We start from the raw sequence: 54,579 nt of genomic DNA on the forward strand, positions 1-54,579 counted from the left end.
GGCTAGCAGATCGGGGATGCGCTCGTCGGCACGCTTCTGATCCTCGACCGAGACGCCCTTCCAGACGTTCGGCAGCGGCCAATGCACGAACGACGGATCCTGTTCGCGCGCACGGTCGCCGCACGGCGCGAGCGCGTCGGTACCGGAGACGCCCCAAGCGGCGGCCTCGTCCAAGATCACCCGAGCGATCCGCTGTGGCGTCCAGGGATTGGCGCAATACGACTGCATCCGCGCCGACCGCTTGGTCAGCACCTGGTGCGTGTGGTGCGGCGTCAGAGCCATCACTGCGAAGCAGCGGTCGATCCATGCGTCGGAAACGTCGTTGTGGAACAGGTCGCCGTGGGCGTTCCAGAAGATGGTCCGCGGGCGACGCCAGTGCAGCGGCAGCACCAGTGCGCGCTCGTTGAGCCGCACCTCACCAGTCCAAACGTGCCCGGCCTTGCTCGGCATGGTCAGACCGGTCGACGGATGCCCCGGCAGGTTCCGCCCGCCCGCGCGCATGGCGTAGCAATTCGCGCAGCCGGGCGAGATCACGCTGCACCCGTTAACGACGTTGAGCGTCGCGTCGGTCCATTCGATCTTGGTGCCGTCAGCCATGTCGCACTGCCCCGCGCGCGGCGCGCAGCTGGTCGAGACGTTTCCGGATCCACAGCGGATCAATGCGGTCCAGGCGATCGCGTGCCTCGAGGACGCGCGCGGTATGCACCCGATCGTTGTGGACGAAGCGCTTCCCGGCCGGCGGCATGTAAGACGCGCTCACAGGGCACCGCGCATGCGAACTGGACCGACTGTGGGCAGGTGCGGCAGCGCGGCATCCCACTTGGCCTGGTCAACCTCGACCGGCGCGCGCGTACGGTGGGCGCACAGCACCTTCCCTTCGCGCGCCGGCACGCGGCGCAGCAGGCGCAACGGTACAAAGTGGCCCGGCGCCACCTCGACGTTTCGGTATTGGCTGGACATCAGTAATCCTTCCGCGGCTTGCCGGGCGCGCCGACCCATCCGTCGCTGCGGACGATCTGGGGGAGACCCGATGGGGAGATGATCTTGATGCGCCCGTCTGCCATGCGGCCGATCACAGGGCACTGGAACGCGAAGTAAGGGGGCGGCGAGCGGAGCGGCCACCAGTATTCCGCGTTGGTCGCGTTGCGCTTTACCTCGATCGCTTCGCAGCCGACTGGCGTGATGCCAGCGGTGATCATCGCCGCGATCTGCTGATGGGTGAACGGCTTCCCATCCTCGAACGAGCCATACCAAGGGTTTGGCTTCGAAGGGGTGACGAGCTTGATGTCGGGCTGACGCCCGACGAACTGGCGAGGGTGTTCCATCAGTCAGAATCCTGTGTAGGCGCGGCAAGCGGCCCGCGCGGCGGCGTCGAGGCGGACGGCATCGCGATAGTCAGCGTCGGCGTGGGCAAGCGCCGCTTCAGTCACTCGGACATGGGCAGCGCGCCCTTCCCGCTCGGCCTCAAGCGCAACGGTCATCTGCCGTACGCTGGGCTTGCGGTTGATCTTGGAACGCTGGATCTCGTTCGCATCGGTGGCGAGGATGGCCATGAAGGCATCGCAGTCGAGCCCGATCCGATCCGCGCGCAGCCCGATCTCTGAGGCCAACTCGCGGACGTATGCTCTCACCGCGGCTTGCACGTTCAGATCATTGCGGACCTTCTCGTAACGCAGCTTGGCCTTTTCGGCACGCATCCGGGCGAAAACTGGGCGAAGCTCGGCGATCGCCTGATCCAGATCGGGATAGCGCATTACCGGGGCGCTCCCTCGACATGCGCCCAGCGCGCGCGGTGCGGCGATGCCTTGCCGTACGCCCTGCCCGCCTCGAAATGGTCGACGCCATATTTCACCTGCCAAGTGCACAGCCCGATCGTGTCTTTCTCCCGGTGCGCGCCCGAGCAGAGCGGCACGGCGTGATAGTCTGGGCTTTTCAGCGAAACGCCTTTCATGCCGTCGGCATCGGAGTGCGACGCTTCCATGACGCCGGTGCAGACATGCCCCGCCCGGCCCGCGAGCAGGCACGGCCGCTTGCGCAACCAGGCGAGGTGATTGGGAAATTTGCGGTCGGCATCTGCCTTCCCGCTGTTTTGCTTCCGAGGGCGGACATCGACGCGCATCAGCCGAGCCACGCCCGCGCAACGACGAGGCAGACAGCGACGAGCCCGACGCCGAGGGTCAGCGCTGCGGACATCCACAGCGACTCCGGCTGCCCAGCGGCGGCGCGGGCGCGTGCTGCCTGCCGGTTCAGCGCGTCCATGTTCTCGATCGAGCGCAGGAACTGCTGGCGGTTCTGCGGGGCGTTCATGCCGCGCCCCCGTCGACGATCACATAGTGCGTGATCCCGCACAGGTCGCCGTGGTCGCGGTTCCAGCGACGATCCCACGCGCTCGCCCTACGCGGCGGTTGGGTGTGATCGAACTCGGCTTCGAAGACGCACTGGATCTGCACCAGCGTCTGCGGCGGGAGTGGGCAATCGCCCCCCGCCCATGCGATCGGCTGCGGCGTGTTCTCAGTAATTTCGGGTGGTAGCGATGCCACGTCGATCTCCATCGCCCGTCATGGGCTGATGAAGCGATCTAACAAGAGCTTTGTGGGTCGTCAACAAGGTTCTTGTGATTTAGTCGTCTGGCGGGATGTAGTCCGGATAAAAACCATCTTCGGCGTCGGCAGACCTCGGTTGACGATAGGAGGTCGGCATAACTGCTTCTACGTCGGGCAACTCGGGTTTTGCGCCATCGAAAGCGATACGAATGACCGCTCCAAACTCCGACGCGGATTGGAAGACCGCATGCAATTCCCTACCCTGCGACAGCATCCCCCCAATCCACGGTGCCCGCTCTGCGGTCAGGTAACCGATCTGCACATTGCGTGCGGAGAAGACCGCTATGGCGTTGGGGTCGTCTTTGTTTTTCGGTTCCGGACGCAACTCAACGAGTTCGCCCGGTGGGCAAATCATGATCTCGAACCGCCGATTGCTTTTGTCACTGTTCGGGAAGCGAACGCCGACGACTGCTAGACTGAGTGCGCTGATGGGCATATGCCGAACCTAAATACGACGCCCTACCCACACAACCCGACCCATAACTCTGATTTCGCTGACCAGGCGTGGTTGGCTCGCATACCTAGAGTTTTCGCTAATGACTTTCACCATTGGTGGTTCGGTACCCGCGATGCGTTCGATGAACTTCACCACATAACCATCGCCGTCCCACAGGCAGAATGCACCTGGCTGCGCGGTGTTGGTTTTTCGTCGATCCACGAGAAGCTGATCTCCCGGGCGGAATGTGGGCTCCATTGAATCGCCTTCGACTTCGATCGAGAGCAAATCGCCCGGCGAGATACGCAGGCTTTCCACGAGGCCGCGGGAAAAGGCGATCGACCGCATGTCGCCTTCACCCGTGCCGCCACCGCCGGCTCCGACGAAGGTGGGCAACTGTTCGATCATTACCGCATCGACTATCTCAGCCTCGTTGGAAATACGAGCGTCGTCCTCCTCTACCGATCCCCCGGCCTTCAGTGCTTCCACAGCGTATCGAAACCAGCCGGGCATCTTCTTGCCGGTGTTCTCGAAGTTCCAAATCAGCTGCTGGTTGAACTTCACCACGTAGCCAGCCTCATCAGCAAACGGCTGCGCACGCTTCGCCAGATCCGATTGGTTCCAGCCAAGCTTCTCGCGCTCGCTAATGAGCCATGCCCGTTTCACATCGATATCCATCGACAGCAGGCCTACAAGAGTTTTGGGAAGGTTGCTTTCACAAGTTTCTTGTTGATCAACGCACAAGATCCTTGTATGGCTCTTAGTCATGAGTCACGAAGCCCTTAAGCGAGCCCTCTCCGTATGCGGCGACAATCAGTCCGAGTTCGCGAGGCGGATCGGAACGTCGCAGCAGCGAGTGTCGTATCTTATGATGCGCCAAAACCCGCTTCCGGCGGAGTTGGTTCTGGCATGCGAGCGCGAGACAGGGATCTCCCGTCATGATCTCCGTCCGGACGTATATCCCGCGCCTGCGGTAGCCCAGCAGGAGGCAGCATGAACATCGTAGAAGCACTCGCTTTTTGGTCGGTGGCTTCCGTTGGCCTCGGCATCGTGATCGGTCACGGCTTTAAGGTGCTCGCAAGGCAGGATCGCACTTTGCGGCACCGTCATCGCAGCACAGAACGGCGGTAGGCAATGACACATGCTCAGGACGAAGCCGCGGCTGCCGAATGGATCGATCCCCTGCTGGGGATGCTGGACACCGTTCGCGGCACCCGCTGCGCAGTGTGCCGCCAAGGCATCTGCAACCATTCCGACGCTGAGTATGCGGGCATCGTCCGCGGTGCAGAGCGCGCTCACGAGACAGGGACCAAGTGATGAGTGATCGTTTCCATGATGCTGAGGTAGCGCCGCAGTGCAGCAGCGTCGTTCCGGGAAATCGGGACGTTAACGAAGCCGAGTTCCGCGCAGCGATGTTGAGCGGCTTGGCGCGCTGTTCGAACACGGCGGCAAAGAAGCGTTCGCTTGCTGGCGCGATGGACCTCTCGAGCAAGGGCTTGGAGAACATCCAGCTGCGCGGTGCTGTGCCCGGCCCGAAGCGTTTGTGGGATGCCACTGCGGCATGTCCGCACGCGCTGGACGATATTGCAGACCTGTATGGGTTCGAGCTCGTCCGGAAAAGCGGCGACACCGCGACAGACGGAAATGGTACTTTGCCGATCGCCACCCTTCTTGCGCTTGTCGCCGAAGCGGAGGCCCCAGGCAGCGAGGGTGGCAAGGTCAAGACTCACCGGGAACTGCTGCGGATGGAACCGAACATCCGCCGAGTGCACGCGCTCACGGCGCAGTGGATCAAGGAAATCACCGACATACGCGCAGAGACGGGAATGCGCTCAATTCAGAACTGAGGATCAACGCCGGCGCTACCGGCAGGGAGTAAACGACAATGCCGAACACCACCCCTGCGGTGGCGACGATGGTCGCTTCCGCGAACGACAAACCGCGCCCGGCTCGACCGGCATCGTTCAGGCTGCTGCCTGTTGCGAACAAGGCGATCGCCGGCTGGAACGAGCGCCTCCAGGTCTGGGCGGAGGCAGCGTAATGGCGCATGCTCGGATCATTCAGCAGCAGATGCTCGACTGGATCGGCAACAGCATCGCTCTGCGCAGCGCGCTGCCGACTGATGCGCAGATCGTCGATCGCTTCAACCTTCCCGGCGTTGAATCGGCGCGCTCGCTTTTGGCGGACCTAGCCGACGCAGGCGAGATCACGATCAAGGGCTTCGGTCCCTCTCGCACGATCACCATGGGGCGGAATGCTCGCTCTTTCGAGGCTGCGCGCCGCCCGACCCCGGCGGTCGTTGCTCGAATTGGCGGCAAGCGCGCCGATGACGAGAAGGTGCAGATCGACACGACGGCCGCTCGCATCCGCGCGATCGTCGCGCGCGGCAAGGCGGCCGTGGCCGAACCCGCGGCCGCGGTAATCCCCGCGCCGGTGTCCGATCCAGTTGCCGCCGAGGTCGTGCCGGCACCCCCGCCCGAAACACCCGTTGTCGTCGAGCAGCTTGAGGTCGCGCCCGTCGCGCCTGAACAGCAGACGCAACTTCAGATCGAGCGCCTGCCAACGGCCCCGGGTCGCGCGCCGACGCGGCAGGAAACAGCAATCGCGCCGCGCGACACGCGCCGGCAGCTCAACATCCACTTCCCGCACGACCAGTTCGACAAGCTCACTGCGCTGGCCAACGGCGCGGGATCGTCGGCAGCGGCGTTTGCCCGGGCCACGTTGATCAGCTGCCTCGATCGGAAGCCCCGCGTCCCCGCGGCGGTGACTGCGGCGGCGCTGCGCGAGAAAGCCCCGGTCGTCGACTTCGCCCATCGGATGATGGCCCTCGGCCTCGCCGCTTACGACCACGAGCGCTCAGGAGGCGCAGCATAATGCCCGACCACATCGATATGGCCGTTGAAATCAGCGACCTTTACCTCGAGCGCAGAATCCGCGCCGCGCGCCAGCCCGTCCCGATCGGCGTCCCCGGCGAGTGCGAGCAGTGCTATGAGGACAGCCCTCGCCTGGTCGGCGGGCGCTGCGCCCCGTGCCGTGATGGGAAGCGCCGGTGAACGTGCCCACTGCCCCCGCGCGCGTCTGCATCGCCGAAGGTTGCACCACGACGATCAGCCGCACCTCGAAGGGCCGCTGCCGTCCCTGTTCGACCAAACGGCTACATGACGACCCCGAGATCGTCGCGCGGCGGGCAGCTGCGCGCATCGCCTATCACGCACAGCCGGGTGTGAAGGAAGCCCAGCGCGATCGCTTGGCCACCGCGATCGCCAACCTGTCCGAGGACGCCATCGAGCGCCGTCGCGCGCATGCGCGCAAGGTAGTTGCCGAGCGTCTTCATACGCCCGAGGCTCAGGCCAAGGCACTGGCGAAGCGTTGCGAGCCGGAGGCCATGGCAAAGCGCGCGCGGTCGATCGCTCATAAGGCTATGCCCTGGCTGCCGGATCATCTGATCGAAACCTACCGCGAGTTGACGCGCAAGGGCACGCCGAAGGACGCAGCGCGCGCGGCGCTCGAGCCGGAGATCCCCGGCACCGCCGCACACACGGCGCGCGTCCTGGCCAACTTCACTGATGCCCAGCGCATCCGCGCCGAGCGCGAGCGGGCGCAGGCATACTGATGCGCAGGGTCATTCTCGAAAGCCCCTATGCGGGCGACGTCGAGCGGAACGTGGCGTACGCTCGCGCCTGTTTGGCGGACAGCCTGGCGCGCGGCGAGGCCCCGATCGCGAGCCACCTGCTCTACACCCAGCCCGGCGTCCTCGACGACAGCAAGCCCGGGGAACGGGCACACGGTATCGCGGCGGGGCTCGCGTGGAAGTCTGTGGCTGATGCCCAGGTCTTCTACGTCGATCTCGGCTGGTCAAACGGCATGTGCGCAGCAGCTGGGGCCGTACCGTTTGAAGCGGTCGAATGCCGCCGCCTCGGTGGGGAGTGGGCCGCATGACTGCGGGCAACGTCGCTCAGAACCATCGGTCGACCTCGTTCGAGCGTGCAGCGCAGGACTGGTACGTCGAGCCGCGCTTCTGCGTCGAGCAGCTGGCGGATGCCGTGTCGTTCGAGGGTCACACAATCTGGGATCCATGCTGCGGCAGCGGGAACATCACCGACACGTTCGCCGACCGCGGCCATGCCGTCATAGCGACGGACATCGTCGACCGCGGTGCGCGTCGCTTCCGCGAGATCTGGGACGCGACCAGCAGTGGAGCACCGCTATGCGTCCCGACGGGCGCGCGGGTGTCCGTCGTCATGAACCCGCCGTTCAACCGCGCCGAGGCGATCGTTCGACAGATGCTCAAGCTCGCTGACTATCGCGTCGCGGTCCTGCAGCAGCTGTCGTTCCTCGCCAGCGCAGGCCGGTGGGCCCTGTTCGACGAGTTCCCGCCGAGCGACGTCCTCATTCTCAGCAAGCGCCCGAGCATGCCGCCTGGCCACCTGATCGCCGAGCTTGGCGATAAGGCCTTTCGCGGCGGCGTGACTGACTTCTGCTGGATCGTCTGGAGCCGCCCGCATGACCGCGAAACGCGCGTGCGCTGGCTGCCGCCAAAACCAATCACCAAGGGAGAACTGCTGTGAATATCCAAGTGAAGTCTGCCGACTTCCGGCGCGCGATCGTGCTCGCCGGCAAGGTCATCGAACGGCGGCACGTGATTCCGATCCTCAGCATGGTACGATGCCACGCTAACGGGTCGTTCCAGGCGACCGGCACCGATCTCGATATGTCGCTGACCGCAACGGTGGCGCGCATCCCGGGCCCCGGCGGCGACTTCGTCATGCAGTCCCCGAAGAACGTCGTCTCGGCTCTCTCGGCAGCTGGCGGCGACACGGTCTCGGCGTGGCCTGAGGACGGCAAGGTCGCATTGGCGTCGGGTCCGCTGACCATTGCAGTGGGAACGCTGCCAACCGACGACTTCCCCTCGGATATGGAGCGGACCATCACGCCGGCCTTCTCGGCGACGCTGTCGCGCGACCATATGGACGTGCTCGCCCGGGTTGCCGACGCCATGTCGAGCGAAGAGACCCGCTACTATCTCAACGGCCTGCACCTTCGCTCGATCGGTGACACCACGATCCGAGCCGAGGCGACCGACGGCCATCGGATGTATTTCGCCGACATCGAACTGCCGGATGCAGCTGGCACCTTGCCGACTAACTGCATCATCCCGCGCAAGGCGGTGGCCCTTCTGTTCGACCTTGCGAAATCCGCAGACGACGGTGTGCGGCTGGCAATCGGTCCCGCACTGGCGAGCAACCATATCGAGGGCACCGCTCCAGAAGCGGTCGGCGCGCCGCGGTTGAGCGTCAGCATCCGCGAGCGCGCTGCCGAGGTCACCTTCCAGTCGAAGCTCATCGATGGGACCTTCCCCGACGTGTCGCGGATCATCCCGACGGCGGGCAAGCGACAGTTCCTCTTCCAGTTGCCTGATCTCCGCCGCGCGATCGCAGCGATATCGGGGCACTCGTCGACGGTGCGGGCCACCCGGATCACCCTGGCAGAAGGCGGAACGGCGAAGATATCGGCGGCTTTCATCGACATCGGCCTCTCCGCCGAGGTCATCGTGCCGTGCCAGCACACTTCGCCCGGTTTCGAGATCGGCTACAACGGCAAGTACCTGTCCTCGGTGATCGGATCATGCCGCGGAAGCGAGATCCTCTTCGACGTCGAGGATCCGTCGACCCCCGGTCTCGTGCGCGACCCAGCTGACACCGCCTGGACCGCTGTCCTGATGCCGCTGCGCCTCTGACGCGACCGCACCTCGACTGACACCACCCAAGGGAGATTACCATGACGACCAAACTAAACCTCGGCGACAAGGCTCGCCACGCAATCACCGGACTCGAGGGCATCGTAACGGCTCGCGTCGAATACCTCACCGGCTGCGCGCAGGTGTCGTTGCAGCCGCAGGGTCTGACCGATCAGGGCAAGCCGTTCGAGTCGTTCTATTTCGACGAGCCGTATGTCGACCTTGTCGAGCCCCAGTCGGTGGCCAATCGGACGCCTGGGCGCACCAACGGCGCAACCGCCGCGCCGGGCCGCAACGGCAACACGCCCGCCCCGCGCTGATCCAAACCACAGGGAGAATTACCATGAGCGAGACCATTGCAGCCGACCAGTTGCGCCTTCTGATCGAACGGATCGAGCGCCTCGAGGAAGAGAAGAAGGGTATCAGCGAGGACATCAAGGACGTCTACGGGGAGGCCAAATCGACGGGCTTCGACGTCAAGACGATCAAGGAGATCGTCCGCCTTCGCAAAATGGAGAAACACCACCGCGACGAGGCTGAGGCGATGCTCGAGACCTACAAGCAGGCGCTTGGGCTGGCCTGATGGGTCTGCTGGCCTCTCTATTCCTGTCCGAGCAGGAACGCAGCGCGCGGGCGCGGCGGCGGGCGCTGGAGGCCGAGCTCGACGCTCGTCTCCAGCGCCGGAAGGCCAGCCGCGCCATCCTCAACGAACGCGCGCGGATCGGCGCGGCAACCAAGGTCCACGAGCAGGTCGCCCGCGACCCGCTGCTCAACGAACAGGTCATTTTCTAGGGTGGGCGTAATCTCTACAGCAGTGAAGCACCTGCTCGCCGCCGGCATTACCGGCGACGCGCTCGTGGCAGCTATTGCCGAAATGGAGACGAACACGGCTGCCGCCGCGGAGCCTGTGCGCGATGCGGCGGCAGACCGTCGCCGCGAATGGGATCGTGACAGGCGGCGTAAGGAACGGGCGGCGGCGAAGGCAAAAACGTCCACCGTATCCGACGGATGTCCACCGGACTCCGCAGACAATGCGGACATTCCCTCCCCCGCTCCCCCTCCCCTTTTTTCCCCCCATACCCCCCAAATAACCCCACCCCCACACCCCCTCCCGGATGAGAATCACGCGAGCCCTCGCGAGGCGGCTCGACCGGTTGCAGACAAACCGAGGTGGCCCAAGGCTTCGCCCCCGCCGCCCGGCGTCAGCGCCGACCAGTGGGCCGGTTTCATCGCTCACCGTCTCGCCAAGCGGCAGCCGCTCACGCCGCGTGCTTACGACCTCCTCATTGGCAAGCTGGCCAGGTCTAGTTCGGACGAATGGCCGCCTGGCAGGATCATCGACACGATCGTCGAACGTGGTTGGATCGCGTTCGAAATGGACTGGATTTTGAAGGGTACGACGAATGGCAAACGATCTCACCACGACCGACCGAGCGGCCCAATCGAAAGCCGTCGGCGCTTTCGCGAACAGCACGATGTGGAACCTGACCTCGGCTATGGCCCAAGCTGATGGCGTGGACGTCGTCGCGGTGCTGGCGGGATACGAGCGCGGACTGATGCCGCTGGCTGAAGCAGAACCGAAGGGCCGGTCCCTGCGCGATCCCAGCGCCGCCGGTGCCCTGACGACACTGCTTGGCGATGATCTGGCGATGCTCGCAACGAAGATCGCGCCAACCCTCGCGACCGACCAAGCAGATGCCTGGATCAAGGTCATGTGCGTGGCGCTGTCCGATTTGCCCGGCAGGGTGGCGCGCGAGGCCGCAACTGCAGCGCTGCATCGGCCCATGAAGTTCTTGAACGAGGTGGAGTCTGTGATCCGCGACGAAGCGGCAGCGATCACGGTTCGGCATTCTGTGGCGTTGCGCCGCCTGAAGCAGATGGCAGACGCGATCGCGCGCGCCAGCATGCCATCGACTACCCTGCCCGATGACGACGTCAGCACCGGACCGATGCCGCTGGCGCGGATCCGCGCTCTGAGCCGCCTCGAGGGTTGGCCCGCCTTCAAGAAGATCGGGTTGTCGACCGGTAGCTTTACGGAGGACGAGATTGACGCGGCGCTGTCCGAGCCCGTCGAGCAGGCGCAAGCCGCATGACGGCGACGCGGGCATTCAATTCAGTATCAAGGTTCAAGGGGTGGGATATGAGTAGGAAGGCAGCACGGCGCAGGAACGATACGGACTGGTGCATCCTGCGCACCTCGGGCGGCCGGACGCTCAACCTAGCCCGCTCGCTCGCCGAGGCGGGCTTTGACGTTTGGACGCCTCAAGAGACGTTGTCTCGCCGCGTCCCTCGGAAGAAGACTGTGGTTGATCGGGAGGTGGCAATTCTTCCGACATTCGTGTTCGCTCGCGCCGTACATATCCCAGACCTCGCCGCGGCGCTGGCCCTCCCGGCCAATCCGCACCCCTCGTTCTCGATCTTCCGGTATCTGGGCGACATTCCCCTGCTTGCCGACCGTGAGATGCGTAGCTTGCGCGAAGTCGAGGACGCGGCCAGGCTGCGGGTCCTGAAAAAGACGCGCAACGTGGTGCCGGTAGGCTCGACTGTAACGATGACCGAAGGCGCGTTTGCGGGGATGTCCGGCGTCGTGCGCAAGAGCGACGGAAAGTTCGCTCTCGTCGCGTTTGGTGGAGCATTTGAGGTGAATATTGCCTCTTTCCTCATCCGAACAGATGCAGTACAGGGTGGGCAGCCAAGCACTGGCACTGCCGCTATAGCGGCATAGGCGAGTTAATCGGTCTGGCGCCCATGAGGTGGCCGCCCTCGCCGTCAAATTAGAAGCATATGCTTCTAAGGTTGTCCTACGGCATGGCGATAACGCAATCCTAAGATCGGTTGGCTGACCGTTCCCTCCCTGGCGGTCAGCACACCACCGCACCCCAGCATGCGACGCAAGACATAGCTCAGTGCCCCCGTATTTGCGATCAGCTGACTGGCGGTCGGGAAGACGACCCGCGCGGCATGACCATCCGCCGCTTTAGTCATGCAAAGTATTGCTAACACTCCGCCATTAAGCCAGCGGCGGCTCGGTGTAAGACAGGTTTATATCTATAAGTTGCTCAAGCGGAAATTTGGCGCTGTGTAAGCTTCCATCTTCAAACCAAACGCAGTGCGCTATACTGCTTGGCCATGGAGAATTCGACGTCAACGCACTGACCATCATGACCGGCCCACCATTCTGGTGAAATACAAACGAGTCGACCTGGATCACCGCAACAAGTCACTTGGCAGTCTGCAAAGTCTCAGGTCCGAGAGCAGCACAAAGACTTCCCTGAACTCGGATTCTTCGCGCCAAAGACAGCGAGCTGATTGCCCACCAGTTTCGTCAAAAAGCATTTCGACAACGATCATAATTGGGCCGCCCGTAGCGCGTTGCACTAGGGACTCCACTCCTATTCTTCTCGACATCGAAAAAAAGCCCACGCGAAACAGTCGTTTACGCGGGTTCGCAAACCGGCAAACCCAAGTCAATGTACGGAATCGTACGTTTAGAATTGTTAACCTCATCAATTTGATCGGTTTCCAAGGCATTGATTGCCGGCGGCTCGACCGTGCACGTAGCAACCCGTGACCGTGATATAACATGCTGATTTGTCATACCTTATACCTTAATCAGCGTACGGCGGCATAAGAACGGTCCGCGAGAGTGGCGTGTGTGACAACGAACGCCAAATTGATGTGATCGACCGACTGATTTTTAGGAATCCCGATGGCCAAGCTAAAGACGCTGCCTGGTCGACTAAGCTCATTGAGCCCGATGCGCGGCCACTTGCCTGCTCCTCAGCGCAAGCGCGAAGCCGAACGCAAGGTGTTCTCGCCTTGGCGTGCTTGGTACAACACGACGCGCTGGCGTCGCCTCCGGTGGGCACAACTGGTCAAGGACCGCTTCACCTGCACCCGGTGCGGCAAGCTCGAAGGCGACACCGCCAAGCTGGTCTGTGATCACAAAACCCCGCACCGCGGCAGCGCAGATCTGTTCTGGGACGAGGGCAACCTGACGACCCTGTGCAAACCGTGCCACGACAGCGCCAAGCAGCGCGATGAGCAGGCGCAGGGTATGCGCGGGGCCTGACACGTCCTGCGGCGCGCTGGCGAGCGTCCTGGGTAGCCTGATGCTGCACGAGACCGGGGGGGTGGTCCGGACTTCGCGGCGGGGCGCCGCCTTAGACCGGTATGGCTCTCACGCAGAGAAAAAATTCTACTGGAGCGATCCGGGGTGCGAACTAGGCCGCGGGAACCGATGCAATGAAGACTTCCCGCCCAACTGTTGACTGGTCGAGAATTGAGCTCGAATACTGCGCCAACGAAGATTCCATTCGCGAAATAGCCGATCGCCATGCAATTTCCGACACGGCTATTCGTAAGCGCGCAAAGGCCGAAAAGTGGGTTCGCTTGGTTCGCACCCCGCCAAGTGCGAACCAGTGCGAACCTGAGCTGACCGCACCCCCTCCCCGGCCTGTTGACCCATCTGAACCGATCGACCCGGTCGCGATCGCGGATGGGGGGCGCGGCTTGGTGTGGCGTATGCTCGACGAGCTCGATGCCACCACGACACGGCGCGGTGAGCTCGAAGACATGATCATCGCAGCGACCGACGGTGACGACGATACTGCCCGGCGGGAATCGATGATGCGCGCGGTCAGCCTGAGCAGCCGAGCCAACAATCTCAAGACGCTCGCACTGGCGTTCAAGACCCTGAACGAAGCATCAGCGCCGCAGGGTAAGAAGGCCGCGGCGCAGGAGCGAGCCACCCAGATTGGCGGCAGCTCGCGGTTCGGATCGATCGGTCCGCCGAAGCTGAAGGCAGTCCAGTAGCGTGGTGACCTGGTCGACTGCGAACCTCGACTGGAAGCGCAATATCCGTGAGCGGCGATCGCTCATCCCGTTCGCTCCGCTGTTCCCGGACTCGGCTGATGCCAAGATGGCGGTGTTCACGTCGCTGAAGATCGTGGACGTCCCCGGGCGCCCCACGTTCGGCGAGGCATCGGATCAGTGGCTGCTCGACTTCGTCGCTGCGATCTTCGGTGCCTACGACCCCGAGACCGGGCAGCAGATGATCCGGGAGTTCCTGCTCCTCATATCGAAGAAGAATACGAAGTCGACGCTCGCTGCCGGCATCATGCTGACCGAGCTCATATGCGGTTGGCGCGAGGAAGACGAGAACCTGATCCTCGCGCCGACGATCGAGGTCGCGGGCAACAGTTCCAAGCCAGCGTTCGCAATGATACGCGCCGACGACGAGCTTGCCGAGCTCCTGCATATCCAGGAGCACATTCGGCTCATCACGCACCGGGTGACCAAGGCGACCCTGAAGGTGGTTGCCGCGGACAGCGCCACGGTATCGGGTAAGAAGGCCAGCCGGGTTCTGGTCGACGAGCTTTGGTTGTTCGGCAAGAAGGCGACGGCGGACTCGATGCTGCGCGAAGCGACCGGCGGGCAGGTGTCACGGCCGGAGGGATACACCCTCTACCTGACGACACAGTCGGACGAGCCGCCCGCCGGAGTGTTCAAGGAGAAGCTGGCCTATTTCCGCGACGTCCGCGACGGCATCATCAACGACCCGGAAAGCCTGCCGGTACTCTACGAATTCCCCGACGAGATGGTCAAAACGGGCGAGCACCTCGACCCCGCCAACTTCTACGTCACCAACCCGAACCTCGGTCTGTCGGTCAGCCAGAAGTGGCTGGAGAGCGAGTTCCGAAAGGTTGAGAACGCCGAAGACGGCACCAAGCAGGTGTTCTATGCCAAGCATCTCAATGTCGAGATCGGCGTCGGGCTGCGGCATGATGCCTGGGTTGGCGCTCTCTACTGGCAGGCGGCGCGCGCAGCCCCTGAAGTCTGGGACGGCTCGCTCGACCAGTTCCTCGAAATCGTCGAGGTGGTGGTTGCCGGCGGCGACGGCGGCGGGCTCGACGATCTGATGGGGCTAGCGCTGCTCGGGCGGCACAAAGTCACCAAGCAGTGGCTGCTCTGGTGCCGGGCATGGGCGCAGCAGGACGTTTTTGATCGGCGCAAGGACATCGTGTCCAACCTCAACGACTTCGCGGCCGAGGGGTCCTTGGTCAAATGCCTGACGCCGACGCAGGACCTGATCGAGGTTGCCGACCTGCTCGAGCGCGTAAAGGACCTGGGGCTGTTCCCGAAAGAGGCCGCCATCGGTCTTGATCCGCAGGGCATCACCTCGCTGGTCGACGAACTGACCGGCCGCGGCTTCACAATCGAGCAGATCCCGGCGATCAGCCAAGGCTTTCGCCTTTCGGGTGCGGTCTGGGGCACCGAACGCAAGCTGAAGGACGGCACGCTGATCCACGCTGGTCAGGCGCTGATGGCCTGGTGCGCGGGCAACGCGAAGGCTGAGCAGCGTGGGAACGCAGTGCTGATCACGAAGCAGGTCGCCGGCAAGGCGAAGATCGATCCGCTCATCGCCGCCTTCAATGCGGTGGTGCTCATGTCCCGCAATCCGGAAGCCGCCGGTGCAGGGCCGCAATTCATGTTCATCTGAAAGGCACCCCTATGGACAACAGGGCATACAGCGTCCTTGCGATCAAGGCGGTCAACGAAGACGCCCGCACCATCGAGGGCATTGCGACGACGCCGACCGTCGATCGCGTCGGCGACATTATTGAGCCGCTGGGGGTGAAGTTCACCAACCCCATGCCGTTCCTGTGGCAGCACAATCACGACCAGCCGGTCGGGACGTGCGAGTTCGGCCAGCCGACTGCGAACGGTATTCCGTTCAAGGCGAAGATCGCAAAGACCGACGAGCCGGGCATCCTCAAGGACCTCCTCGATCTCGCCTGGCAGTCCATCAAGCTGGGGCTCGTCCGGGCGACCAGCATCGGCTTCCGCCCGATCGAGTACGCCTACATGGAGGCCGGCGGGATCCGGTTCACCGAGGTGGAGGTGTTCGAGCTTTCTGCGGTCACCATCCCGGCGAATGCCGACGCCATCATCACCGCCATCAAGTCGATCGATACCTGCCTGCGTCATGCGGCAGGCATCCCCGACCCCGAAGTCCCTGCCAACCCTGAACCTGCCGCGTCCGGCAAGTCGGTTCGAGTGGTGAAGCTGGTCGAACCCGCCCGCGATCGGGCGAAGCCATTCGTCATCAAAACCATTCGAAGGAACACGAAGTGAGCAAATTCGCGGAACAGATCGCGGCTTACGAGGCGAAGCGCGCGTCCAGCGTCGGCGCCATGGAAGCCATCATGACCAAGGCGGCAGCCGACGGTGCAACCCTCGATGCCGCGCAGTCGGAAGAGTATGACGGCCACGCGGCGGACATCGAGTCGATTGACAAGCACCTCGATCGGCTGCGCGTGGCCGAGCGCACCATGGCGAAGTCGGCGCGTCCGATCGAGGACGTCCGGGATCCGAACGCGGCTTCCGAGCAGCGTGGCGGATCGATCATCGTCAAGGCGCAGCCGAAGCTCGCCCCCGGCATCGCCTTCGCACGTTATGCCAAGGCACGCGCCGTCTCGCGCCTCGATTCGGAGCCGGTGCTGGTCGTTGCCGAGCGTATGTACGGCGCCGACAGCGACGTGGTCGGCACCGTCAAGGCAGCCGTTGCAGCGGGTTCCAACCAGCCCGGCAGCTGGGCCGCCGCCCTGCACAGCCCGGAAGGTGCGGCGTTCGTCGACTTCGCCGAGTTCCTCCGTCCGGCGACGATCCTCGGCAAGTTCGGTACCGGTGACATTCCGGCACTGCGCAAGATCGGCTTCGACGAGCCCGTCATCCTGCAGACCGGCGGGGGCCAGGGCTACTGGGTCGGCGAAGGCAAGCCCAAGCCGCTGACGTCGTTTGACTTCAAGCGCGACGTACTCGGCCGCTTGAAGGTCGCGAACATCGCCGTTCTCACCGAAGAGAACGTCCGCAGTTCGAACCCGAGTTCGGAGGCGATCGTCCGCGACGCGCTGAAGGCCGCGCTGGTCGAGACGCAGGATCTGGCGTTCATCGATCCGACCAATGCAGGCGTGGACACGGTTCGTCCGGCCTCGGTGACGAACGGTGCGTCGGCCCATGTCTCGGCTGGTCGTGACGCAGATGCGGTTCGCGCGGATGCGCGCGCAGTCATGGCTGCGTTCATTGCGGCATCGAACTCCCTCACCACCGGCGTCTGGATCATGTCGGCAACCAACGCGCTTGGCCTGTCGATGATGAGCAATGCGCTCGGGCAGAAGGAATTCCCGGGCATGACGATGCTGGGCGGCACGTTCGAAGGCCTTCCGGTCATCGTTTCGGAATATGCCGGGTCGACGGTCGCGCTGGTCAACGCCTTGGACATCTATGAGGCTGACGAGGGCGACATCGCCGTCGACATGAGCCGCGAGGCATCGCTGGAAATGAAGAACAGCGACTTCGCCCAGGATGGCCTCACCGGTGCCGGCACGCAGCTGGTCTCGCTGTGGCAGAACAACCTGGTCGGCCTGCGCGCCGAGCGCACCATCAACTGGCGCCGTCGCCGCGCGACTGCAGTCGCGTACCTGACGGCCGTCCGCTGGGGCGAGCCTGCGGCTCCCGGGGCCTAAGCGCACCGTGAACTGGATCGGCGGGCGGCTTTCCGCCCGCCGATTTACCGAAAGGAAAGCATTATGCCCGACCTCATCGCAACTCGCAGTTTGCGGTACGCCACGCGCGCGCTGACCGCGGGCGACCCTTTCCAAGCCAGCAACAAGGATGCCCGCATCCTCGTCGCGATCAAGAAAGCGCGCCCCGCCTCTGTCGAAGAGGCAGCGCAGTCGGAGGCGTCGGCCGACGCCGAACATCAGGCGCTGCGCGACGAAGCGACGAAGCTCGGCATCATGGTCGGCCCTCGTTGGGGTGAGAAGCGCCTCAAGGACGAGATCGCCAAGGCATCGCGCGCGTAATGCGGCTGTTCGGGCTCAACATTGGCAGGTCAAACCCTTCCGCCGAGCCCGCATTGTCTGCGCTGGTGGAAGGTGGCTTGCCGATCCTCACCGAGCGGTCCGCGCGGACCGTAACGGCGCCGTCGGGGCCATGGATGCCGATCGTTCGGGAGAGCTACGGCGGTGCCTGGCAGCAGAACGTCGAGGTCAATCAGACCGCCGTTCTCGCCTACCACGCCGTGTTCGCGTGCATGACGCTGATCGCGTCGGACATTTCCAAGCTGCGCGTCAAGCTGGTCGCGCAGGACGACCACGGTATCTGGTCGGAGACGACGAAGACCGCCTACTCGCCAGTGCTGCGCAAGCCGAACCCGTTTCAAACCCGGATCCAGTTCTGGGAGACGTATTTCCTCTCCAAGCTGTCGCGCGGAAACACCTACGTGCTGAAGCGGCGCGATGGGCGTGGTCTCGTGACCGGGCTTTACGTCCTCGATCCCGGCCGCGTGCAACCACTGATCGCGGACGACGGTAGCATCTTCTACGATCTCCAGTGCGACAACATTTCAGGGATCACGGGGGGCGTCGTCGTTCCCGCGCGTGAGATCATCCACGATCGCTGGAACTGCCTGTTCCACCCGCTGATCGGGATATCTCCCCTCTACGCCAACGGTTTGGCGGCAACGCAAGGCCTGAACATCCAGGGCAACTCCGCCAACCTGTTCGGCAACCAGTCGCGCCCGGGCGGAATCCTGGTTGCGCCGGGTGCGATCGACGCAGGCTCGGCGCAGGAACTGAAGGACAACTGGCACCAGAATTACGGCGGCAAGAATGCCGGCAAGGTCGCGGTCCTCGGAAGCGGCATGAAGTACGAGACGGTCGCGATCACCCCGGACGACGCCCAGCTGATCGAGCAGCTAAAGTGGACAGCCGAGGTCGTGTGCTCGACCTTCCATGTCCCGCCGTACAAGCTCGGCATCGGCAATCTGCCGACCAGCAGCAACGTCGAGAGTTTGAACCTCGAATATTACACCCAGGCGCTGCAATCGCTGATCGAGGCCGCCGAGCTTTGCCTCGATGAAGGGCTCGGCATTGGCGAGGGGTTCGCGCTTGGCACCGAGTTCGACCTCGACGGGCTTCTGCGGATGGACACCAAGGCTCTGATCGAGGCCGAAGCGATCGGAACCAAGGCTGGCATCAAGAAGATCAACGAAGCCCGTCGCCGCCTGGATCTCGGGCCGGTGGAAGGTGGCGACACGCCGTACCTCCAACAGCAGAATTACAGCCTCGAGGCGTTGGCGAAGCGCGACGCCAGCGACGATCCGTTCGCCAGCAGCGGATCCACTACCAGTGCGACTTCGCCGGCCGCACCAGCCAACGGCAATCCGGCTGCGGAGCAGCAGGCGCGCGCGACGATCGCGCTGTTCGAGAAAGAGTTCCGGGAGGCGCTGAATGCTTGACGTGAGGGCGCTAGCCCAAGCCACGGCGGCGGTTGTTCGCGAGCTTGTCCCCGCCATGCTGGAAAAGGCAACCGCACCGCTGCTCGAGCGCATCGCACAGCTCGAAGCCCGTAAGCCGGAACCGGGCAAAGACGGCAAGGACGTCGACATCGACGAACTGGCTTCGATGATCAATCGCGCGGTCGCCGCGATCGAGATACCAGCCCCCCAGCCCGGCAACGATGGCAAGGACGTCGACATGGACGAGGTGCGCTCGCTCATCCTCGCTGCCGTCGCCGATCTGCCACCTGCGCAGCCTGGGAAAGATGCTGACCCCGAGTTGGTTCGATCGCTCGTCGCGGAAGCAGTCGACGCGATCGTCGTCCCGGAGGCTAAGCCCGGGAACGACGGCAAGGACGTCGACATGGACGAGGTGCGCTCGTTGATCGTCGCCGCGGTGGCGGATCTGCCCCCTGCCCAGCCGGGAAAAGACGCGGATCCGGCGCTCGTCCGGTCACTGGTCGCCGAAGCCGTCGCTGCGATCGAGATCCCGGCGGCCAAGGACGGCAAGGACGTCGACGTCGAACAGGTCTGCGCGCTTGTACAATCCGCGGTCGATGCGCTGCCACCCGCGCAGCCCGGCCGTGATGCCGACCCCGAGCTCGTTCGGTCCGCCGTTGCTGCTGCGATCGCGGCGATCGAACTTCCCCAGCCGCGTGACGGCAAGAACGTTGACCCGGCAGTGGTCAGGGCGCTCGTCGACGAAGCGGTTGCGGCCTTGCCGCCCCCTGCCCCGGGCAAGAGCATCACGGTTGACGAAGTGGCCCCGCTAATCCGCGAGGAGGTCGCCAAATCAGTGGCGGCGATCCCGCGTGCCAAGGATGGCGTGGGCGCGGCCGGCGCGGTGATCGACCGCAGCGGATCGCTCGTGCTGACGCTCAGCGACGGCAAGATGGTCGACCTCGGCCGGGTCGACGGCAAGGACGGCCTCGATGGGACCGGCCCTGAGGACATGACGGTCGAGCTGATGCCCGACGGTCGCACTGTGAAGTTCGTCTTCGCCAAGGGCGAAAAGGAATATGCCTTCCAAGTGCCCTTCCCGGTCGTGCTCGATCGCGGCGTGTTCAAGGAGGGCACCGCGTATGAGCATGGCGACGCGGTCACGTTCGGCGGCTCGCTGTGGATCGCGCAACGCGCGACTGGCGAGAAGCCAGAGGGCACGAACACCGGCTGGCGCCTGGCGGTCAAGAAGGGTCGCGACGGCCGCGACCTGAGCCGGGAGTAGCTCGCCGTGCTGACCGTAGATCAGAAGCGGATCATCCTCGGGGAGAACGCAACGACGAGCGATGCTGACGTGCAACTCGCCTATGATCTGTACCGGGAGTCGCTCCGCAATCATGTCGGTGCGGACGCCGGCCCGGACGTCTATGACACCCTCGACCGGCTGGCCGCGGCAGCGCAGCGGGCGGTGCGCAACGAAGTGGGCTGGGATGTTCCGGCCGGAGATCTCGACCGGCCGGTAATCGATACTGCGGCGAGCCTGTTGGTAGGGCTGTGGTTCGCCAATCGCGAAGCCGTGGCGGTTGGGACGCAAAAGGCCGAGTTGCCGCTTTCCGTCACCTGGCTGCTTATGCCGATCAAGAAGTGGGTCTGCTGATGGCGTTGGCTGCGGGCTCCCTTAATCGTCGCGTTCGGATCGAGAAGCCTGTCGCCGACAGTTCGTTCGACGGTGCTGGATCGGGATCCTGGCAGCAGGTTACCGAGACCCGCGCGAGCGTTCAGGATATGCTGCTGAGCCGGTCGGAGAAACTGGCGGATGGCCTTAACATTGCCACGCGGCCATCTCGCGTTCGGATCCGTTACCGGGAAGATATCAGCGCGAGCATGCGCGTCCTGGTGGGCCGATATCTGAGAGATGACTCCGGCGTGCTCTACTGGCAGACGACCCGGGTCGCACAGATCACGACGGTGCCCGCGGAGATCGGCAACCGTGACGGGCTCGAGTTCATGGTTGAGGATTACTCGACCGCGGGCAACCCGGCGTAATGGCGACGGTCAGGGGCAGCGGCGATGTCAGGCGCTTCCTTGCTCAGATCCCAGTCGACCTCGAATCCAAGGTGCTGCGCGGCGCGGCGCGAGCGGCGGCGAATGTAATCGCTGACGAAGCGCGCGACCGGTCTCTTTCTCACGTCGTGACGGACTCAATCGTCACCAAAGTCCGGGCGACCCCGGGTCAGATCAAATCGACCGTATCCGTCAAACCAGGTTGGGCACGCTCGTTGGCGATTTGGCAGGAATACGGGACCGACCCGCATTTCATCTCGGTAGACGATAGCCAGCGCGAAGGCCGCAGCACCAGGCGGATCAACGATCTGAACAAGGAAGGCGCGTCGCTCGTCATCGGCGGGCAATTCGTTGGGACGACGGTGCACCATCCGGGCGCCAAAGCGCACCCCTTCATGCGGCCGGCGTTGGACCTTCGGGAAGCCGAAGCGATCGTAGCGGCGCAGAGCTACATCAACGCTCGCGTCTCGCGGGCGGGTATCACCGGATCGGCCGAACCTGAGGAGAGCGACGCATGATGGACCAGCTCATCCCGGCAGTCTTGTCGATCGAGGAAGGTGAGCCTGGCTTTCGGCCTGACTGGCAAGACATCGCTTTCAATCTGAACATCTTCGTTGACGGCGTCGAGCAGCGCAACGTCGTCAGTTACAGCTGCAACGCCGGGCTGCTGAAGCGTCTTCAGGTCAGTGAGGATGGGCGTTTCATAGTGGAAGGCGACCAAGTGGTGCTCGAGACCATCCACGGCACTGTCGAAGTGCTCCGCAAGCTAAAATGACCGGGGTCGATATCATCGGTGCGCTGCTCGGGGACAGCGGCGAGATCAACTCGCTGGTCGCTACGATAAAGGCGGGATCTCTGCCGGACGGAACACCCCTGCCCGCGCTTCTGGTCAGGCTGGTCAGTTCGGTAGAGCGGCAACCGCTCGTCCGCGGTGGTGCAGTGCGAATGACCGATCGCGTCTCGGTCGCGGTCCGCGCGAACAGTTACCGTGAACAGGTCGCGATCATAAAAGCGGTCCGCAACGTCTGCGCTGGCCAGCTTGGCGCGATTGCGAGCGCAACCGAAGTCGCCGTGCTCAGCGCTGGCACCGGCCCCGACGTCGGCGGACCGGCCAATAGCTTCGAGCAGACGCAGGATTTCAAAGTCGGCTTTAACGCCCTCACCTGACGGAGATTCCCATGAGCAAGACTGTTCCGGCGCTGGTCCTCAGTGCCTTCGAAGACGCGACCTCGGGAGATCGGTTCGCCGCGGGCGATACGCCGACATTCAGCAAGGGCGCATTCTACAATTTCGAGGCTGCAGGTCTGGTGCGCGCGCTCGAAGATGATGAAGTCGAGAAGGTCCCCCCGCCCGCAGCGGCGCCCAAGCCAGCACCGCGCAAGCGCTCCCGCGCCGCCAAATAATTCCGTCCGCCCGCCGGGCCGAATCCTGCCGGAAGTCCCGGCAAGCCACCACTGAAAGGAAACATCATGACCATTCAAGCATCGGCGGGCGCGGCGCTCGCCATCACTGCCGCCTCCCCGGCAACGCCCGACGCGGCGGGCTATGCCGCGCTGACGCTTGTCGAGATCGGCAACATCGAAAAGATCGGCACGATCGGGTCGGTCTATGCCAAGATTGAGTTCCAGCCGCTCAAGGGTGCCAAGCAAAAGCTCAAGGGCAGCGCCGATTACGGCTCGCTCCAGCCCTCGGTTGCACATGACGGTTCGGATGCAGGCCAGACCCTGCTCCGCACCGCGGCGGACGACGAGACCAACAAGCTCTACTCGTTCCAGGTGACCTACCAGAACGGAGACAAGCGCTACTTCCAGGGTCGTGTGTTCGGCTACCCGGAAACGGTCGACGGCGCTGACACGATCCTGATGGCCGCGCCGACCGTCGAGATCTGCACCAAGGTCGTGAAGGTCGCCGGCACCGCCTGACCCCAGTTCCGGCGCCCGCGACGCTGTTCCCTATGCGCTGGTCTGGCCCGTTATCGCGGGTTTCGGGTCGGATCAGCGCACCATCCCCGCGAGGATACCACCACCATGAAGATCGCCACCCTTGCCGTTTCGCCGATCGCCTTCCTGCACCTCAAGGGGCCAGACGGACAGCACCTCTACGAAGACGGCAAGCCCATCGGAATCGATCTGTTCGGCCCGGGCTCGCCCGAGGCGGCAGTGATCGAGTCCGCCCAGTCTGCGCGCGCGATCAGGCGCATGCAGGACAACGACAACAAGATCGCGATGCCCTCGATCGAGGTCCATCGCGAGGAGACGACCGCCGACCTGATCGCCTACACCGCAGGCGTCCGCAACATCGAGATCGATGGTCCCGGCGACCAGCCGCTCTCCGGCAATGCGCTTCTCACCGCCCTTTATTCCGATCCTGCCCTTGGCTGGATCAAGGTCCAGGTGATCAAGTTCGTCGCTGACTGGGGAAAGTTCGTGCCCGGGTCGGCCGCGAACTGACCCTGTTCGTCCGGCATTTGGCATGGCTCAACGCCGTGCCGAAGCCGGCCGAGGGCACCAAGCGGGACAAGATGGCGGAAGCCGTCAAAGTCCCGACGCTCTCCCGCATGGCGACGATGAAAAAGGACAAGCTTCCGGTCGTCATGCCGCCCGCGCCCGCTTATCACCTCGTCGAATATCTCATCGAGATGGGGATGAGCGAGGCGGCGGGCATGGGAATGGTCCCCCTTTCGTGGCGCGAGATCAACGCGTGGTGTGATCGCACCCGGGTTGATCTGGCACCTTGGGAAGCTAGGTTGATTCGCCGGCTGTCGACCGAATACCTCGCCGAAAGCCGTCGGGCCGAAAGCGAGAACGCGCCGCCACCTTGGCGCGCGGAAGTGACGCAGCGCGAGCTTGATATCGAAATGGCGCGGCTCGAGATGCTGTTGGGTTAGAATGCTCGCTTGGCTGGCACGGTTTGCAGCTGGCAACTTCCACTCTGCCCGGGGTCATCCTTCGGCTGGAATGAGAATGTGCGTCGGATGCCAAGCGTTACCCGATCGATGGTCCACGTGTCGTTCTTGTTGGCGATCCGCACCATCGTCGGTGAAAAAAGCGCCGGTCGTGTGATCGTGAGTCCGCTGGGCAGCGCAACCGTGCTGCTCTGGTTTGCTTCGTCGAGAGCTATCTGGACCCTGAGAACCCCGACGTCTTGGGCAAGGCTACAGGTCAAATAGACCGGGGCCAGCGGCGAAGCGGCTGCGGCGATAGCAAAAAGCAACATCCAGATCACTCCCTGACAGGCGGCATCACACTGCTGTTGGCCGGGCGAGATAGCAATAGAGGAGGACCGAGCATGGCAGACGGCTCTCCGACACTCGAAGTCGGCTTCGAGATCCAAACCGGCGGTTCGTATGACGAGCTGCAGCGCCTCCAGGCCGTGATGAACAGTACTGAGGGGAAAATGCTCGCAGCCGCTGGACAGATTGAGCAGGCGACGCGTGATATGGTCGGGCAGACCGCGACCACGAACGTAACAACCTTCGGCAATGCCAGCACGCGCGCCATGCAGACCGCCGCCCGCGAGACTGCCAATGCCGAGAAGGCGGGCGAGCGCCTGGTGGCGCAGCTCGAGCGGCAGACCAGCACCTTCGGGAAAACGTCGTCTGAGATCAGGACGATGAACGCCGAGATGCGCGCGACGGCGGCGTCCAGCCAAGGGCTGACCGAACTAGCCGGCCGGATCCGCGGTGCCGAAGCCGAGATGCAACGGCTGGAGTCGACCGCAAAGAACATGCCCGGCGCGAGCAATGGCGCGAAATATGCCATGCAGAACTTTGGGTTCCAGGCGCAGGATTTTGCGGTCCAGGTAGCTGGCGGCACGTCAGCACTGCGTGCCTTTGCCCAGCAGTTTCCGCAGGCAGCGGGTGCGCTCTCCGGGTTCGAGGGCAAGCTTGGCGCGCTCGGGGCATTCTTTGGCGGGCCAATGGGCATAGTGCTCACGCTCGGCATCACAGTTATTGCGGGTCTCGCAGATGCTTTCTTGAAAAGTGCGAACGCGACTGCGGACGCAACTGACAAGCTGATCAAGGATGCCAAAGAAACCGAGACTACACGCCTTGCCAAGGAGCGGTTCAAGGCAACCGCGGAAGGCGTCGCAAGTGCAATTCGCGACGGGACCGAAGCCACGCGCCTTTCAATCGAGGGCATGAGGTCGTCTGCCGAGGCTGCGAATATCGCAGCGAAGCAGAACCTTGAGCAGGAACTGAGTATCCGGCGTGTGACCTCCGCACAGTTGGAACAGGCGAAGGTTCTTGCAAACAATGCCAAGTCTCAGAACATATTCGCTGGTGGCCCAGGCGGCGCGCAGTCGCAGGTAGCGGAGCAGTATGCCGGTCGTGTTGCGGATCTGGAAAAGCAGATAACCGAACAGAAAAAGCTGATTGATCAGGCGCAAGCTCGCGTTGGACAGACCCGCATCGATCTTGCAGCAGAAGCCGCGGCACGTGCCGCTGACCCCATGCTGCGCATCAAAAAGCTATATGATGATCAGGCCGATGCCGCGAAGCGCGCTGCTGCAGCACAGATGGCATCTGGTCAGAACGTTGGAGTTGCGCTGACCCGCGAACTTACCCTGATTGAGCGGAACCGCGCGGCGGCCGTGAAGGCCGAGCAAGACAAGCAGGCTGCGAGTAACAAGACCGCTACGGAGATCGGCCGAAACGTTACCCTCGCGCAGGCTCGGGCCATTGCCGAGAGCGTGGGCGGACGCGTCACCAGTGACCAGCGGAGTTACGCAGAGCAGGCGGCGCTTTACAAAAAATACCAGGATTACAAGGCGGGGACCGGTCCATGGGCCGCGCTTGCAGCGAAGCCGGGAACCAGCAATCACGAGACAGGCCAGGCGATCGACGTCGCAAAGACCAGCGGCGTCAGTCTCGAATCCCTCAAGGCGGCTTACCGTAAGGCTGGAGTCTCGCTGACGGAGGCGCTGAACGAAGGCGACCACTACCATATCGCATGGAAGAAGGTCGGGGATCAGGCGAAGGAGCAGACGGCCGCAATCGCAGCGGCCAAGCGCGAGCTGACTGACGCCGAAGTTACCGAAGCGCAGACCAAGAACCTCTATGAGCTGGGGAAGGCTTACGGCGCATCAGGCGGTGCCGCTATGATCGCGTTCGCACGCATCAATGCTACAACGGATGCGCTCAAGCGGAACGGGGATGTCGATGCATCCGTCGCCCGGGATGTCGGGCTGGCTATTGCCCAGCGCGTCTCTGATGCGGCCAAGGGAACCGCGTCGATGCGCGACCAAGCAGCTGTACAAGAGCAAGTGAATGCCGAGGTTGCAGCTGGCAACGTCCCCGCGGAGCGCGCGCAGGCCATGCTTCGCGACCGTATGGCCGATCTGCCGTTGCTTGCCGCGCTTGAGGCCGCGCAGAAGACGCAGAATGTGGTCGGTGCGCAGGCCGCAGCCGAAGCGCTTGATCAGCAGCGCGCAGCGCGCGAACGCCTGACCGACGCGGAGACGAAGGGGCGCTTCGTTGCAGATATGTCGGCGGGTGAAGATCGCCTTGCCGTTCTCCGCGAGGAATTGCGGTTGGTCGGGGCAACGGATGAGGCGCGGGTGCGCGCGCTTGCCACGATCCAGGCCACACAGGCCGCATCGGCACAGGGTTTCACCGGCAAGGACGGCGCGGCATACGTCGCCCAGCAGGTCGAGATCGCCGTGGCGACCGAGCGCACGGCGGCGGCAACCCGGAACCTCAACGACAGCCTCAGCTTCACCGCGGACAAATGGGACCTGATCGCCCGCAACGTCCAGACCGCGGCGCAGGGCATGGCAGATGCGTTCGGCAGCGTCGGCCGCGCGATCGGCGACATGGCGTCGGTCTATGCCAATTACGAAGCAGACCGTGCGCGCCTGACGCAACAGCACGACGACGCGGTCAAGAAGTCCGGTGGAAATCAGCAGGCGATCGACCGCGCGAACCAGAAATTCGCGCTAGCCTCGGCGACCTCGCAGATCGGCGCGTTCGGCGACATGGCATCGGCGGCGAAGGGGTTCTTCGATGAGAAGAGCAAGGGCTACCAGACCATGCTCGCTGCGGAGAAGGTGTTTCGCGCAGTCGAGTTCGCCCTGTCGGTCAAAGCAATGGCGCAGGACGCGATCCACACCGCATCGAGCGTCGCCAAGAGTGCGATCCGTGCGGCTGCAAGCGGCGTGGAAGCGGTCGCCAAGGCCATCGCATCTCTGCCCTTCCCGGCAAACATCGCAGCGGGCGCGGCCACGATCGCGGCACTGGCTGCAATCGGTGTGTCGGTCGTCGGCGGACTGGGCGGCGGCAGCAAGGGAACCGTGGTCAAGGCGAACGACGGCACCGGCACGGTCCTCGGCGATAGCTCAGCCAAGTCCGACAGCATCAAGAACGCGGTCGACGCGCTGAAGGAGGTGGACACCTTGACCAACACCTTCGCGCGCCAGATGGCGGCATCGCTGCGCTCGATTGACAGCCAGATCGGCAATGTCGCGTCGCTCGTGTCGCGCGCCGGCGACGTCAACGCGTCGGCTGGTGTGACCGAAGGGTTCAAGCCCAACCTGATCGGGTCGGTCCTGTCCAAGATCCCGCTGATCGGCGGTCTGCTCGGCTCGCTGTTCGGTTCGACCACGACGGTGACCGGCAGTGGCCTGTATGGCGGCGCGCAATCGATCGGCTCGATCCTAGGCGGCGGGTTCAACGCGCAATATTATTCGGACGTCGAGAAGAAGTCGAAGTTCTTTGGCATCGTCACCGGCACGAAGACGTCGACCCATTACACCGGGGCCGATGCGACCCTGCAGAACCAGTTCACGCTCATCCTCAAGCAGTTCAATGATTCGATCGTTGCCGCTGCCGGGCCGCTCGGTTCGGCGACGAGCGAGATCCAGAACCGTTTGAATGGCTTCGTGGTCAACATCGGCAAGATCGACCTCAAGGGGCTGACCGGTACCGAGATCCAGGAGAAGCTCTCGGCGGTGTTTGGCGCTGCAGCCGACAACATGGCGAATGCCGCGTTCCCGGGGATAGAACGGTTCCAGCGCGTCGGCGACGGGGCGTTTGAGACGCTGGTGCGGGTTGCCTCGACCGTCGAGGCGGTGACGAACGCGATGGACCAGCTGGGCGCGGGCGCGCAGGCGCTCGGCATTGACGCAAAGATGGGGCTGGCCAACCAGTTCGCCAGTATCTCGGACCTGACCAGTGCGGTCGACGGCTATTTCCAGGCGTTCTACACTTCGGAAGAGCAAGCGACTGCTAAGCAAGCGCAGCTGGCCCGCGTGTTCGGCAGCCTCGGCGTCGCCATGCCCGGCACGCTCGCGGCGTTCCGCTCGCTGGTCGAGGCGCAGGATCTGACGACCGCTGCCGGGCAGTCGACCTATGCGACGCTGCTGCAGCTAGCACCGGCCTTCGCCGATCTGCAGAAGTCGATGGAAGGCGCAAAGAGCGCGGCCGATATCGCGAGCGAGCGCAATGACCTCCAACGTCAGCTGCTCACCCTGCAGGGCAATACCGCGGCGATCCGTGCGCTCGACCTGGCCAAGATCGACAGCAGTAACCGCGCTCTGCAGGAACAGGTCTGGGCGATCCAGGACGAGCAGGACGCGGCCAAGGCGGCGGACGAGCTGCGCGCGGCGTGGACCTCGGTCGGCGACAGCATCATGGACGAGGTGAAGCGGATCCGCGGCCTGACCGGCACGAACGGCGGGACCAGTTTCGTGTCGCTGATGGGCCAGTTCAATGCGGCGACTGCGGCGGCGCGCGGCGGCGACCAAGATGCGGCGAAGAGCCTGCCGCAGCTGTCGCAATCGCTGCTCGCCGCAGCCGCGCTCGTCGCGACCAGTCGGCAGGAGCTTGACCGCGTGCAGGCTCAGACCGCCGCCAGCCTCGAGGCCACCAATGCGGCGATCAGCAACCTTGCAACCACGGTGACGCCCACGACGTCGGTTGCCGCCATCCTTGCCAACGCGGCGACCGTCCAGGCCAGCACGACGCCGGTGGCATCCAACGGCGACATGGCGAGTGAACTGCGCAGCCTGCGCGACGAGCTGGCTCAGCTGCGCGCGGACAATAACGCCGGGCATGCAGCGACCGCGAGCAACACCGGAAGCCTCAAGCGCTCGTTCGACAGCGTGACGGCCGCGAGCGGCGGCGAAGCTATCAGCGTGGCGAGCGCGGCATGAAGATCCAGCTCGCCAGCGGCGAAGTGTTCGACCTCGGAGCGACCGAGACGAATCCAACGATCGGCATCACCGATTACAGCCGTCGCGTGACTGACGACTACGGTATCACCACCGTAGTCGAACGTGGCTTCGCGCGGCGTATGTCGGTCCGGCTCGGCGTGCCGTTCGCCTCGGTCGACGCGATCCAGCGCAAACTGGCATCCCTCCGCGCGACCGCGGCGACCTGGGTTGCCGACGATCGCCTCGCGAGCCTCAAGGTGAACGGGTTCTTCAAGGACTTCGAGATTGATCTGTCGGTACCGCCGCTCAGCTATTGCACGCTGACGGTAGAAGGGCTGCTCGAAGCCGACGCGGTCGCCGATGCGGGCAGTGATCCGGCGCCGGCGGGGCAGTCCTCGACGCTGAACCTGTTGCAACCGGCTCCCGTCAGCGAAAGCAGCCTCGTTGCCAGCACGATCGTCGAGAACGACTATCCGGCCTGGTCATCGAGCAGGACCTATGCGCTCGGCGAACGTGTTCTGAAGTCGCCCGCGCACCGGATCTATGAAAGCTCGGCGGCCGGCAACATCGGGAACGACCCGGCGGGAGAGACGGGCAAGTGGACCGATATCGGCCCGACCAACCGCTGGGCAATGTTCGACCAGGCGCTCGGTTCGACCTCGAGCGCGACCAGCTCGATCAGCGTCACCGTCGATGCACCGGTCCTGACTGCGGTGGCACTGCTCGATGTGGTTGCGGCGACGGTGCGGGTGCAGGCGATCGGCTATGATCGCACTGTCGCTGCGAGCGAAGGCGCAATCACGTTTCTCGATCTCCCGGTCGGCCTTACGCGCGTAGTCGTGACAATCGCGGGTAGCGGGATTGTCTCGGTCGGCACGCTGCTGGTGGGCAAGCTGGTCAACCTCGGCATCACCGAATCGTCGCCGACTGCCGGGATCACGGATTTCAGCCGCAAAGACGTCGACGACTTCGGCGAAGTGACGATCGTCGAGCGCGCCTGGGCAAAGCGCATGGTCGCAAAGGCACTGATCCGCACCGACGCTGTCGATGCCGTCGCCGGGCGGATCACTGCCGTTCGCGCGCTGCCGGCACTGTGGATCGGGCAGACCGGGATCGACAGCCTGATGATCTACGGGTTCTTCAAGGATTATTCGATCGAGATCGGCGAGACCGTCAGCAAGCTGTCGTTGTCGATCGAAGGCCTGAGCACCGCGGGCAAGATCGAGCCGTTCAAGGCTGGTGCCGTCGACTGGCCAGCGGTCGGCGATCCGATCGGCACCAAGCCAGCCAACAACGCGACCAACAGTGCCGACCCGAAGAGCCCGTTCGGATCAGGCACGGTCGGCAGCACGATCGCACAGCTGGGCGGCTTCGATACACAGATCGCGGCGGCGCGCACCGATCTTGCCTACATCAGCGGAACGACCATTCCAGCGATCAACAAAGCCGTTGCGGACGCCGGAACGCGGATCGATCAGGCACAGCAGGCCGCAAACGACGGAATCGCTGCAGCGAACCAGAAAATCACGGACATCAACGGCTCGATCGGTGACGTGAACGGCCGGATCACTGCCGCCATGCAAAATGCAGACAATGCACTTGCGGCGGCAGTCGCGCGGCTGGACAATTCCGACGCCTTCATTAATCGCCGCATCGACAGCGTTGCGGCATCGGGTGGCTATGATGACAGCAATGTCTACGCCGAGGTGCGCCGCGTCGACGAGACGGCGATCAACAGAGACGGCGCACTCGGCCGCCGGGTCGATGGCATCGTCACGGATTATCAGGCGGCAGATGCGTCGGCTAAAGCGCGGATCGACCAAGTTGCGACAACCGCCTCGGATGCAAAAACGGCTGTCGCTGATCTCAATACGAGCCTGAACACCCGCTTCACCGGCATCAACGATACGCTGAGCCGTTACGACGGCAGGATCACGACGCTGTCGAGCGATGTGCAGGGGTATGCGAACCGCACTTCCGTTCTGGAGACGACCGTCGGGCCGGCCGATCCGAGCAAGCCCGCGTTGACTGCCCGTATCGCAACGGCCGAGAGCGTCTTGACCGATCTCCCCAACCAGTTCGCGACGGCGGCTCGCGCTACCGCGCTGGAGGTCAGCGCGGGCAACCCGATCGACTTCACCATGCGGGGCCTATACTACGGCCAGAACGCCTGGCAGGGGCAGAATGCGCAGCTGCCAGACAGCCTGTTCACCGGCGATAGTCTGGGCGGCTTCCATTATGTGAACGCGACCAGTGGCGGCAGCTATTCGGTCGGCCCCCGCCGTCCGTTGCCATTCGCTGGCAAGATCTATCGATATCAGGCGATGATCCGCGCGGTCGGCAACGACGGCACCTATTCCGCCGATTACGAATGGTCGGGCCGACAGACTGGCGCAGATGGTGGCAGCTACGCGGGTTTCACGCCACTGCCGGTCAGTGCAGGCTGGGTAACGATCGACTACGTGATCGATGGCACGGCGCGCACGGAAGCCTGGCTCAATCCTCATCTTCGGGGATCGATCGGCATCGGTGGCAAGATCAAAATTGCCTATTTCCGTTGCCTCGACATCACCACGACGCAAGCGATTGGCGCGGTGAATGCTCGCGTGAACACGACAGAGCAGGCGAGCCAAGATCGCGACACGGCACTCGGCAAACGGATCGATAGTGTAGCGGCGTCTGGCGGGTACAACGACACCAACATTTATGCCGAGGTCCGGCGCGTCGATCAGGCCGCGATCGACCGTGATGCCGCGATCGGGCAGAGCATCGTCAGCGTCACCTCGAGCTATCAGAACGCAGATACGGCAACCAATGGCCGGATCGATCAAGTAGCGACCACCGCGTCGAATGCTGCTCAATCGGTTTCTGATCTCTCCACCTCGGTCAACACTCGTTTCAGCAACGTCAACACGACACTCAGCGGGTACGATGGCCGTATCACGACACTGTCGAGCGACGTGCAGGGCTATGCGAACCGCACGGGCACACTCGAGACGACGGTTGGTCCAGCGGATGGCAGCGAGCCGCCGCTAACGTCGCGCGTAACGTCGACCGAAAACGCTATCGCCAACTTCCCGCAGAATTATGCCGCGGCGACCCGCGCATCGGATCTGGAGGCGAAGGTCAACGGCACCGCGCCAAGCAATCTGCTGGCGCGGGCAAATGATCAGGCGTCTGTGATCGCAGACGCTAAGGTTGGCGTTGTTGCCCAGTCGCTTTCCAGTCTCTCCGCCTCGCTCACGCCGGCCCTGGCGAACCTCGGGTCCAGCTTTCCAAGCTGGCCAGACGGTCAGGCGGCTCCAACGTACTGGACCGTATGGGCCGGTACCAACGTCCGGGTGTCGCCTGGGCTTGTGGGGGCGTTTTCGGTTCGCAATGATGTGACCCGCGGCGCGGGCGCTGGTCTCACTACGAGCTTCGCCCTCGACCCCGGCATGGCACCGCTGAAGGGTGACGCCGCGTACCTGCTGCGCGGCGATCTCACGCTGCTCGGCGGCGGCCTGCGCGGCGCGGGTATCCTCGTCCAAGGCTTTGACGCCAACGGTGTGCAGGTTGCCGAGGTGAAGTTCGCGTTCAACACCTTCGAGACGTCGCCGGGCAATATCGTCGGCAATGGTCAGATGGGCAAACGGTACGTCTTCAAGCGCGCCGTGACGATCCCGCCTGTCGTCGCGAAGCTACAGCTGTTCATGATCTCCGACTGGTACGGCTTCGACGGTGACTCCGTCACGAAGTCGCTGCTGTGGCACGAGTGCGGGATCAGGTTGGGCACGGACGTCGATACCGTATCTGCCCAGATTACGACGCAGGCCGGCGCCCTGGCAGGGCCAGGCGGTGCATCCGTTGCGTGGAGCGTCACCGGAACGACGGCAGACGGCAACACCATGATCCAGCTGTCCAAGCGCGATGGCTCCGCCGGTCTGTTCTACATCAACGCCAACGTGCTGATCGACGGCAACCTCCTTGTGAATGGTACGGTCACTACTCGTGTCGTCGCGCCAAACGCGATCACCCAGTGGGCCAGCATCAGCGGCAGCAGCGGTGAAGTCGATGCTGGGGCAGCACCGGCTTACAGCGACCCCCTGACGATCGTCACCCAAGGTGGTCTGGTGAAGCTCGACTGTAGCTTCGACGCGTCGAATGGGTCCGGGACAGGGCCATTCTTCTTCGTCACGCTACAGCGCGACGGTGGCGACGTGACGCGGCAATTCGCGGTCAGGACAACCGGTACCAGCGTGCCGAACTTCTTCACCATCTCGGATACGCCGCCTGCCGGATCGCACAGCTACCGCATGTATTTCGGACGATCAGCTGCGGGTTCCTCCGTCATGCAATTCAGCAACACGGCCATCTTCGCTCAGGAGTTCAAACGATGACCGAATATTACGTCGTTTACGATGTCATGACGGGTGACGTCCGCCTGCGCGGCTCGGGCTCCACTGGTGCCACGGCCAACCAGGCGGTTCCGGAAGGCGCTGCGGTACTTCAGGTGCCGCCTGAAGCATTCTCGGGGTTCGATATTAACCTCGAGCCGATCCGCGAAGGGCTGATTGGACTGGTCAATCACAACGCCGGCGAGTTCCGCCTCCGCTTCATCACCGACGTCGCCGGGCAGCAGGCCACCTATCTCTCGAAGGAGGAAGAGGCCAAGGCCTGGACCCCTGGTGCCGATCTGGCCAACTTCCCGTTCCTCGCGGCCGAGGCCGAATACACCAGCATGCCGATCGCCGATATTGCGGCCCTCGTTTTGGGGACCGCCGCAGCGTGGCGTGGGCTTGCGGCAAAGATCGAGGGGCGGCGACGCGGGGCGATGGTTGAGCTTGCGGCTGCCACGAACGTCGCTGCGATGGTCCGGGCATCGGCGGTTGATTGGGACGCGCTTGCCGCGCCCATGGCGTGACCATGCCAGCCCGTGAAACTCCCCTCAAGCGGCTCGGCAACTGGATCGTCCAGGTCCTGATCGGGATCGACCAGTTCGTCTACGTCCTGCTCGCCGGTCCCTATTACCTGATCGTCGGCGGAATTTGCCCTTCGGCGGATGAGACGATCAGTTCGCGCGTCGGTCGTGCGGCAATGGCTGGGGCATGGTGGGGCAAGCCCTGCGCCTGGTTTATCGACCACCTGTTCATGCTGCTTGGATCGAAGCCCGGCCACTGCGCCCGCGCGATCGAGACCGCCTTCCTGGGCATGGCGCCCAAATAACAGGAGCTACCGTGATGTTGCTTGCTGATGCGCTTCGCGGCGCAGCCCTTTGCGCGTGGCTGTTCTGCCTCGCCTGCTTGTCGCCGGCGGTGTGGAGGATCCTGCGCCGGCGCGGGCGATACCTCGATCCGATCTGGGGCTTGGTGTTCATGCTGGCGATCAACCGCGTGACGTTCATCACTCGCCTGTCGCTCGAACTTAGCCACCTGACGGCCGGCCTGCTGGCGATCGCCATGGGAGCCGTTACCCTTTCCTTCCAACGCCATGATCGGTGAACGCATGCCCAACGCGCTGGCAGGACTGCCTTTCGGGTGGGGTGCGATCATTGCCCTCATCAACCTTGCGCTCGGCAGCGGCGTGCTGGCTGCATGGGTGAGAAATCGCCCGAAAATGCGTGAGATGGACCTTGGCGCGGATGAACAGCTGCGCTCGGAAATGTGGCGGGACATCGAAGCGCTCAAGCAGTCGAAAGACGCGCAGTCGCGAAGGATGACGATCGCCGAAGCGCAGATCGCCGGTCAGACGATCCAGATCGGTCAACAGCGGTTCGTGTTGACCCTCGTGATCGACGAGCTCGAGCGGGTGTCGCCTGGGAACTCGGTGGCCCGCCAGGCGCGCGTACTGCTGCGCGAGATCCTGCCCGCCGCGTTGGCTCACCCCGAAGAGATCGGCCATATGGCCGAAACCGTGATGAAGGCGGACTGAGACCGCCCGGCCATCCGCGCGCCCGTAGCGCGCTCCCCATACGAACGAAGGAAACCGAGATCATGTTGATCAACGGCAACATCACCGTGCGCATCGCGTGCGAACTGGCCGCGGCCGAGGGCATCGTGCGCGAGTGGTATCTCGACAGCGCAACGCCGCCCAAGGGCACCTGGGGCATCGGCGTCACCAATGACTCCGGCCATCTGGTCGATCGGTACAAGGACAAGCCTACCACGATCGAACGGGTGCTACAGATCTATATCTGGCTCCTTCGGACCAACTACGTGCCGGCGGTGCTGGCAGCGTTCAAGGGTCGCGTACTGACGGAGGCGCAACTCGCTGCGGCGCTATCGTTCCAATACAACACGGGCGCGATCGGCGAGACGGCATGGGTGAGCCTGTTCCTGGCAGGCAAGGTCGCCGAGGCGCGGAAGTTCCTCAAGACGCATTACCTGAACAACGGGGACCTCAAGCAGCGTCGCCTCGACGAAGCTGCCCTGTTCTTCGATGGGAAGTGGAAGCACCTCGACGGCATCGTCAACGTCTACCCTGTCAGCAAGCCGAGCTACCTGCCCGGCAAGCCGGTGCGGATCGATATCCGCGCCGACGTCGCCGCAGCGCTGGCGGCGCAGTGATGGGCGCGCTCTCGCCAATCCTGCGCTCACTGGAGGGAGATCGGGTGCTATTCTGGTGCCCCGGTTGCCAATCGCCGCATGGGATCACCGTAGGAGCATCGCATCATCCCGGCATCCATTGGGGTTACAACGGCAATGCCGCAGCTCCGACCTTCACTCCGTCGATCCTCGTAACGTACAACGGACCCGACGCCGGTCAATTGGACGACGAAGGCGATCGCGCACCACCTGCGGTGTGCCACAGCTTCGTGACGGACGGGCGGATCCAGTTCCTCGACGACTGCACCCATGCGCTTGCAGGGCAGACGGTCGACCTGCCGGAGTTCCCGGCATGACCAGCCGCCTTCAGGAATGGGGCCTCATCGCCCTATCGCTGCTCGCGGCAGCACTGCTTGCCCTGATCGGCTGGACGTTCGCGATCATCGGTCAGCACATCGGCGCCGATGGGCGAGTGCCTTCGGCCGAGGCTTTCGGGTTGACCGCGCTCTTGCTCTCGTTCCGCGAGGTCATTGGCTCGATCCGCGCTCTGTACGATGCGGCCGACCGGACCAGCCTTACCGAAAAACTCGCCGCCGCCGGGCCCGCAGCGGCTCCGGTCCCGCAAGACGCGATCGCCGGCGCACAGACTGCTGCGGACAGCGCACAACAGACCGCCGACCAGCTGGCGGAACAGGGAGGACGGCCATGAGCAAACTCGGCACCTGGTTCGCCTCCAACGCGGCGCGGATCGTCTTCGCGATCGGCGTGGTGGCGCTGATCACGACGGTCATCTCGATCCGCTCCTGCAGATCCGCGCAGACGGTCAAGACCGAGACCCGGCTCGAGGCCGGCCAAGCGAGCGCGGCGGCGGCAAGCGGCGCGGACGCAGTCAACACGGTCGGCAATCGAGCCCAGGAAGAGGAACAGACAGATGCAATCTCGCGAGAAAACGACGCCACCATCCGCAACGCCGAGGGCGCGGCCACTGTCGTTCCAGCGGGCGTCTCAGGTGCTGGGATTAGCGCGCTATGTCGCCGCGCGGCCTATGCGGGTGATCCTCGCTGCGCTCAGCCTCGGTAGCTGCGCCGCGAGCGTTATCGTTGCCAGCCCGAGCGATTGCGCAGGCCTGCTGCCCGAAAGCTGGCGCAAGCCCGTCGCCGGCGCGCCGCTCCCGCCATACGCCGCAGTCATGGCGGACTGGATCGGGTTCGCCGACCTGCAAACCGCCCAACTCGACAAGGCCAACGGCCGGACCGCTGACACGATCGACATCGTATCGCGGTGCGAGGCGCGCGCGGCAGCCGCCCAACACAAAGCCAAACCCAAGGTGCTCGGCGTTTTTTAGGAGCAACACGACATGGCAGCATCTACGGCGGCGGGGTCATCCCTCGCCATCACCATCGGCGCGCCCGCGACGAACGACGCGGCCGGGTTCGCCGCGCTGACGTTCACCGAGATTGGCGGGCTCGAGAAGGTCGGCGCGGTTGGCGCGGTCTTCTCCAAGATCGAATTCCAGCCGCTGTTCGGACCAAAGCAGAAGTACAAGGGCCCAGCCGATTACGGCTCTTTGCAGCCGTCTCTGGCTCACGACGAGTCTGACGCGGGCCAAGCGATCCTTCGCGCGGCGGCAGACGACGAGACGAACAAGCTGTTCGCTTTCGCTCTGACGTATTCCAGCGGTGCCAAGCGGTTCTTTCAAGGCCGCGTGTTCGGCTACCCCGAGACAACCGACGGTGCCGATACGATCCTGACGGCTGCGCCGACGATCGAGATCAGCACCAAGGTCGTGAAGGTCGCAGCCGGGGCACCTACCGCAGCGCCTGCGCCGGCATTCTCGGGCAAGCCTTCGATTTCCCCGGCGAGCGGCGACGCCGCGACCACGTACACCGCGACGGATCCGACCATTGCAAACGGTACCATCACCGCGCGGCAGTGGCTTTTGGGCACATCGGTCATTGGCACCAGTTCGACCGTCGTTCCAGGCGCCGGCAACGCGGGCCAGCTGACCCGCAAGGTGACCGGAACCGGCGCAGACGGATCGACCATCGCCACGACGTCGACGGCTGTCACCGTGACGGCAGCCGGCACCTCACCGACCGGAATCCCACCGAACGGCGTCTGGGATGACACCGCGGCCTGGGACGACACACAAGCATGGAAGGATGCAGCATGACCGTACTTACGCAGATCATCGGTGGAACGACGAAGCCTTCCAACGGGCTCGACATTCGCGAGACCATCAACACTCTTCTCCCGGCCGGCAAGTTCAGCGCTGCGCCGGTTGGCGTCCGCACGTCGGGATCGATCGCCACCTATCTCGCCTCCACGTCGCCGACCGCTTTCGCGCCGATCGCTGCACTGCCCGCATCGCAGATCATCGTCGACACCTCCGACCTCTACCAGACGATGTACGGGTTCGGCGGCTCGCTGACCGAGAGCGCGTGCTACGTCCTGACGCAGTATTGCACCCCGGCTCAGCGAAAGGCGATCCTGGCCCAGACGTTCGCCGCTGATGGGTTCACGACATCTCGCATCTGCATCCTTTCGAGCGACTTCACCCCGCGTCCCGCATCGGGCTATTATACCTATGCGGACGACTGGGACGGCGTCGACACGTCGCTCCCGACCTTCACCATCAAGCAGGATCTCGAATACATCGTGCCGGTGCTGCGCGAGGCGCTGGTGATCAATCCCCGCCTAAAGTTCATCGCTTCGCCATGGACGCCGCTGGCTAAGATGAAGACGACCGGGACGATCTACGGCGGCACCCCGAGCTTTGTAGGCACCGCGACCAATTACGCCGCTTATGCGACATACTTCGTCAAATTCCTCAAGGCCTACCGTGATCTCGGGATCCCGGTCTGGGCGGTCACCGTCCAGAACGAGCCGATGTATGTCGGTACCGGGTATCCGGGATGCTATTGGTCGGGCGCACAGCTCGCGACGTTCATCGGCCAGTACCTCTCGCCCACGCTGCAGGCAGCCGGGCTGAACGGGGTGCGCATCCTGACCGGCGACGTAAACTGGAACGAGGCAATCGTTCAGGGCAGCGACACGATCAGCGTGCCCTTCGCTGATGCTCAAGCCGGGCCGGTAATCGCCGGTGCGGCTTGGCACGGATACGACACGGCAACGGGCTATGAGCCCTATGACCAGGTGAAGCACTCGGCGGCAGGCAAAGAGGTGCATTTCACCGAGTTCTGCAACACGTCGCGCGCCGCTTGGAACGCGGCGGATATGAAGGAGATGTTCGGCAACATCGCGATCGGTTCGATCCGGGCTGGCGCCCAGACCGTGACGCTCTGGAATCTGTTCCTCGACACCAATGGCCTGCCGACCCCCAGCACGACGAACACCAAGCCCGTCGCGGCGATCTCTACCGACGGCACCGCGACCGTCACCCGGCTATCCGGATATGCGATGCTCACCCACCTCGCTCGCGCGTGCAAGCCGGGCGCGCGACGTTGCGGCAGCACCACCTTCGCAAGCGGCAAGGGCGGCACCGACGTGATGTCGGTTGCATTCCACAACCCCGATGGATCGGTCGGGGTCGTGCTGTTCAATGGCAGTGCAAGCACGCGGGTTGTCTCGCTGGTCGATGCGCGATCCGCCCTGTGTTCGTTCGTCACAATTGCTGGGGGCGAAGCGCAGACCATCACCTATAGCGGCTTGGTCGAGGGGAGCGCGCAGTTTGCAACCGGCACGATCGCCGCGCCCGGACCTGTTACCGGCCTGACTGCGACCAGCGGTAGCGGGACGGGAGTGCTGGTATGGACCGCCCCCAGCAGCACCGATCCGGCGGGCACAGCGGGGTACCTGATCCAGCGCGGCACGACGACGGGACAGGCCTTGCGCACGATCGGTTCGACCGGCCCCGGGGTCACGACCTTCTCCGACACGGACGTCGTTGTCGGGACGCGGTACTTCTGGGTCGTCACGGCGATCGGCGCGGGCGGCCTGTCCCAAGGCAACCCCGAAGCCAACGTCACCGTAGTAGCAGGTATCCCAGGCGCGCCCACGATTGCGGTCGCGCCGGGCAATGCGCAAAATACGGTCAACCTCTCGCAGGCGGCAGCCTCCAACGGGTCGGCCCTGACAAGCTACGACCTGTTCCGCTCGACTACGAGCGGAGGACAAGGAACCACCCCGTACGCGACGAACGTCACGTTCCCGTACGTCGACCCCGGCACGAACGGGCAGGCGTACTTCTACACCGCGCGCGGCAACAACGCGGTCGGTGCGGGTACGATGAGCACCGAGAAAAGCGGAACGCCGAGCGCAACGTTGACCAAGCCGGGTCCGGGCTTGCTGGTCTCGGATGACGTCGGGGCGGGCAACCCAACGGCGCAGAACAGCATCCCGACCGCAAGCTGGTCGAACACGAGCTTCACCTTCTCACCTTCGACTTCGACGGTCACTGCTCACAATACTGTCGCAGGACCGGACGGCTCGACCCTCGACGGCTCGACGATCCGCTTCAACAGCCCGAACGCTTCGAGCGGTTATGCTTCGGTCGAGTGCGCCACCAGTGCGAATACTGGAGCGGTCGCGCTGACTGGATCGGTCTGGCTACGTGGCAAGGTTGGGGGTGAACGCATTCAGATCCAGATGCTGGGCGGATCGCACTCTACCCTCACAACGACGCAGCTCACGCTTACGACGAGTTGGGTGAAGTATACCATTACTGGCACCCCTGCGGCGGCGGTACGGGCGATCCTTGCCGTGGGCGCAGCGCCAACCATGGTGGCGGACGTTTCGTTCGATGCGGCTTGGGCGAACTTGGTGGCGGCATAAGCCAACGCCTAGAAGTGGAGCGGCTAAGGGGTTTACCGACCCTACCACTCCACCTTGCTTGGCATCCGCACGGCGAACCGGGCCGTGCAGCTGGGTCTGCTCACGTCATGAACCGTCTCAGCAACGGCGCCCGAATGGCCAGCACTGCAGCAACGGTCGATATAGACGCGACGATGGTGCCGAGGAAAATGAACTGCCACGGACCCGTGTCAACCGTTTGACGGAACATCCATATGAAGAGCACGTGAATCAAATAGATCCCAAGACTTGCATTCCCCAGCCAGCTCAGCGTTTGCACCGCTGGAGAATTGTTTAGGCACCTAGCCAAATTGAAAACTGCCGCACCGTACGCGAAGACCGCCAACAGACTCTCGGCGTTGCCGATCGCTTTGTTACCTACGACCATAATTACGAAGTATCGTTCTACGAACATCGCGGAGATGGCCACTGCGCACAGAACTGCCGCGATCGAAAGGTTCGTCGGTCGCGTGCCCCGGAAAAGATACCCCATAAGGACGAAAGCTGGCGCGGCCAGCTGGCGCTTGAAATCGTTAAGATGTGAAGAGTAGTGCGGCATTCCGACCAGCGAATGGTAATTTGCTAAGAACGGTCCACCTATCGCCAGTAGGGCGGCGACAGCGATAGCCAACGTTCGACCACCGAGTGCAAGCGTCAACGTTAACGTCGCCAAACCAAATATCAGTGCAGGCAGGAACCATAAATGAAAGGCTGGACCGCCGTCGACCAAAGTCATGATACGCCAATGTCCAGGTAGTTTCCCGGGAACGAACACCGCTGCGCTGATGAAAAATAGATACCAGACCACGTAAATTGGAGCAATCCGGACGACCGAGCGCTTGAGGTTGGCGAACGCCCCGCGTTCGGGACGGAAATAGTAGCCGCTGGTGATAAAGAAGAACGGTACGGCGCACCGGCAGATCACGTCGACGACCACCGCCCAGCCGGGTAACCCTAGTGGACGATCTGGGCCAACGGCGACCGGCGGCAGAATGTGTATGCCGATAACCAAGAGCGCCATTGCATAGCGGAAAGCATCGATCCCGCGATCACGCAGGTGAAGTGTGGCTGGCGTATTCATCTCGTAGCGATTTCCGGGCCCCTGTGCCGGTCCGAAAGGATTGCTGCTGCTCGTCCCAGTCATCTGCACCCACTCTTTAGCCGATGTGCTTGCGATAACCGCGCACCCGGCCGCCGCCAAGCAGCTCCAAAGAAACAATGATCCGTCCCAGATGCGCCTTACGTATCGCTGACCATGTTTGCCCGACCCGCCGGCGAACCGATTGGAACTGCGTCGCGCATTGGCAATCCGAGCCGAGTTCCGACCTCCCTCGAAGTCAAACCCAACCCTATCCGAGCCAGGGTTCTTAGGCTCGTCCACGGAGGATACGCATATGTTGAGGACGTTAATCGTGTTGGGCCTACTCGTGCCGGCGATTGCCTATGGCCAAGACAGAGCCACGCTCGACACCCGCCAATTGCTTGCAGAGACGGTCACTACCGCTAAGCCGCGCGCGGAGTTCCTCAACGGCACGCGCGATAGCCTGCCCGCATTCGTGCGCGTGCTGGCGAAGTACAAGCAGCTGACCGCCGCACCTGTGGTCGTGAAGGATCCAGCCGGTTTGCCATCACCTGCGCCGGCGAAGAAGGCGGTCGGTATGAACCTGTCCGGCCTCTCATGGTACGCGTCGCGCCAGACGTTCACGAACCTGTTGCAAGGCGGGTATTGGGCGATCAATTGGGCACAGGTCCCGAGCGACAAGCTGGACGCATTAGGCTACCCGAAAGACTGGTCGCAATCGTATGTCCGCCTCCTCGGCGCGCCGACCGGCGGCTGGGTGAACCAGACCAGCATCGCATGCAGCTGGAAGGGCAGCGGTACCCTGACCCACAGCGGGAGCATCAACCAGGTCAAGGGCGACCACACGTTGACGTTCGATATGCCGTCCTGGGGCGGCGCGGTGAAAAATACGTGGTTCAGCCTTTACGGGGTGAGCGCGGCCGATCCATTCCGCGAGTTCGAATGCCACGACGCGAAAAACGCCTCAGGGAACGAATTCTCGGAAGAGGTAATCGCTAGCTCAAGCAAGTACGCCGTCCTGCGCTTCATGGACTGGAACGAGACGAACAGTAGCCCGGCGCGCACGGCAGCCAACCGGCCTGATCCGCGGACGCTCGACAATCCGGGTCAGGCGCTGGAGAACCAGATGCGGCTGGCCAAGCTGGCCGATGCTGATCCGTGGTTCAATCACTCCTGGAACGACGATGCGACCTATATGCAGTGGGCCGCGAAGCAGGCACACGACACGCTGCCGGCTGGGCACAAGATCTACGTAGAGCTCAGCAACGAGGTCTGGAATTTCCAGTTTTGGCAGGCGCAGGACAACCTCACGCAGGCGACCACGCTGAAGATCAACCCGAACAACGGCTACGGCGCGTGGCAGAACTATTCGCGCCGAGCCATCGACATGTTCAAGATCTGGGAAGCCGCATTCGCCGATCGCCCGAAGGACCTGGTGCGTGTGCTCGGCACCCAGTCCGCCTACCCCGAGGTCACGCGGCAGGAGATGAGCTACCCGGGGATTGCGGATCACGTCGACGCGATCGCTGGCGCGCCGTATTTCAGCCATGACCGGCAGGTGCCGTACAGCGACGCCCTGTTGCAGGCCAGCGTGACCGATGCGGTAGCCACGCTCAAGACGACCTGCGACATCGCCCGCGCGAGCGCCCCGAATATCCGCTGCATCACCTACGAGGGTGGCCAACACGAGCTACCGACGGCGCTGCTTTCTCAGGATCAGTTCGAAACGCTCGAACGCAGCCAATTCATGGGCGACATGTATTCCCAGTACCTGAAGGCCATCTCGGCACAGGCTGACCTGGTCATGCTGTTCAACGACGTCGGCCCGATCAGCAAGTACGGCGCGTGGGGGGCACAGGAATACGGCGGCCAGGTCGGCGCGCCAAAGCAGGTAGCCGTCGAGAGGTTCCTGCAGCAATAAAAGCCGATTGGCGGAGCTGTGCCGAAGTCTCAGCAGCTCTCCGCGCGACGATCAATCTGAGGGAGGCGGGCCGCGGTAGAGGAATCATACCGCGGCCCTGGCCGACTCGATCTGTTGGGGGGACGAGATCGGTTGCTCACTATGCTAGGCAAATCGGTGACGTATGCAACCGATTACTTTTAAACACTTTTTGCCAAGCCAGCGTTACACTCCGGCGCTGCAAGTATGATACTAATTGCTCGGTCACCTAGGAAAGCGGCCGGAGCGGGCTGCAGTTCGGATAGCGCATCAACTGCATCCTGTTTCGCGCTGTATGGTTATTTCTTGCCCCTAGCGCGGTTAGGCCTGCTGTTTACCACCTATCGCCGTTCCTGTTCCGCGCCGAGGCGCATTGATTGAAAGAACGCCGACGTATTCGGGAGCAGCACCAGACACGCAACGGTTTAGCGACATGAGGCGACGCGCGCCGCACTCAACTCGCAGTATATGCGCTTGTAAGCTATTGTTTACAGATTGATTTCGGGCAAATTCTAACAATCCCGCTTTTCTGCCATTGGCACGGTTTCTGCACTGGGCAAACGCGATGCGGCGCAGTGCCGTGCTCGAAGGGGATGCCATGAAATTGAATATGATTTTGCTCGCTGGAGCCGCCATGCTTGTCGGTACGGGTGCACAAGCCCAAACTCTCAGCAACTCGAACGCTAACGGCTATGTCACGACGACCGCTCTGCCGGGCACGTTCTCTCTCACGGGTGGCGACAATGGCTCGGGCACCTTCGGAGATACCTTGTATACCGACACTGCGATGGGCCCGCTTTCGATCGCCGGGACCTTCAATTACCAGTCGTTTGATGTGGATGGTGGGGTTTTCGACCCGGCTGGTTACATCCTTGGTGGCACGCTTTTCCAGCTTTCCAACAGCGGTGCTTCCTCGAACGGAAACTTCAGCTTCAATGTCGGGGCGGGCCAGACCTACGGTTTCTACGTCCACACGACCGATAACCGGTTTGGACCGGGTCGCATTTCGGTCGTGAGCAATGCGTTCGCTGCCGCAACTGGCGCCGTCCCCGAGCCCGCCACTTGGGCGATGATGCTCGCCGGCTTCGGCATGATCGGCTTTGCTGCGCGTAAGCGCTCGTCGGTCAAGACTGCCGTCAGCTACGCGTAAACCGTCCAAGCAGATATTGAGCCGCCGGTCGCAAGATCGGCGGCTTTCTTATGTGGAGCTTCGACCACCGGCCGTCGCTAGCTGCACCAAGCCCCCGACTTCCCCAGCTGCACCAGGATCCCGTTGAACGCCCCGCTGACGTTCTGCGCCCGGCCGATCGGCTCGTCATAGCTGGCAGCCTCCCACAGGTTCGTCAGCGGCCAGCGTTCGGGGCAATGGGGCAGCAGCACGCGCAGGGCCAGGCGGACGGGGACGGTATCGACCTTCTCCCGGCGGCTGGTCTCAACCGCATCGCGCAGGATCTGTACGGCTAAGGCGATCGTAGTGCGGTCAGCGAAGCGCATGGCCCATTACCTTCAAACTCGCGGCAGCCTGCGGAGCCAACGACAACGCCACGATCACCAAGATCGCTACCCAACTGACTAAGCCAATCAAGGCTCCCAGTCTTCCCGCTCGCCAAACATCCGCGGATCGACCCGGAAGTATCGCGCCAGCAGCTGCTACTCTTCGACCGGAAGGCGCTTTGGCCCCGCGCCGTGCGCGAACCGCGACAGATATCCGGGAGGCCGGCGCAGCATGCGCGATAGGGCGGCGAGCGTCACGTGGTGCTCGACGGCAAGCGATCGCAGCGTTTCGCGTACCTGGTCGGGTGTGGCGGCGACGATAGGCTTCAAAGACCAACGGCTTTGCGCACCGCCTCATTGATGCGAGTCTGCCAGCCGGGACCGTCCGCGCGGAAGCGATCAAGCACGTCCTTGTCCAAGCGAAGCGTGACGCTCTCCTTGTTGCTTCCCGCCGGACGACCACCCGGTCGCCTTACTAGCGACGCAACCACATGCGGCGGCAGCACTTCAGACGCTGGACGAGACCGAGCAGTTGTCTCTTCCGTCCATTCTGGGTTCTCGTCGAAGCCCTGAGGGGGCGGCACCTTACTCATAACGACGCACCTTCTTTCCCCGCGCGCAGCGAAGGCTGATCAAACGAATGCCGCTCTTGCCTGAACCGCAGCTATGAGTGTTGGTCATTATCGCAGGTCCGGCCGGTCTAAAAGCGGACGGACTGGAAACGCCCACTTTCGGACATTCCTCACCCTACGTTTCGCGTTCAAATCCTGCTATCTTCGCATTCGATGCTGGCTGATCTAACTATCCTTCTCGGAACCTTGACCCTGATGGGCTTGGTGGCTTGGCGCGCGAACGCGACCTTGCCAGCGGGGCGGTTGCCCATGGGCCGCACGGAAGAGGCAAGCACGAATCGCTTGCTCGTCCTCTTGCAGACGCCGCTTTTATTTGTCGTATCTCTGATCTTCATCGGCCTGTCAGATGCGTTCAAGAACGGGCCATTGGCTCATGGAATACTGGCACCAGTTCCTATCGCATTCCTCTCGTTGGTGATGCTGGTTGCCCAGCAAGCGCAGTTCTGGGGAGTAAGAAGGATTATGCGAAAGCACCGTCCTCCAGCGTGACCGCACGCCGCAGCCTGTATGTCGGCTCACCACCATTTTAGCCGTTCCGGCCACGATCCAGCGAGTGCACCTCCTGAAAGCTGACCGGCGGCTATCGGCTAAGAAAGCAGCTGGTCTCAAATCGCCCAATTGCGGACGTTAATCAGGCAGGCGCTTTCAGGTCGGTTCCGCAGCAAGGGCAGAAACGAGTTGGAAGCGAACGCACAAATGGTTTTCCAAAGGACGCGATCCGCCAGTGGCATGTCGGGCAGCGAGCTAGAAATTGAGCGTAGCAAAGCGACCCAATTAGCAGCGGAAAAACGATCCAAAACAGGATCGTAGCCGCCAACTCGTTGAAACTGGCTGTGATCACGGTGATCGCCACGAGAGGCCAGCACCCAAACGTCGCAAAATAGAAACGAGACAATGGGCTCATACGAGATGGGTAGCGCCAAGACGGTCGTCACGCAAACGTGCGAAGACTCGAACGGCAGCTTCACACCAAAATCGGACGTACGTGTAAGGCGCTCAGCGCTCGGAATGAGTGCTGATAAAGCCCAATGGCTTGAGCCGCAGCTATGCGCATTGGTCGTTATCGCAGGTCCGGCCGGTCTAAAAGCGGACGGACTGGAAACGCCCAGTTGCGGACATTCGCCGGCGTGCTACGTTCGATTGATGGAGCAAGCCTACCACGCATTGACCGAGACCCTGATTCCTTGGGTCGAAGATCGCTTTGGCGGGGTGGCAGCTTGGATTGCCGCTGCCTTGCTAATCATGTTGGCGATGGCAGGCATAGTCGTGACAGCGCTTTGGTTAATACAGGGCTGATCAACGCTCTTCTGCAGATCGGCTTCCGCCCACTTGCGGACATTCGTCGGCGCGGCCAACCTATCCTGATGAACGAGCGTATGACGCACAAGCCGATGGAAAAGCCCGAATGAGCGGCAGTTGGCCCGGTCTCATTTTTGGGGTGCTGCTGACTTGGGCCATGCTTGCGAGCTACAGCCTTCCCGGCATCGGCGCGTTGCCGGGAAGGCGTGAGCAGCCTCGCTATTACTGGACGCTCATAGCAATCGGCATCGCGGCGGTGCTTTTCAACGCGCTGAACTTGATCTTCCCCAAAGGGTTCTGATCGCGCAATTGTCACAGATCAGGCTCGGGGGAATGTCCAGTTCCCACCCACCTCTCGCCGTTCGCGGGTAGCGAGCGAGGTCATGATCACCGAAAGCGGACCGGCAAAAATCGAGCACTTGCAGACGTTGGTCGCTATGTGCGAGCCTTTCACCCATGGACGTTGACGAAGTTAGGGTGCTGCTATCACCGGATCGATATGGCCGGGTAGCAATCGTGCGTAGGTCCGATGGTCGGTTCTGCCTCTATCAGCATTGGAGCTGGACCCCGGAGACGCAAGCCGCCTTCCATGTAGAGCCTGTCGAGGATCGACGGTGGACGGTGGATAGCACGCCCGAGATGTATGAGGGGGTCGAGCCACTTTCAGGTATGTACGGCACCGTAGAAGATGCGGAGCGAGAAGCTCGGCGGCTGTTGGGATTAGACGGCGGATAACGCCCACTTGCGGACATCGCGATCTAATGCGCAACATCCAGACCTACTGCCGACATAGGGGCCTGATGTGAGTTCAGCGATGGTAGAGGAGCCGCCCAGCCCAGCAAAACTCGCGCTGATTCGGCGCTTTCTGATAGCGAATGGCACGCAATCTGACATAGATACCGGTAACTTTCTTCAACGGTTCGCCTTGCCGGGCTCCCCGCTGTCGATGGTCGCGGCAGACGCTTCGGGAGATATAACCTTCCGTCAGTCTTGGGACCTACCATTGAAGGCCCTTATGGCTGCTTATGATAAGCACCGGCATACGTGGCAGGACGAGTACGAAACGCACGTCAACTGGGAATTCGAAGAAGAGGAACTGTCGCTCATTGTGGCCTTCCTCGAAAGTGCGGTCGGCCAACACTTCCTTGAGGGACGCTGGCGCATGGGCGCTTACGTTGGCTCCAATACAGAAGACTTAGTTGAGCAGGTCCTTGCGGATGCGGAAGCTGTCCTGCGGGAAGGCGTCGCGCACCGACCAGCGCAATGACCGTTCCCCACCAAAGTCAGACGTCCCAGGTTACAATGGCTACGATCAACGGAAAATCTGACACCAGCCGAAAAAACGCTTTCCTACAAGATGGGGTTTGTGATGCACCCTTTCAGATGCGCCACGAACGTTCAAAACCGCTAGCTGTTGACCTGCCTTCGAAGGAGGTTCGTCCGGTCTCTCCACCTGCCCCCTATATAGGTGGCAAGCGCAATCTCTCGCGCCGTCTCTGCGCCCTGATCGATGCGACACCGCACGACACCTATGTCGAGCCGTTCGTCGGCATGGGCGGGGTATTCCTCAAGCGCACGCGGCAGCCACGGGCCGAGGTGATCAACGACATCTCGGCTGACGTAACCACCCTCTTCCGGATCCTCCAGCGGCACTACCCCCAGTTCATGGACGTGCTGAAATGGCAGATCACCAGCCGCGCGGAGTTCGATCGGCTGCGCGCGGCCGCACCGGACACGCTGACCGACCTCGAACGCGCGGCGCGATTCCTCTACCTCCAACGCCTATCGTTTGGCGGCAAGGTCGACGGCCGCAACTTCGGCGTCGATCGGCGGACGCCGGCACGCTTCGACGTGACGAAACTGGCGCCAATGCTAGATGAGCTCCACCAGCGCCTGACTGGGGTCGTGATCGAGCGCCTGCCCTATGCCGACCTGATCAGGCGATACGACGGGCCCGGGACGCTGTTCTTCCTCGATCCGCCATATTGGGGGTGCGAGGGCGACTACGGGCCGGGAGTGTTCGAGCGCGCAGACTTCGAACGCCTTGCTGACCAACTGGCAGGAATCGCCGGGGGCTTCATCCTGACGATCAACGCGACCGATGGCGCACGCGAAGTGTTCGGACGCTTCGATCAGGTTGAAGTCGACACTACCTATACCATCGCAACCGCCTCCTCCGGCGGCGGCAAGCGGGTGAAGGAACTGATCGTTCGCGGGTAGGGCTGGGTAGAAGAAAGAAAGATGGGGCCGGCCGCTTACGCGATCGACCCCATCCAGTTTTACCGGTCTGACGGATTAGCGCGGAGGCAATCCGGTCACATGGTTGCCCCGCCGCCCGGTGTTGATCTCGGACACGCGGCCGGGATTGGTACCGTAGTCGGCTGCGATGTCATGCTGGTGGTCGCCCGCCCGAAGGCGAGCCCAGATGTCAGCGATAGCCTCGTCGGACAACGGAAAGCGGGGGCGGCGCTGCGGCCGCTGGGGAATATTGTCTGCCATAAAAATCATCCTTGTTGGCAAACGACCGGTATTGACGGAATTGTCCCACGGTATAGACGTTGCCGCCTACCCGAGGTTCATCCCGCTCTCGCGTCCGGACCACAAGCCCGCGAGAGTTGCCTCGATCAGAAGCCCCAGCGCTGCCAGGCGCTGGGGCTTCCTAGTTTCGAGAACAATCGTAGCATCACGTAACGGAACACGCTTGAGTAGCCAGGCGTGGTCTGTTGCCGTGATTAATGGTATTTAAACGAAAGTAGGTGTCAGTATCGATAGCTGCTAAGGTTAACGGCGCGACAACCGATCGCCAAGCCTCGCCTCGCGGACTTGGTTAGGCGTCGCCACGACCCCACTGGAGCCCCACATCGTAGACGTGTACTCCGTCCATCTCAGGCAGGGGGAAAACGACGTGACATTCAAATCCAACCGCGAAAATGCAGAACTGGCGCAATCGGCCGCGAACTCAGCTACGCTCGAGAACGTTCGGATCCGGGAACAGCGATCAGCAGATGCCTATGCAGCACTGGCTACGCGCGACGAACGCATCGCTGCGAAAGCGGTGGCGCCTATGCTGCCGAGCAGTCCCACGCACGCGCCCGACGAGCAGTAGCCTCGAGGAGCGGGATCGGTTGATCGAGAGCCGGTTTACCTCGACACCAACCTCGTCCTGCTACAGGCTCGCTCGATGTGTAACCGTGCCCGCAACGGCTATGAGCCTGAGACGCTCCATACCCACTTTGGCACGGTGTTCAGCACCGATCGACCAATGGACAACCGCTTCAATCCAAGCGAATTGATGCCGCGCAGCCGGGCGTACGTGATCCGCGAGACGGACCGCGGTCGATGCCTCGACGTCATGAGCTGGGACGTCCTCGGTGGCGGCGCCGCATGGCCGATGACGAACGTGCGCAACCTGGCCCTGCCCCAGTGGCGCGCGCTTGCCGCGCGGCCGGAGAACCGTTGCCTGGTACCGCTCAGCGAGTTCTGCGAATGGACGCCTGAGGCGCACGACTTGGGCGATGGCAAGAAACCGCTGAAGGGCGAGATGTGGTTTCAGGTTACCGATCAGCCGCTGTTTGCGGTCGCCGGCTTCTGGCAGCCAACAGCGAAGGGCAACGGCTTCACGATGGTGACGTGCAACCCGAACGACCTCGTCGCGCCAATCCATCCGAAAGCGATGATTACGGTTCTGGCGGAAGACGACCACGAGCGCTGGCTGCGCGGCAGCTATGACGACGTGGTTGCTCTGCAGCAGCCTTACCCAAGCGAATCGAATGGCTGTCCGCGGACCTATCTTCCCGACGCGTCACGGCCATAGTCACTAGCCATAAGTGGGGACTGCCGTTCCGCCTCCCCTAAGCCGATCCGAAGACTAGACTCGTATTGAGAGCAGCGCGCGTGCTGAAATGTGTCTCGCGCCAGTTCCCCTAATTGTGGACATGATTTGGATTTGCCCTTCCTCAGAAAGCAGACCGGATAGCGCACGTTCGCGAGCTAATTCTGGGAGCCGCAATCGAAGGACGCAATCAGAGATTTCAACGGCTCCTTCGCGAACAAAGCATATTTTGCGCTCCAATCGGCGGTCCACACGCGCCATCAAAATGTCTCCGGGTTCGGCGAGCACATCGCGGGTGGCTCCTGATCGCACGGCTTCGCAGGACACCACGATGGCCGCTCCAGGACGGTCGGGGAAGTCCCCAGTATGAAATATCCGCTTCGACGACGTTGCTACGTCGCGCGAATTCCTACGTCCTCGGCTGACGTTCGCACCTAGGTCCGCAAGACTTGCCCTCGAGGGATCTGGTTGGACCGCGGCGTGGTAGAGGCAATCCAACCTTTGCACCCCTGCCGGTGCTTGGATGGTGACGCGAGTACTGATCAAGCCTGCGTCACCGACAGCCGCAAGACGTATGGGACCGCCAAGAGCGCTTTTTTTAATGACAATGACGAATGCGAGGGCATCGGTGCGCCCAAAAGTGCTTCGAGGGAGCTGGATGACCAGCTCGATTTTGTGCGCTCCGATCAAGAGCCGGCGTACCGAAGCCATCGTTTCGCTCGAGATCATCGTGTCGGGAACCACAAACGCGACTGTCCCGCCAGGACGAGTAAGCAGTAGCGCCTGCGCCAAGAAGACCAGATCAGCAGGAATCGTGGACCAGCCTGCCACCGCCTCGGCAAGTCCCGCCCGCTCGAGCACTCGGGTGATCGAGCGGGTCCGTCGGACTCTTGTGTAAGGAGGGTTCGATAATACAACGTCGACCGATCCCAATTCCACCCCAAGGGCCCGCGCGAGTCCGTCGATGAGGACATTGCGCGCGACGTGGTTCTGCAAGCAGTGCCTATCTGGCGTAAAAGCGGAGGCGTCGGGATCTATATCGACCGTCGTTAATCGCGCATGAGGCCAGCGCAGGCGCGCTGCGTGCCCAAGCGACCCAGGGCCGCTGCCCAGATCGACGATCGTGGCTGGCAGGTCCTGAAGCGTTGCAGCGACGAGGTCCCCGAGCCAGCCTGGACTGTAAAACTTGCACAGCTTGTCGTCGAGCACGGCATCCCCCTGTCGACCACCTTATGTCGTTTTAAAGTCGGGTACCAGATGATCTGCCCCGATCGGGTACCGGTTCGTCGCAGGCGCCTCGCCAAGGTCGACCGGTTGCGCATGGACCGGCAGAATAAGTCGCGCAAGAGCGTAGGGGTCAGCGTATGTTGGCAACAGCGCGCTTGCTTGGCCGCTGGGACGCGGTACGTTGGTCGCTAGGGACAGGCGGGATTAAAGTGTGGAAGAACTGGATTTTGAGGAACGCGCGGATCACCTCACTGATGATCAAATCCTTACCGGAACCATCGTCGAGGACTACCTGGATGACGTGAGCCGCGCACTTCGACGGAAGGGGTTGGTGCTAATCGTCGGACCTCGAGGCTGCGGCAAGACGCACATGATGCGGTACGCGTCGTTGCTCTGCCGCGACGACGCGACTGCGCCGTTCGCCACCTATGTTAGTTTCAACCGATATCTCCGTCTGGAGCCGTTGCTGAACTCGCGATCCGACGCGATGCTAATCTTCCACGCATGGGTGTTGGCATTGATCATTCTTGGGGTTGCACGCTCCCTTGAGGAATCCGACCCGAGCCTTGCAGAACTCTTCTGGCGAGAGTCGCCGATCTCGGGCGAAGAACTCAGCGAGTTCGTGGACAGGGCGGAGCGGGCGGTCACCCCGTCCGAGCAAGACGAGCGGGTTGCCGCAGCGATAAGCCTGTCGCTGGTCAAGGATTTGGTTCGTGCCGCAGTACGTCTCGCCGGCCGCACAAGGGCGATCATACTCCTCGACGACGCCGCACTTACGCTGACCCCAGAATTCCTCGTCGAATTCTTCGACATCGTTCGAGTTCTCAAGTCGAGCGATATCTCGCCCAAGGCATCTGTTTACCCAGGTACTACCGAATACGGCCCGCGCTTCCACGCCGATCACGAGGGGCGCTCAATCCCAGTTTGGCTCTCGGTGAACGACTCCCGTTACGGTGAGATCATGCAAGACATCGCGAACCAAAGGCTGCCCGACGTGACGCGTGTTCCCGTCGATGTCAGAGAGGCTCTCATGTACGCCGCGTTCGGCGTTCCGCGCGCCTATCTGACATTGTTACGCGAGTGGATTGATAGCGGAGCTAATTCTACCGACCAAGCAATCGTAACACGGCTAATCAGAGAACACCGCGATGCTCGTTGGGCCGAGTACAAGTCGCTTGCGCTGAAACTGCCGAAACTGTCGACAATAATCAACACCGGCGGAAACCTCTTCAACGCCATGGTCGAGGCTCTTCGGCAGGCAAACGGGACCAACGGGGGCGATCATGTCCAACTTCAGGTCGCCGTGCTATCCTCTGACTTCAATGCCATGACACAGCGAATGTTGAACCTTCTCGTCGAGGCCGGGCTGGTCCGGGAAGAGGGCGAGGTTTCGCACGGTCCGGATCGCAAGCTCAGACGCTTAACGCCCCACGTCGGAGCGCTCATCGCGGATCGGGCCATCATCCAGGGGCGGGGTGGCGGTCCGCGTCGAATCGCGCAGATTCTTCGTCTACCTCGCGACAAGCATCCAGTCCGCCGATCCATCGCCAGCTTAGTGGGAGCGGCGGAGGTGGAGGCGCTGCACTACGACCTGCCCTCGTGCCAGTTTTGCAAGACCGAACGGCTCAACGATACCCAGCGCTTCTGCCATGGGTGTGGGAAGAAACTTCTGGATGGCTCAACCTATTCGCGATGCATGGAGATTCCGGTCACTGAAATCCCTGGCCTCTCACGCTTCAGCATCGAATCGCTGCACAAACGCAAGCTGCTGACGGTCGGCAGCATTGTGGGGCTGCAGGATCCAGGCACGGAACTTCGCAAAAGTTGGGGAGTGGGTGAACGCCGGTCCAACAAGGTGCTCGAGCAAGTCAACGCGTTTGTGGACGAGTTCCTATCATGACGGTCGCTTCCGACTATCGAGCCGTCACGACGTTGCAGGCCTTTCCACACCTTTCGACCCAAAGCATGTTCGACTGCGGGAAGCGCCCTAAAGAGGCCAGCCCTATCGACACCTTCCTTGAGGACACCGAAGCGCTGAACAAGTTGTTCATGTCGTTCGGTTCATCCACACTGCCCAAGCCTTTGGGCAGCTTGGTTCTTCTTGGCTACACTTCTGCGGTTGAAAGTTTCTTGCGTGCGGTAATCCGTAGGATCGTGATCGCGGACGAGATAGCCAGAAAGCGATCCGAGCCACTTTCGCTTTCATTCGGAGCCGCCTTCCACCATGAACGGGCGCTGATGCCAGAGGCGCTACTGGAACGTTTTTCTTTCGCCGGCCGCCGCGGAATTCGCGATGCGTTCGCCGAGGTGCTTGGGATAGAGATCGGTGGCTCTGAGATGGAGGCCGCGATGAACGAGTTCGCGCGAATCTGCGAGATCAGACACTGCTGCGTACACAGGTCGGGTCGGCTCGGAAGTCAGAACGCGATGAAACTAGGTCTCCAAGAACACTCGACAGTCCTGGAA

Annotated in this window: 70 protein-coding genes and 1 pseudogene (2 of these 71 cut by a window edge); 54 read left to right on the top strand and 17 right to left on the bottom strand. The window is 62.9% G+C overall.

Annotated features, from left to right (window positions below):
• The 10 genes from L8K25_RS02545 to L8K25_RS02590 form a co-directional block, all read right to left on the bottom strand.
• Positions 1-597, bottom strand: partial view of a phage Gp37/Gp68 family protein gene (locus L8K25_RS02545; RefSeq protein WP_242137343.1) — the 5' portion only. It extends 492 nt beyond the left edge of the window; the window shows 597 of its 1,089 coding nt (coding positions 1-597); its start codon is at positions 595-597; the stop codon falls past the left edge of the window.
• A complete protein-coding gene (locus tag L8K25_RS02550; RefSeq protein ID WP_242137344.1) occupies positions 590-745 on the bottom strand; it encodes a hypothetical protein in 156 nt (51 codons plus the stop codon). The genes L8K25_RS02545 and L8K25_RS02550 overlap by 8 nt, the downstream gene beginning before the upstream one ends.
• 11 nt (positions 746-756) lie before the next feature.
• Positions 757-960, bottom strand: a complete 204-nt coding sequence (locus tag L8K25_RS02555) for a hypothetical protein (RefSeq protein WP_242137345.1) — start codon at positions 958-960, stop codon at positions 757-759.
• A complete protein-coding gene (locus L8K25_RS02560) occupies positions 960-1,325 on the bottom strand; it encodes a hypothetical protein (RefSeq protein ID WP_242137346.1) in 366 nt (121 codons plus the stop codon). The genes L8K25_RS02555 and L8K25_RS02560 overlap by 1 nt, the downstream gene beginning before the upstream one ends.
• Before the next feature lie 3 nt (positions 1,326-1,328).
• Complete coding sequence (locus tag L8K25_RS02565) at positions 1,329-1,754, bottom strand: hypothetical protein (protein ID WP_242137347.1); 426 nt, start codon at positions 1,752-1,754, stop codon at positions 1,329-1,331.
• On the bottom strand, positions 1,754-2,119 hold the full coding sequence (locus tag L8K25_RS02570) for a hypothetical protein (protein WP_242137348.1): 366 nt from the start codon (positions 2,117-2,119) through the stop codon (positions 1,754-1,756). Before L8K25_RS02570 ends, L8K25_RS02565 begins: the two co-directional genes overlap by 1 nt.
• On the bottom strand, positions 2,119-2,307 hold the full coding sequence (locus L8K25_RS02575; RefSeq protein ID WP_242137349.1) for a hypothetical protein: 189 nt from the start codon (positions 2,305-2,307) through the stop codon (positions 2,119-2,121). The genes L8K25_RS02570 and L8K25_RS02575 overlap by 1 nt, the downstream gene beginning before the upstream one ends.
• On the bottom strand, positions 2,304-2,540 hold the full coding sequence (locus L8K25_RS02580) for a hypothetical protein (protein WP_242137350.1): 237 nt from the start codon (positions 2,538-2,540) through the stop codon (positions 2,304-2,306). The genes L8K25_RS02575 and L8K25_RS02580 overlap by 4 nt, the downstream gene beginning before the upstream one ends.
• Before the next feature lie 79 nt (positions 2,541-2,619).
• Positions 2,620-3,039, bottom strand: coding sequence for an HIRAN domain-containing protein (locus L8K25_RS02585; protein WP_242137351.1), 420 nt, complete (start codon positions 3,037-3,039; stop codon positions 2,620-2,622).
• A gap of 9 nt (positions 3,040-3,048) precedes the next feature.
• Positions 3,049-3,717, bottom strand: a complete 669-nt coding sequence (locus tag L8K25_RS02590; protein WP_242137352.1) for a S24 family peptidase — start codon at positions 3,715-3,717, stop codon at positions 3,049-3,051.
• A 315-nt stretch (positions 3,718-4,032) separates the two neighbouring features.
• Here L8K25_RS02590 and L8K25_RS02595 point away from each other — a divergent pair, with 315 nt between their 5' ends.
• From L8K25_RS02595 to L8K25_RS02745, 31 genes are all read left to right on the top strand, one after another.
• A complete protein-coding gene (locus L8K25_RS02595; RefSeq protein ID WP_242137353.1) occupies positions 4,033-4,170 on the top strand; it encodes a hypothetical protein in 138 nt (45 codons plus the stop codon).
• 185 nt (positions 4,171-4,355) lie between these two features.
• On the top strand, positions 4,356-4,886 hold the full coding sequence (locus L8K25_RS02600; RefSeq protein WP_242137354.1) for a hypothetical protein: 531 nt from the start codon (positions 4,356-4,358) through the stop codon (positions 4,884-4,886).
• Positions 4,887-4,924: 38 nt separating this feature from the next.
• Positions 4,925-5,080 (top strand): hypothetical protein, encoded by a 156-nt coding sequence (locus L8K25_RS02605; protein ID WP_242137355.1) that lies wholly within the window; start codon positions 4,925-4,927, stop codon positions 5,078-5,080.
• Positions 5,080-5,913: a hypothetical protein gene (locus L8K25_RS02610; RefSeq protein ID WP_242137356.1), complete on the top strand. Its 834-nt coding sequence runs from the start codon at positions 5,080-5,082 to the stop codon at positions 5,911-5,913. The genes L8K25_RS02605 and L8K25_RS02610 overlap by 1 nt, the downstream gene beginning before the upstream one ends.
• The gene (locus tag L8K25_RS02615; protein ID WP_242137357.1) at positions 5,913-6,092 is read left to right on the top strand and encodes a conjugal transfer protein TraR; all 180 of its coding nucleotides are present in this window, start codon (positions 5,913-5,915) and stop codon (positions 6,090-6,092) included. The genes L8K25_RS02610 and L8K25_RS02615 overlap by 1 nt, the downstream gene beginning before the upstream one ends.
• On the top strand, positions 6,089-6,652 hold the full coding sequence (locus L8K25_RS02620) for a hypothetical protein (protein WP_242137358.1): 564 nt from the start codon (positions 6,089-6,091) through the stop codon (positions 6,650-6,652). Before L8K25_RS02615 ends, L8K25_RS02620 begins: the two co-directional genes overlap by 4 nt.
• A complete protein-coding gene (locus L8K25_RS02625) occupies positions 6,652-6,978 on the top strand; it encodes a hypothetical protein (RefSeq protein ID WP_242137359.1) in 327 nt (108 codons plus the stop codon). The genes L8K25_RS02620 and L8K25_RS02625 overlap by 1 nt, the downstream gene beginning before the upstream one ends.
• Positions 6,975-7,607 (top strand): hypothetical protein, encoded by a 633-nt coding sequence (locus tag L8K25_RS02630; RefSeq protein WP_242137360.1) that lies wholly within the window; start codon positions 6,975-6,977, stop codon positions 7,605-7,607. The genes L8K25_RS02625 and L8K25_RS02630 overlap by 4 nt, the downstream gene beginning before the upstream one ends.
• Positions 7,604-8,776: a DNA polymerase III subunit beta gene (locus L8K25_RS02635; protein WP_242137361.1), complete on the top strand. Its 1,173-nt coding sequence runs from the start codon at positions 7,604-7,606 to the stop codon at positions 8,774-8,776. The genes L8K25_RS02630 and L8K25_RS02635 overlap by 4 nt, the downstream gene beginning before the upstream one ends.
• A gap of 41 nt (positions 8,777-8,817) precedes the next feature.
• Positions 8,818-9,096: a hypothetical protein gene (locus tag L8K25_RS02640; RefSeq protein ID WP_242137362.1), complete on the top strand. Its 279-nt coding sequence runs from the start codon at positions 8,818-8,820 to the stop codon at positions 9,094-9,096.
• Positions 9,097-9,119: 23 nt separating this feature from the next.
• Complete coding sequence (locus L8K25_RS02645) at positions 9,120-9,359, top strand: GapR family DNA-binding domain-containing protein (RefSeq protein WP_242137363.1); 240 nt, start codon at positions 9,120-9,122, stop codon at positions 9,357-9,359.
• Complete coding sequence (locus L8K25_RS02650; protein ID WP_242137364.1) at positions 9,359-9,568, top strand: hypothetical protein; 210 nt, start codon at positions 9,359-9,361, stop codon at positions 9,566-9,568. Before L8K25_RS02645 ends, L8K25_RS02650 begins: the two co-directional genes overlap by 1 nt.
• Positions 9,569-10,179: 611 nt before the next feature.
• A complete protein-coding gene (locus tag L8K25_RS02655; RefSeq protein WP_242137365.1) occupies positions 10,180-10,869 on the top strand; it encodes a hypothetical protein in 690 nt (229 codons plus the stop codon).
• 47 nt (positions 10,870-10,916) lie between these two features.
• Positions 10,917-11,501 (top strand): hypothetical protein, encoded by a 585-nt coding sequence (locus L8K25_RS02660; protein WP_242137366.1) that lies wholly within the window; start codon positions 10,917-10,919, stop codon positions 11,499-11,501.
• Between the two features lie 984 nt (positions 11,502-12,485).
• Positions 12,486-12,848: an HNH endonuclease gene (locus tag L8K25_RS02665; RefSeq protein ID WP_242137367.1), complete on the top strand. Its 363-nt coding sequence runs from the start codon at positions 12,486-12,488 to the stop codon at positions 12,846-12,848.
• 173 nt (positions 12,849-13,021) lie between these two features.
• The gene (locus L8K25_RS02670; RefSeq protein WP_242137368.1) at positions 13,022-13,591 is read left to right on the top strand and encodes a hypothetical protein; all 570 of its coding nucleotides are present in this window, start codon (positions 13,022-13,024) and stop codon (positions 13,589-13,591) included.
• Positions 13,592-13,697: 106 nt separating this feature from the next.
• Positions 13,698-15,278 (top strand): terminase large subunit, encoded by a 1,581-nt coding sequence (locus tag L8K25_RS02675; protein ID WP_242137369.1) that lies wholly within the window; start codon positions 13,698-13,700, stop codon positions 15,276-15,278.
• Between the two features lie 11 nt (positions 15,279-15,289).
• Positions 15,290-15,913: an HK97 family phage prohead protease gene (locus L8K25_RS02680; protein WP_242137370.1), complete on the top strand. Its 624-nt coding sequence runs from the start codon at positions 15,290-15,292 to the stop codon at positions 15,911-15,913.
• Positions 15,910-17,304, top strand: a complete 1,395-nt coding sequence (locus L8K25_RS02685; RefSeq protein WP_242137371.1) for a phage major capsid protein — start codon at positions 15,910-15,912, stop codon at positions 17,302-17,304. Before L8K25_RS02680 ends, L8K25_RS02685 begins: the two co-directional genes overlap by 4 nt.
• Before the next feature lie 63 nt (positions 17,305-17,367).
• Complete coding sequence (locus L8K25_RS02690) at positions 17,368-17,643, top strand: hypothetical protein (RefSeq protein ID WP_242137372.1); 276 nt, start codon at positions 17,368-17,370, stop codon at positions 17,641-17,643.
• 77 nt (positions 17,644-17,720) lie between these two features.
• Complete coding sequence (locus tag L8K25_RS02695; protein ID WP_242137373.1) at positions 17,721-19,079, top strand: phage portal protein; 1,359 nt, start codon at positions 17,721-17,723, stop codon at positions 19,077-19,079.
• Positions 19,072-20,343: a hypothetical protein gene (locus L8K25_RS02700; RefSeq protein ID WP_242137374.1), complete on the top strand. Its 1,272-nt coding sequence runs from the start codon at positions 19,072-19,074 to the stop codon at positions 20,341-20,343. The genes L8K25_RS02695 and L8K25_RS02700 overlap by 8 nt, the downstream gene beginning before the upstream one ends.
• A gap of 6 nt (positions 20,344-20,349) precedes the next feature.
• Positions 20,350-20,715 carry a head-tail connector protein gene (locus L8K25_RS02705; protein ID WP_242137375.1) on the top strand — a complete coding sequence of 122 codons (366 nt, stop codon included), beginning with the start codon at positions 20,350-20,352 and terminating at the stop codon, positions 20,713-20,715.
• The gene (locus L8K25_RS02710) at positions 20,703-21,104 is read left to right on the top strand and encodes a head-tail adaptor protein (RefSeq protein WP_242137376.1); all 402 of its coding nucleotides are present in this window, start codon (positions 20,703-20,705) and stop codon (positions 21,102-21,104) included. The genes L8K25_RS02705 and L8K25_RS02710 overlap by 13 nt, the downstream gene beginning before the upstream one ends.
• Entirely contained in the window at positions 21,104-21,640 is a 537-nt protein-coding gene (locus L8K25_RS02715; RefSeq protein ID WP_242137377.1) for an HK97 gp10 family phage protein, read from the top strand. The genes L8K25_RS02710 and L8K25_RS02715 overlap by 1 nt, the downstream gene beginning before the upstream one ends.
• On the top strand, positions 21,637-21,897 hold the full coding sequence (locus L8K25_RS02720) for a hypothetical protein (RefSeq protein WP_242137378.1): 261 nt from the start codon (positions 21,637-21,639) through the stop codon (positions 21,895-21,897). The genes L8K25_RS02715 and L8K25_RS02720 overlap by 4 nt, the downstream gene beginning before the upstream one ends.
• A complete protein-coding gene (locus tag L8K25_RS02725; RefSeq protein WP_242137379.1) occupies positions 21,894-22,289 on the top strand; it encodes a hypothetical protein in 396 nt (131 codons plus the stop codon). The genes L8K25_RS02720 and L8K25_RS02725 overlap by 4 nt, the downstream gene beginning before the upstream one ends.
• A gap of 11 nt (positions 22,290-22,300) precedes the next feature.
• The gene (locus tag L8K25_RS02730; protein WP_242137380.1) at positions 22,301-22,525 is read left to right on the top strand and encodes a hypothetical protein; all 225 of its coding nucleotides are present in this window, start codon (positions 22,301-22,303) and stop codon (positions 22,523-22,525) included.
• A 66-nt stretch (positions 22,526-22,591) separates the two neighbouring features.
• On the top strand, positions 22,592-23,044 hold the full coding sequence (locus tag L8K25_RS02735) for a hypothetical protein (protein ID WP_242137381.1): 453 nt from the start codon (positions 22,592-22,594) through the stop codon (positions 23,042-23,044).
• 105 nt (positions 23,045-23,149) lie between these two features.
• A complete protein-coding gene (locus L8K25_RS02740; RefSeq protein ID WP_242137382.1) occupies positions 23,150-23,572 on the top strand; it encodes a hypothetical protein in 423 nt (140 codons plus the stop codon).
• 35 nt (positions 23,573-23,607) lie between these two features.
• Complete coding sequence (locus L8K25_RS02745) at positions 23,608-24,009, top strand: hypothetical protein (RefSeq protein WP_242137383.1); 402 nt, start codon at positions 23,608-23,610, stop codon at positions 24,007-24,009.
• Here L8K25_RS02745 and L8K25_RS02750 read toward each other — a convergent pair.
• The gene (locus L8K25_RS02750; protein ID WP_242137384.1) at positions 24,006-24,338 is read right to left on the bottom strand and encodes a hypothetical protein; all 333 of its coding nucleotides are present in this window, start codon (positions 24,336-24,338) and stop codon (positions 24,006-24,008) included. The genes L8K25_RS02745 and L8K25_RS02750 overlap by 4 nt on opposite strands.
• 72 nt (positions 24,339-24,410) lie before the next feature.
• Here L8K25_RS02750 and L8K25_RS02755 point away from each other — a divergent pair, with 72 nt between their 5' ends.
• The 13 genes from L8K25_RS02755 to L8K25_RS02815 all read left to right on the top strand — a co-directional run bounded on the left by L8K25_RS02755 (position 24,411) and on the right by L8K25_RS02815 (position 40,591).
• Complete coding sequence (locus tag L8K25_RS02755; RefSeq protein ID WP_242137385.1) at positions 24,411-29,273, top strand: D-alanyl-D-alanine carboxypeptidase family protein; 4,863 nt, start codon at positions 24,411-24,413, stop codon at positions 29,271-29,273.
• Entirely contained in the window at positions 29,270-33,652 is a 4,383-nt protein-coding gene (locus tag L8K25_RS02760; RefSeq protein ID WP_242137386.1) for a hypothetical protein, read from the top strand. The genes L8K25_RS02755 and L8K25_RS02760 overlap by 4 nt, the downstream gene beginning before the upstream one ends.
• A complete protein-coding gene (locus L8K25_RS02765) occupies positions 33,649-34,176 on the top strand; it encodes a hypothetical protein (protein ID WP_242137387.1) in 528 nt (175 codons plus the stop codon). The genes L8K25_RS02760 and L8K25_RS02765 overlap by 4 nt, the downstream gene beginning before the upstream one ends.
• A gap of 2 nt (positions 34,177-34,178) precedes the next feature.
• Positions 34,179-34,478, top strand: coding sequence for a hypothetical protein (locus L8K25_RS02770; RefSeq protein ID WP_242137388.1), 300 nt, complete (start codon positions 34,179-34,181; stop codon positions 34,476-34,478).
• Between the two features lie 14 nt (positions 34,479-34,492).
• On the top strand, positions 34,493-34,753 hold the full coding sequence (locus tag L8K25_RS02775; protein ID WP_242137389.1) for a hypothetical protein: 261 nt from the start codon (positions 34,493-34,495) through the stop codon (positions 34,751-34,753).
• 4 nt (positions 34,754-34,757) lie between these two features.
• Complete coding sequence (locus L8K25_RS02780; RefSeq protein ID WP_242137390.1) at positions 34,758-35,183, top strand: hypothetical protein; 426 nt, start codon at positions 34,758-34,760, stop codon at positions 35,181-35,183.
• A gap of 62 nt (positions 35,184-35,245) precedes the next feature.
• On the top strand, positions 35,246-35,818 hold the full coding sequence (locus L8K25_RS02785) for a hypothetical protein (protein ID WP_242137391.1): 573 nt from the start codon (positions 35,246-35,248) through the stop codon (positions 35,816-35,818).
• Between the two features lie 44 nt (positions 35,819-35,862).
• The gene (locus L8K25_RS02790) at positions 35,863-36,153 is read left to right on the top strand and encodes a DUF6527 family protein (protein WP_242137392.1); all 291 of its coding nucleotides are present in this window, start codon (positions 35,863-35,865) and stop codon (positions 36,151-36,153) included.
• The gene (locus L8K25_RS02795; protein ID WP_242137393.1) at positions 36,150-36,506 is read left to right on the top strand and encodes a hypothetical protein; all 357 of its coding nucleotides are present in this window, start codon (positions 36,150-36,152) and stop codon (positions 36,504-36,506) included. The genes L8K25_RS02790 and L8K25_RS02795 overlap by 4 nt, the downstream gene beginning before the upstream one ends.
• The gene (locus L8K25_RS02800) at positions 36,503-36,877 is read left to right on the top strand and encodes a hypothetical protein (RefSeq protein WP_242137394.1); all 375 of its coding nucleotides are present in this window, start codon (positions 36,503-36,505) and stop codon (positions 36,875-36,877) included. Before L8K25_RS02795 ends, L8K25_RS02800 begins: the two co-directional genes overlap by 4 nt.
• Positions 36,849-37,142, top strand: a complete 294-nt coding sequence (locus L8K25_RS02805) for a hypothetical protein (protein WP_242137395.1) — start codon at positions 36,849-36,851, stop codon at positions 37,140-37,142. Before L8K25_RS02800 ends, L8K25_RS02805 begins: the two co-directional genes overlap by 29 nt.
• Positions 37,143-37,154: 12 nt before the next feature.
• Positions 37,155-37,970, top strand: a complete 816-nt coding sequence (locus tag L8K25_RS02810) for a hypothetical protein (protein ID WP_242137396.1) — start codon at positions 37,155-37,157, stop codon at positions 37,968-37,970.
• Positions 37,967-40,591, top strand: a complete 2,625-nt coding sequence (locus tag L8K25_RS02815) for a glycoside hydrolase family 30 beta sandwich domain-containing protein (RefSeq protein ID WP_242137397.1) — start codon at positions 37,967-37,969, stop codon at positions 40,589-40,591. Before L8K25_RS02810 ends, L8K25_RS02815 begins: the two co-directional genes overlap by 4 nt.
• A gap of 100 nt (positions 40,592-40,691) precedes the next feature.
• Here the strand turns inward: L8K25_RS02815 and L8K25_RS02820 are convergent, their stop codons facing one another.
• Positions 40,692-41,753, bottom strand: coding sequence for an acyltransferase (locus tag L8K25_RS02820; protein WP_242137398.1), 1,062 nt, complete (start codon positions 41,751-41,753; stop codon positions 40,692-40,694).
• A gap of 250 nt (positions 41,754-42,003) precedes the next feature.
• On the opposite strand from L8K25_RS02820, the gene L8K25_RS02825 reads away from it, so the two are divergent.
• Together L8K25_RS02825 and L8K25_RS02830 are read left to right on the top strand one after the other, a co-directional pair.
• A complete protein-coding gene (locus tag L8K25_RS02825; protein ID WP_242137399.1) occupies positions 42,004-43,611 on the top strand; it encodes a hypothetical protein in 1,608 nt (535 codons plus the stop codon).
• 616 nt (positions 43,612-44,227) lie between these two features.
• Complete coding sequence (locus L8K25_RS02830) at positions 44,228-44,779, top strand: PEPxxWA-CTERM sorting domain-containing protein (protein ID WP_242137400.1); 552 nt, start codon at positions 44,228-44,230, stop codon at positions 44,777-44,779.
• Between the two features lie 77 nt (positions 44,780-44,856).
• On the opposite strand, the gene L8K25_RS02835 is transcribed toward L8K25_RS02830, so the two are convergent.
• The 3 genes from L8K25_RS02835 to L8K25_RS02845 form a co-directional block, all read right to left on the bottom strand.
• The gene (locus tag L8K25_RS02835) at positions 44,857-45,123 is read right to left on the bottom strand and encodes a hypothetical protein (RefSeq protein WP_242137401.1); all 267 of its coding nucleotides are present in this window, start codon (positions 45,121-45,123) and stop codon (positions 44,857-44,859) included.
• Between the two features lie 326 nt (positions 45,124-45,449).
• Positions 45,450-45,716, bottom strand: coding sequence for a BrnA antitoxin family protein (locus L8K25_RS02840; RefSeq protein WP_242137402.1), 267 nt, complete (start codon positions 45,714-45,716; stop codon positions 45,450-45,452).
• A 644-nt stretch (positions 45,717-46,360) separates the two neighbouring features.
• Entirely contained in the window at positions 46,361-46,723 is a 363-nt protein-coding gene (locus L8K25_RS02845; protein WP_242137403.1) for a hypothetical protein, read from the bottom strand.
• Positions 46,724-46,763: 40 nt separating this feature from the next.
• Between L8K25_RS02845 and L8K25_RS02850 the strand changes: the two genes are divergently transcribed.
• The 4 genes from L8K25_RS02850 (at position 46,764) to L8K25_RS02865 (ending at position 49,274) form a co-directional block, all read left to right on the top strand.
• The gene (locus L8K25_RS02850) at positions 46,764-47,051 is read left to right on the top strand and encodes a hypothetical protein (RefSeq protein WP_242137404.1); all 288 of its coding nucleotides are present in this window, start codon (positions 46,764-46,766) and stop codon (positions 47,049-47,051) included.
• Positions 47,052-47,160: 109 nt separating this feature from the next.
• A complete protein-coding gene (locus L8K25_RS02855; RefSeq protein ID WP_242137405.1) occupies positions 47,161-47,355 on the top strand; it encodes a hypothetical protein in 195 nt (64 codons plus the stop codon).
• 501 nt (positions 47,356-47,856) lie between these two features.
• Positions 47,857-48,321, top strand: a complete 465-nt coding sequence (locus L8K25_RS02860; RefSeq protein ID WP_242137406.1) for a hypothetical protein — start codon at positions 47,857-47,859, stop codon at positions 48,319-48,321.
• 116 nt (positions 48,322-48,437) lie between these two features.
• Complete coding sequence (locus tag L8K25_RS02865) at positions 48,438-49,274, top strand: DNA adenine methylase (RefSeq protein ID WP_242137881.1); 837 nt, start codon at positions 48,438-48,440, stop codon at positions 49,272-49,274.
• A 75-nt stretch (positions 49,275-49,349) separates the two neighbouring features.
• Here the strand turns inward: L8K25_RS02865 and L8K25_RS02870 are convergent, their stop codons facing one another.
• Positions 49,350-49,553: a hypothetical protein gene (locus L8K25_RS02870; protein ID WP_242137407.1), complete on the bottom strand. Its 204-nt coding sequence runs from the start codon at positions 49,551-49,553 to the stop codon at positions 49,350-49,352.
• A 406-nt stretch (positions 49,554-49,959) separates the two neighbouring features.
• Here L8K25_RS02870 and L8K25_RS02875 point away from each other — a divergent pair, with 406 nt between their 5' ends.
• Both L8K25_RS02875 and L8K25_RS02880 read left to right on the top strand, forming a co-directional pair.
• Positions 49,960-50,160, top strand: a complete 201-nt coding sequence (locus L8K25_RS02875; protein ID WP_242137408.1) for a hypothetical protein — start codon at positions 49,960-49,962, stop codon at positions 50,158-50,160.
• Positions 50,161-50,235: 75 nt separating this feature from the next.
• Positions 50,236-50,875: pseudogene (locus L8K25_RS02880) on the top strand (SOS response-associated peptidase family protein).
• A 47-nt stretch (positions 50,876-50,922) separates the two neighbouring features.
• Here the strand turns inward: L8K25_RS02880 and L8K25_RS02885 are convergent.
• Positions 50,923-52,095 carry an N-6 DNA methylase gene (locus L8K25_RS02885; RefSeq protein WP_242137409.1) on the bottom strand — a complete coding sequence of 391 codons (1,173 nt, stop codon included), beginning with the start codon at positions 52,093-52,095 and terminating at the stop codon, positions 50,923-50,925.
• A 229-nt stretch (positions 52,096-52,324) separates the two neighbouring features.
• Between L8K25_RS02885 and L8K25_RS02890 the strand changes: the two genes are divergently transcribed.
• Positions 52,325-54,013, top strand: a complete 1,689-nt coding sequence (locus L8K25_RS02890) for an ATP-binding protein (protein ID WP_242137410.1) — start codon at positions 52,325-52,327, stop codon at positions 54,011-54,013.
• Positions 54,010-54,579 carry the 5' portion of a hypothetical protein gene (locus L8K25_RS02895; protein ID WP_242137411.1) on the top strand. Its footprint extends 420 nt past the window's final position, so only the first 570 of its 990 coding nucleotides appear in the window; its start codon is at positions 54,010-54,012; the stop codon falls past the right edge of the window. The genes L8K25_RS02890 and L8K25_RS02895 overlap by 4 nt, the downstream gene beginning before the upstream one ends.

It is taken from the genome of Sphingomonas sp. TREG-RG-20F-R18-01, assembly GCF_022662475.1.
Classification (GTDB): domain Bacteria; phylum Pseudomonadota; class Alphaproteobacteria; order Sphingomonadales; family Sphingomonadaceae; genus Sphingomonas.

Coding starts and splice junctions, on each gene's coding strand:
- L8K25_RS02550 (WP_242137344.1), bottom strand. CDS start 745: ATGCCGCCGGCCGGGAAGCGCTTCGTCCACAACGATCGGGTGCATACC.
- L8K25_RS02555 (WP_242137345.1), bottom strand. CDS start 960: ATGTCCAGCCAATACCGAAACGTCGAGGTGGCGCCGGGCCACTTTGTA.
- L8K25_RS02560 (WP_242137346.1), bottom strand. CDS start 1,325: ATGGAACACCCTCGCCAGTTCGTCGGGCGTCAGCCCGACATCAAGCTC.
- L8K25_RS02565 (WP_242137347.1), bottom strand. CDS start 1,754: ATGCGCTATCCCGATCTGGATCAGGCGATCGCCGAGCTTCGCCCAGTT.
- L8K25_RS02570 (WP_242137348.1), bottom strand. CDS start 2,119: ATGCGCGTCGATGTCCGCCCTCGGAAGCAAAACAGCGGGAAGGCAGAT.
- L8K25_RS02575 (WP_242137349.1), bottom strand. CDS start 2,307: ATGAACGCCCCGCAGAACCGCCAGCAGTTCCTGCGCTCGATCGAGAAC.
- L8K25_RS02585 (WP_242137351.1), bottom strand. CDS start 3,039: ATGCCCATCAGCGCACTCAGTCTAGCAGTCGTCGGCGTTCGCTTCCCG.
- L8K25_RS02590 (WP_242137352.1), bottom strand. CDS start 3,717: ATGGATATCGATGTGAAACGGGCATGGCTCATTAGCGAGCGCGAGAAG.
- L8K25_RS02595 (WP_242137353.1), top strand. CDS start 4,033: ATGAACATCGTAGAAGCACTCGCTTTTTGGTCGGTGGCTTCCGTTGGC.
- L8K25_RS02600 (WP_242137354.1), top strand. CDS start 4,356: ATGAGTGATCGTTTCCATGATGCTGAGGTAGCGCCGCAGTGCAGCAGC.
- L8K25_RS02605 (WP_242137355.1), top strand. CDS start 4,925: ATGCCGAACACCACCCCTGCGGTGGCGACGATGGTCGCTTCCGCGAAC.
- L8K25_RS02610 (WP_242137356.1), top strand. CDS start 5,080: ATGGCGCATGCTCGGATCATTCAGCAGCAGATGCTCGACTGGATCGGC.
- L8K25_RS02615 (WP_242137357.1), top strand. CDS start 5,913: ATGCCCGACCACATCGATATGGCCGTTGAAATCAGCGACCTTTACCTC.
- L8K25_RS02625 (WP_242137359.1), top strand. CDS start 6,652: ATGCGCAGGGTCATTCTCGAAAGCCCCTATGCGGGCGACGTCGAGCGG.
- L8K25_RS02630 (WP_242137360.1), top strand. CDS start 6,975: ATGACTGCGGGCAACGTCGCTCAGAACCATCGGTCGACCTCGTTCGAG.
- L8K25_RS02640 (WP_242137362.1), top strand. CDS start 8,818: ATGACGACCAAACTAAACCTCGGCGACAAGGCTCGCCACGCAATCACC.
- L8K25_RS02645 (WP_242137363.1), top strand. CDS start 9,120: ATGAGCGAGACCATTGCAGCCGACCAGTTGCGCCTTCTGATCGAACGG.
- L8K25_RS02650 (WP_242137364.1), top strand. CDS start 9,359: ATGGGTCTGCTGGCCTCTCTATTCCTGTCCGAGCAGGAACGCAGCGCG.
- L8K25_RS02655 (WP_242137365.1), top strand. CDS start 10,180: ATGGCAAACGATCTCACCACGACCGACCGAGCGGCCCAATCGAAAGCC.
- L8K25_RS02660 (WP_242137366.1), top strand. CDS start 10,917: ATGAGTAGGAAGGCAGCACGGCGCAGGAACGATACGGACTGGTGCATC.
- L8K25_RS02665 (WP_242137367.1), top strand. CDS start 12,486: ATGGCCAAGCTAAAGACGCTGCCTGGTCGACTAAGCTCATTGAGCCCG.
- L8K25_RS02670 (WP_242137368.1), top strand. CDS start 13,022: ATGAAGACTTCCCGCCCAACTGTTGACTGGTCGAGAATTGAGCTCGAA.
- L8K25_RS02675 (WP_242137369.1), top strand. CDS start 13,698: ATGGCGGTGTTCACGTCGCTGAAGATCGTGGACGTCCCCGGGCGCCCC.
- L8K25_RS02680 (WP_242137370.1), top strand. CDS start 15,290: ATGGACAACAGGGCATACAGCGTCCTTGCGATCAAGGCGGTCAACGAA.
- L8K25_RS02690 (WP_242137372.1), top strand. CDS start 17,368: ATGCCCGACCTCATCGCAACTCGCAGTTTGCGGTACGCCACGCGCGCG.
- L8K25_RS02700 (WP_242137374.1), top strand. CDS start 19,072: ATGCTTGACGTGAGGGCGCTAGCCCAAGCCACGGCGGCGGTTGTTCGC.
- L8K25_RS02715 (WP_242137377.1), top strand. CDS start 21,104: ATGGCGACGGTCAGGGGCAGCGGCGATGTCAGGCGCTTCCTTGCTCAG.
- L8K25_RS02720 (WP_242137378.1), top strand. CDS start 21,637: ATGATGGACCAGCTCATCCCGGCAGTCTTGTCGATCGAGGAAGGTGAG.
- L8K25_RS02725 (WP_242137379.1), top strand. CDS start 21,894: ATGACCGGGGTCGATATCATCGGTGCGCTGCTCGGGGACAGCGGCGAG.
- L8K25_RS02730 (WP_242137380.1), top strand. CDS start 22,301: ATGAGCAAGACTGTTCCGGCGCTGGTCCTCAGTGCCTTCGAAGACGCG.
- L8K25_RS02735 (WP_242137381.1), top strand. CDS start 22,592: ATGACCATTCAAGCATCGGCGGGCGCGGCGCTCGCCATCACTGCCGCC.
- L8K25_RS02740 (WP_242137382.1), top strand. CDS start 23,150: ATGAAGATCGCCACCCTTGCCGTTTCGCCGATCGCCTTCCTGCACCTC.
- L8K25_RS02750 (WP_242137384.1), bottom strand. CDS start 24,338: ATGTTGCTTTTTGCTATCGCCGCAGCCGCTTCGCCGCTGGCCCCGGTC.
- L8K25_RS02755 (WP_242137385.1), top strand. CDS start 24,411: ATGGCAGACGGCTCTCCGACACTCGAAGTCGGCTTCGAGATCCAAACC.
- L8K25_RS02760 (WP_242137386.1), top strand. CDS start 29,270: ATGAAGATCCAGCTCGCCAGCGGCGAAGTGTTCGACCTCGGAGCGACC.
- L8K25_RS02765 (WP_242137387.1), top strand. CDS start 33,649: ATGACCGAATATTACGTCGTTTACGATGTCATGACGGGTGACGTCCGC.
- L8K25_RS02770 (WP_242137388.1), top strand. CDS start 34,179: ATGCCAGCCCGTGAAACTCCCCTCAAGCGGCTCGGCAACTGGATCGTC.
- L8K25_RS02775 (WP_242137389.1), top strand. CDS start 34,493: ATGTTGCTTGCTGATGCGCTTCGCGGCGCAGCCCTTTGCGCGTGGCTG.
- L8K25_RS02780 (WP_242137390.1), top strand. CDS start 34,758: ATGCCCAACGCGCTGGCAGGACTGCCTTTCGGGTGGGGTGCGATCATT.
- L8K25_RS02785 (WP_242137391.1), top strand. CDS start 35,246: ATGTTGATCAACGGCAACATCACCGTGCGCATCGCGTGCGAACTGGCC.
- L8K25_RS02795 (WP_242137393.1), top strand. CDS start 36,150: ATGACCAGCCGCCTTCAGGAATGGGGCCTCATCGCCCTATCGCTGCTC.
- L8K25_RS02800 (WP_242137394.1), top strand. CDS start 36,503: ATGAGCAAACTCGGCACCTGGTTCGCCTCCAACGCGGCGCGGATCGTC.
- L8K25_RS02810 (WP_242137396.1), top strand. CDS start 37,155: ATGGCAGCATCTACGGCGGCGGGGTCATCCCTCGCCATCACCATCGGC.
- L8K25_RS02815 (WP_242137397.1), top strand. CDS start 37,967: ATGACCGTACTTACGCAGATCATCGGTGGAACGACGAAGCCTTCCAAC.
- L8K25_RS02820 (WP_242137398.1), bottom strand. CDS start 41,753: ATGACTGGGACGAGCAGCAGCAATCCTTTCGGACCGGCACAGGGGCCC.
- L8K25_RS02825 (WP_242137399.1), top strand. CDS start 42,004: ATGTTGAGGACGTTAATCGTGTTGGGCCTACTCGTGCCGGCGATTGCC.
- L8K25_RS02830 (WP_242137400.1), top strand. CDS start 44,228: ATGAAATTGAATATGATTTTGCTCGCTGGAGCCGCCATGCTTGTCGGT.
- L8K25_RS02835 (WP_242137401.1), bottom strand. CDS start 45,123: ATGCGCTTCGCTGACCGCACTACGATCGCCTTAGCCGTACAGATCCTG.
- L8K25_RS02840 (WP_242137402.1), bottom strand. CDS start 45,716: ATGAGTAAGGTGCCGCCCCCTCAGGGCTTCGACGAGAACCCAGAATGG.
- L8K25_RS02850 (WP_242137404.1), top strand. CDS start 46,764: ATGAGTGCTGATAAAGCCCAATGGCTTGAGCCGCAGCTATGCGCATTG.
- L8K25_RS02855 (WP_242137405.1), top strand. CDS start 47,161: ATGAGCGGCAGTTGGCCCGGTCTCATTTTTGGGGTGCTGCTGACTTGG.
- L8K25_RS02865 (WP_242137881.1), top strand. CDS start 48,438: ATGCGCCACGAACGTTCAAAACCGCTAGCTGTTGACCTGCCTTCGAAG.
- L8K25_RS02870 (WP_242137407.1), bottom strand. CDS start 49,553: ATGGCAGACAATATTCCCCAGCGGCCGCAGCGCCGCCCCCGCTTTCCG.